Here is a 57,671-nt window from a genome sequence, read left to right as displayed (position 1 = left end):
GGAAGGCCTCTCCGGCAAAGGCGGCGTAATCCCCCACCCGGACGGTCTCCCTGGCCTTTTCCCCGCTCATGCCCAGGTCCAGCACCATTTCCTCAATGGGCAGGGCCTTCTTGTTGTCCCCGGCCTTTTGCAGGTGGGGCGGGATGCAGCTGACCACCGCCGGGATGGGGCCCTCTTTGGTGAGCACGGTCAGCTCGCTGCCCAGCAGCATCCGGGGGTCCACTCCCATGCCGATGAAGCGGCAGAAGCCCTCCTCCAGCACTTCGGTGATGACAAAGCCGATCTGATCCAGATGGGCGTCCAGCAGCAGCTTTTTGGCCCCTTCCTTGCCGCAGGAGCGGTAGCCGATCACATTGCCCAGCTTATCCACTTCCACCCGGTCCATATAGGGGCGCAGCAGTTCCGCCGCCTGGGCGGAAACGCCGTATTCATCCCCCGATACGCCATAGCGGTCGGTAAGGCTTTTGATGGTGTTTACCAGTTCCAATCCATTGCACCTCTTTCCTTGTTATTCGCAAAGCCGGAGAACCATTTCCTTATAGGCCCGGCCTTTTGTCATGAAGTTGGGGTATGCGTCAAAGGATGCGCACACCGGAGAAAGGGTTACGATATCCCCTTCCTGGGCCTGCTCCCAGGCAAACTGCACCGCTTCTTCCAGGGTGGCTTTTTCGGCGATCCGGATGCCGCAATCCTTATAAGAAGGGGCGTTTTCCACCGCCTGCCGCAGCTTCGGGGCGGTGGCCCCGTTCAAAATCAGCAGCTTCACATGGTGGCAGGCTTCCTCGCCGTAGGCATCGAAGGGGATCTTCTTGTCATAGCCCCCGGCGATGACGATGAGCTTCTGGTCAAAGGAATGCAGCCCGGCGATGGCCCGGGCGGGGCTGGTGGCGATGGCGTCGTTATAATACTTGACCCCGCGCACCTGCCGCACAAACTCGATCCGGTGCTCCACTCCGGCAAACTCCCGGGCCACCTGCAAGGCGGTCTCGGGGCAGATGGTGTCGGCCACGGCGCAGATGGCTGCCATATAGTTTTCCACATTGTGCAGCCCTGGGATGCGGATGTCCTCTTTTTTGATCCAGGGCGTGCCATTATAATAAATGGTGTCGTTTTCGAAAAAGGCTCCGCTTTCCACCTTTTCCTGCCGGGAGAAGGTGCGCACCCTGCCGGGGGCCTTTTTGGCCATGGCGGCGCTCAGATCGTTATCCAGGTTGCACACCAGCAGATCATCCTTCCCCTGGCCGAGGAAGATATGTTCCTTGGCGGAAACATATTCTGCCATGTCCTTATGCACATCCAGATGGTTGGGGGTCACATTGGTGATGACCGCCACATGGGGGGCCTTATTCATGGTCATCAGCTGGAAGGAGGAAAGCTCCACCACGGCGAAGTCTTCCGCCTTCATTTCCCCGGCCATGGGCAGCAGGGGCTGGCCGATGTTGCCCCCCAGCCACACCCGCTTCCCTTCGGCCTTGAGCATTTCGGCGATGAGGGTGGTTGTGGTGGTTTTGCCGTCGGAGCCGGTGACGGCCAGGATAGGACAGGGGCAGACTTCAAAGAACACTTCCATTTCGGAAGTAAGGCGGCTGCCCCGGGCCTTGGCCTGCTCCAGGGAAGGCAGGTCGGGCCGGATGCCCGGAGAGCGGAAGATCACTTCCTGAGTCAGGTTCTCAAGGTACCCCTCCCCCAGCTGGAGCCGGACGCCCATTTCTTCCAGCTGACAGGCGGTGTCCCCCAGCTGCTCTCTGGTTTTTTTATCGCAGGCGGTGACACACGCCCCGGCCTTGCAAAGAAGCCCGATGAGGGGGCGGTTGGAAACGCCGATGCCCAGCACCGCCACTTCCTTCCCCTTCATTGAGCGGAGAAATTCTTCCATTTTGCTCACTTGATCATCCCTTTCGGCAGGCACGCCTGCCTGTGATTTTCTGAGAAAAGCATACACCCTCTATTGTAACCGATCTGCCGCCAATGTCAACGCCCAGTGCCTGGGCCGTCGTTCCTGTCTCCGGCATCATGCGTTGTTTGCTTTTTTGCTCCGGTGCTGGCGAGCCAACACCGGTAGGGGCCTGGGTGCAGTCCTGGCAGGGCGCATCAAAAATGGCCAGGCGGGGTGGCGCCGCCCCTGGTCTTCGGGGAAAAACTAGGTTTTTCCCCGACCTTTTTCCAGCCTCCCGGCGGGGGTCCGGTGTCCGGACGGCCATACTTTCTTTGCCCGGGCGGGTCCAACCAGCTTTTTCTGCGGCATTTTGCCAGGATTGCAAAGCATCCCCTACCGGTGCTGGCTTGCCAGCACCGGAGCACCGGGGCAAACAACCCATACAGCCGGGGAGAGTATGGGAGCGGAGGCACTCCGCTTGACAGGGACGGGACGGAGTGTGTATAATGGGAATCCGAGTAAGCCGAGCAGCCGCGTGCACAGTGCCGAAAGGCCGTGTATGAGGAAAGTCCGGGCTTTATAGGGCAGGATAACGGATAACATCCGCCGAAGGCGACTTCAGGACAAGTGCAACAGAGATATACCGCCATGCCTTGCATGGTAAGGGTGGAAAGGCGGGGTAAGAGCCCACCGGTCCCCCAGGTAACTGGGGGATCCTGTAAACTCTATCCAAAGCAACACCGGAAGGAAAACAGCGCCCCAGGGCGCAGGGCTGGCCCGGTCCGTTTTCGGGAGGTGGCTCGAGGCGTCTGGCAACAGGCGTCCCAGATAGATGGCTGCATAGACAGAACCCGGCTTATAGGCTTGCTCGAAAAAAGAAGGCATCCGCAATGGATGCCTTCTTTTTTGAGCGTGTCGGCAAAGTGGCAAAAGCCACTTTGCCGAGTTGCTGCAAGGGGCTGCATGCACGCCTTTGGCGCACACTTGCCCCTTGATAGGTGCAAAAAGCTGCGCACAGGTCGCAGCTTTTTGCGGATTGATAGGGGTAGGGCGAAAATCCCTCTTACACAACAGGGTTTTTCGACAGACTGTTTATTCTTCCATGAAAAAGGGATTCCATCATTCCCCCTGGATGCCTTGATCGGGCGAAGCAGCACCGCCTGGCCGCTCCGGCGCCGGGCAGCCCAGATACCACACGCCCCACAGCATGTGCAGGTTGAGAAAGAGCATCACTGCTATCAGCAGCAAAATGACGATCCAGCTGGAAGCGACGGGAAAATGGAAAGCATAGGTGAGCTGATTTTTCCCGGATGCCAGCAGGAGGATGATGCTCAGTAGGATTCCCGCCCCACCCACTGCCACATACCGCAGGATGGGCCCCCGGGCTTTGTCCTGCCACCCGGGAGCGGCCTGCTTCATGGCCCGGCTGCTCTCCCGCCACAGCATAAAGAGGAAGCACAGGGCCAAAACGCCGCCGGCCCACTGGCTCCATTTTGTGAAAAGGGCCTCCTTCCCTTCTGTGAGAAACCCATACAGGGCCAAAGCATAGGCCAAGGCCAGAAGCAGGGTCAGGGGAATGAGCTTTTTCAGCCCGGGCACTAGCCTGGACAGGGGCAGAAGAGTGAAAAACAGCACCAGAGCCCCCAAGGGAGCCGTATACCAGGGAAGATTCCCGAAGCTGATGGGCGGCAGCAGCAGAAAAACTCCCAAGGCCAGCCAGGAATACAAAGTACGCCGTTTCCCGCGTTGTTCCATCATGGCATTCCCCTCCTTTCATTTATTTGACTAAATTTTACCACACCCTCTCCACCCCGTCAAGGCAGCGTGCCGGTGGCGAGCCGCCACGGCCAAAACTCGCTGAAGGCTTTATGGGCTGCCAGGCTTTCTGCTCCGGCGCTGGCGAGCCAACGCCGGGAAGGACTATTGTGCAATCTTGGCAGCGTGCCCCAGATAAACCCATTGGATGCAATCGGCTTCACAATCCCCCCCTTATGGCAACGGCACCACGCCGCCACAAGGGGGCTTTTTCTTTGCCCAGGGGCATTGGGCCAGCCTTTCTTCACACAACTGTCCAGACCTTTTCTGTGGCACTTGGCACCGGCGGGGACCCCGCCGGGAGGCTGGAAAAAGGTCGGGGAAAAACTTAGTTTTTCCCCGAGGGCCAGCGGCGGCGTCACCTAACGACTTGCAAGTTATTTCGGCTTTACGCCGAAATAACACGCCGCAGGCGGCCCAGGAGGGGCCCGGCGGCGCTCGCCGCCGGGAAGAAGCCTGGGGCGACACCCGCCGCAGCGGGTGTTCTGGCTCCGGGACCTTGTGCTCGGGGCTTTTGCCATGTATAATAAAATAATAAGGAAAAAACGCACCCTTTGACGAAAGGATGTTGCCATGTGAAAAAATTCAATGAATCCCTGGGGGGCAATCCCCTGCGCAAGCATGTATACAAGGAAATCGAAAAGGCCATTCTGGACGGGGTCTTTGAGCCGGGCTACTCCCTGACAGAGGGCAAGCTGTCCGCCGAGCTGGGGGTGAGCCGTACACCGGTGCGGGAAGCCCTGATGCAGCTGGAGCTGGAAGGCCTGGTGAAGAACATCCCCAACAAGGGTGCCGTGGTGGTGGGCGTCACCAGCCAGGATATCGATGATATCTACACCATCCGCACCCGCATCGAGGGCCTGGCCGCCCGCCGCTGCGCCCAGAATATCGGCGATGACGAGCTGGAAGAACTGCGCCAGGTGGTGGAGCTTCAGGAATATTTTGTCACAAAGCAGGATTTTCTCCAGGTGTGGCACCTGGACAGCCGCTTCCACGAGATGATCTATGATGCCTGCCGCTCCCGGCCTTTAAAGCAGATCCTCTCTCTGTTTCATAACTATATCCAGAAAGCAAGAGAGTATTCGGTGAAGTCCGGCCGGGCCCAGGCCTCTGCCCAGGAGCACCGGGCCATTCTGGACGCCATCGAAAATCACGACCTGGAGGGCGCCGAAAAGGCCATGGCCCTTCATGTGAACAACGCCCGGGACGCTTTCTTCGAATACATGTAGGTCCCGTGTCGGGACGGCCAAAACTCGCTGAAGGCTGTATGGGCTGCCAGGCTTCCTGCTCCGGCGCTGGCGAGCCAACGCCGGGAAGAACTATTGTGCAATCTTAGCGGTGTGCCGCAGATAAACCGATTGGATGCAATCAGATTCACAATCCCCCCTGCATGGCTGTGCCATGCTGTCCCCCCTTTGCACAAGGGGGGCTTTTCTTTGCCTTGCGGCAAATGCAACCAGCCTTCGTTCGATTACCCAGCGCGGCAGCGCAGTATGGCAGCGGCGACACGCCGCCGCAAGGGGGGCTTTTCTTTGCCCTGCGGCATACAACCAGCTCTTTCTGTGTTGCTTGGCCAGGATTGCAAGCCGGCCTTTCCCGGGGTTGGCCCGCCAGCCCCGGAGCAGGAAGGCCATGGGCGCATGATGCCGGAGACAGGAACGGGTCCAGCGGCACGCTGGGCGCATAGAATGGCGTGAAAGACTTTTTCAGGAGGGAAATACGCCATGAATCACAAACCTTATCGCTTCTTTTTGGGAGCCAATTCCAGCAAGGGCTTTGTCTCCTTTTTCGAAAACGCTCTGGAAGAAGAAACCATCCGCCAGAACTTCATCTTCAAAGGGGGCCCCGGCTGCGGCAAATCCACCGCCATGAAACAGGCCGCAGAGGAAGGCCTCCGCCGCCAGGAGCCCATGGAGATCATCCACTGTTCCTCCGATCCCTCTTCCCTGGATGGAGTCCTTTTCCTCCGCCAGGGCAAAGCCCTCTATGACGGCACCGCTCCCCATACCATCGATCTTGCCTTCCCCGGTGCGGAAGGCGGCTATATCCTGCCTCCCCCCTTCCTCCGGGCGGAAGAGCTGGTGCAGAAAGCCGATGCCCTCCAGCAGGTGCAGCAGGAGCTTTCGGCCTGTTACCGCCAGGTCTTTTCCCTCACCGCTGCCGCAGGCCAGGTGGAAAAGCGGCTGCATCTGCTGCTTTCGTGCATCACCGATGAAGAGCGGCTGCGCCGCCGGGCTGTGGGTATCGTCCTGCGGGAGCTCCCCCGGGGAAAAGGGCCGGGACGGGAGAAAAAACGCTTCCTCTCCGGCATTACCCCGGAGGGCCTGCTCCGCTTTGACGAAACCATCGGCAAACACCGGCGGATCTATTGCCTGGAGGATCCCTACGGCTTTGCTCCGGTGCTGCTGGAAGAGATCCGCCAGGCGGCTGTGGAACGGGGCCAGGTCTTTTACAGCTGCTACTGCCCTCTCTGCCCCGAAAAGCTGGAGCATCTGATCTTCCCGGAGCTGTCCCTGGCCTTTGTGTCCTCCACCCCTCTCCATCCCTGGGAAGGCCCCTGTTTCCGGCGGCTGGATCTGGGGCGGCTCACCGACCGGGAATCCCTGCGGCCCATCCGCACCCAGGTGCGCCTGCTGCGGAAAATCCAGCTTTCCCTGCTGGATGATGCCGTGGCTACATTGCAGAAGGCCAAGGGCTGTCACGACAGACTGGAGGCACTCTACCGTCCCCACCTGGATATCCCCGCCTTGCAGCAAAGGGCAGAAGAAGTCGTGGGGAAAATCTTTCCTCTTTGAAAAACAGAAAAAGCTCCCCTGTGGGGGAGCTTTTTGCGGATTGATGAGGGGAAGGGCGAAAAGGTCTCTTGCACAACAGAGTTTTTTGTCCGGTGTTCGGGAAGCTATGCCAGAACACTTTCCAGGTTTTCCAGGGGGATCTGCACCAGCTGGCCGCCGGCGCTCTGGGAGCTGATGGCGCTTTCCTCCATGCACAGATACAGGGTATCCTGGCTGATGGCAAAGGAGCTGTCCTGCTTTTCAAAGATGAACGGGGTGAGCTGGCTGTATTCCAGGCCATTTTCCCCGCACCATTTTTCGATCTGCTCGATAACAGCTTGCTGGGCCTTTTCCTTGTCCCCGGTAAACAGATCCTGGAGCTTTTCCGGCCAGCCGGTCTGGCAATCAAAGGTCTCGGCGGTATAGACCACCTTGTCCTTTACATTGGTGTCCACATACCGGTAGGTGCGCACCACGCTGATCCGGCCGCCGCTCTGCTGCACCAGCTCATAGGAAAAATCCACATGGTAATCGGCCACCGGCTGCACCGCCGTCTGCCACCCATTCCCGTAAGAGGCCTGGATCTGACCGAAATAGCTTTCGCAGTCCTGCTGGAGGGAAATGAGCTCTGTTTCATAATATTCGTTGATCTTCCGCAGGATCAGCCCCTGGCTCCCCTCTTCCTTGAACTGGGGCAGGGACGCCCGGTAAGTGGCGGCCACTTCGCCGGAAGGCAGTTCCAGCTGCTTTTCATATACAAGGGCATCGGCCTGATAAACGGTTTGCTCTTCTTCCTTCTGCTCATCCTGGGGAGCGGGCTTTACGGTCTCTTTCGCCTCTTCCTCCGGCTGGCGGAACCGGCTGACACTGCATCCCCCTGCCAACAGAAAAATGGGCAGAAGCAAAAAAGCGGTCAGGGCCTGGATGGTTCGTTTCATGTCTTTATCCTCCGGGTCTCGGCGGCGCCCCCAGGGAGCGCCTTCTTTGTCTCTCTGCATTTTTCAGCATATTCAAACGATATACAGAGTTATTATACCCTTTCCCCCTGTTTCCGTCAACCAGGTCCCGTGTCGGGACGGCCATACTGTCTCCGGTGGGGATGCGTTGCTGGGCCACCGTGCTCCGGGTGTGATAAACCATCACCCGGGAAGGGCCTGGGTGCAATCCTAGCAAAGTGCAGACAAAAAAGCTCCCCCACAGGGGAGCTTTTTGTCTTGGTTCTGTCGCTCAGCGCGGCAGCGCAGTATGGGTGCAGCGTCACGCTGCTATTTTGTGTGAGCTTTGACCTTTTCCAGGAAATAAGTAAAGAGGGGCGCCATATCGGGAGTGCGTTCGTCCCGCATGATGTTGGTCAGGCGCTCCGGATGCCACTGGACGCCGAAAATGGGCAGGCTCTCGTGCTCATAGGCTTCGATGACGCCATCGGCAGATTCTGCGGCCAGCTTGAGGCCGGGGGCCAGGTTGCGCACCGCCTGATGATGGGTGCTGTTGACCAGAAACTCGCTGCCCAGCAGCTTTTCCACAAAGGAACCGGGAACGGCCTTCACCTTGTGGCGCAGCTCATAGCTAGAGTGGAACAGTCCCTTCTGATGGGCCAGGTCCTGGTACATATCGCCGCCCAGATACACATTGATCAGCTGCTCGCCCCGGCAGATGCCCATCACCGCCTTGCCCTTCGCCAGGAAGGCCTTGAGCAGGGCATATTCATACTTTGTCCGGGGGGTGTCCATGTGGACAGTATCGTTATAAATGGTCTCGCCGAACAGCTCCGGCTCGATGTCCGGGCCGCCGGACAGCAGCAGGCCGTCGCACAGCTCGGCCAGCTCTTCGGGGCACTGTTCCCCGCCGATCACCGGCACGGCCCCGGCCTGCGCAATGGCCCGGGTATAGGCCGCAGGACTGCGCAGCTCACGGGCCCCGCTTTGCAGAACCCCCGAGTCGGAAGAAACCAAGATCACCAGTTTACCATTGATCATTTTTTATCACCTGCTTTATTTTACTGGGGTGGTGCTCCCACCTGCCCCCTACTATACCAGATTCTCCCCGCCCTGTCCACCTAAGAGCCAGAGCCTTCACTGCGGTGAAGGCTGCCGGAAATTCCAAAAGGAATTTCCGGCATTGGCGGCGTGTTATTTCGGTCCCGTGTCGGGACGGCCAGGCTTTCTTTGCCAAGGCAAAAACAACCAACAAAGACAAAGAAGGTATGACTGTCCGGGCACCGGACCTCTCGGGGAAAAACTAGGTTTTTCCCCGACCCTTTTCCAGCCTCCCGGCGGGGTCCCGTGTCGGGATGGTCATACTCTGCTGCCGGTCCGCCACGCCGCCAATCCCCCCTGCATGGCGCTGCCATGCTGTCCCCCTTTGCACAAGGGGGGCGTTTCTTTGCCCTGCGGCACTGGGCCGGCCTGAGTTCTGTTGCTGGGCGCGGCAGCGCAGTATGGGAGCGGCGGCTCGCCGTGTAAATTTCCTTTTACACAACCAGTTTTTCATTGACGAAATCTTTTCCCATTGGTATCATGGGAATGTATGAATTTACAAAAGGTTTACACCCCCATGACAAAAAAGACAAAAAAGAAGAATCTCTCACAACGAGGGGAAGTGGAGGAAATCACATGGACATTTTTTCACTGCTGAAGCTATTAGGCGGCCTGGGACTTTTCATCTACGGCATGCTCACCATGGGCAACGCCCTGGAGAAAATGGCCGGCGAAAAACTGGAAAAAACCCTGGAAACCGTCACCGGCAACATCTTTAAGGCCATCGGCATCGGCGCCCTGGTCACCGGCATCATCCAGAGCTCTTCGGCAACCACAGTTATGGTGGTGGGCTTCGTCAACGCCGGCATCATGAACCTGCGTCAGGCCGTGGGCGTCATCATGGGCGCCAACATCGGCACCACCGTCACCGCTCAGCTGCTGCGTCTGGATTCCTCCGGCACATTGGAGAACAGCGTCTTCATGCAGCTGCTCAAGCCCTCTATGCTGGCCTATGTGGCTGTGGCCGTCGGCGCCGCCATCTTCATGTTCGCCAAAAAACGGAAGCTCCATGACTTCGGCGAGATTCTGCTGGGCTTCGGCGTTCTGTTCATCGGTATGTCGGTGATGGAAGGCTCGGTCACTTCCCTCCGGGACCTGCCCTGGTTCCAGAATATGTTCACCCTGTTCACCAACCCCATCCTGGGCGTTCTGGTGGGCCTGGTGGTCACCGGCATCATCCAGAGTTCTTCCGCTTCGGTGGGTATCCTCCAGGCCGTGGCCTCCACCGGCGCCATCTCCTATGCCGCTGCCATCCCCATCATCATGGGCCAGAACATCGGCACCTGCGTCACCGCCCTGCTGTCCGCCCTGGGCGCCAATAAAAACGCCAAGCGGGCCGCCATGATCCATTTCTATTTCAACCTGATCGGTTCTATCTTCTTTATCACGGTGATCTATACCCTCAATGCCGTCATCGGTTTTTCCTTCTGGAACGACCCCATCGACAAAGCTGCTATCGCCAACTTCCATACCTTATTTAATGTAGTGGTCACCATTCTGTTCATCCCCTTCCGGGGTGTGCTCATCACCCTGGCGGAAAAGACCATCAAGCAGAAGCCCACAGAAAACGAGATTTCTCACGACCTGAGCCGTCTGGACGAGCGTTTCTATTCCTCTCCCGCCGTTGCTCTGGAACAGTGCAACAAGATCATCCTGGCCATGGGCCAGAGCGCTCAGTCCAACCTAAAAATGGTCAACGCCGCCATCGTGGATCAGACTCCCCCCCGGCTGGAGACCTTCAAGGACACCGAGAGCTTCCTGGACCGGGCCGAAGCCCGACTCAACTCCTATATGCTGGGCATCAAGGAGGACGAGCTTTCGGAAAACAGCCGGAAGGCCTATTCGGAAATGCTCCATTCCATCGGCGACTTCGAGCGGGTAGGCGACTATGCGGAAAACCTGCTGGAGTTCTATGAGGATATGCAGGAGCGGGGCACCGTCTTTTCCCAGGAAGCCATCTCCGAGCTGCGGGTGATGAGCCAGGCGGTGGAAGAGATCGTCTCCCTCACCGTCCAGGCCTATGAAAACAATGACGCCACTCTGGCCCGCCAGGTGGAACCCCTGGAAGATGTGATCGACTCCATCAAGGAAGCCCTCAAGAGCCGCCATATCTCCCGTCTGCAAAGCGGCATCTGCACCGTCAGCACCGGCATCCCCTTCCTGGACATCATCCACGACTACGAAAAGATCTCCGACCACTGCTCCAATGTGGCGGTGTATGTGATGATGATGGCCGATACCGAAAACCAGTTCGATGTGCATGAGTACCGGAAGATCCTCAAAGACCTGCGCACCGATGAGTTCCAGGCCTTCTCTTCCCTCTATGAGAACAAGTATCTGAACAAAGTCATATGAGCAGCGTGACGCCGGTCCGGTGGCCGGACGGCCATACTGCGCTGCCGCGCTAGGCAATAGAACCAAGCCAAAAGCTCTCCTGCGGGGGAGCTTTTTTGTTTGCACTTTGCCAGAATTGCATCCCGGCCCCTGCCGGTGTTGGCTCGCCAGCACCGGAGCACCGAGGTATCCCAGCGCATAAAGCCTGGGAGAGTTTTGGCCGTCCCGACACGGGACCCCGGAGCAAAAATGCAAACAACGCATAAAGCCTTCAGCGAGTTTTGGGTCCAGCGTCACGCTGGACTTTACGGAGATTTTACAGGATGCACTGGAAAATTTCCCTTTTTTCCGCTATGATAGAGATAATACCATGGAGAGATGGGGAAAACGCAGAAATGGGAAAAACCATTGTCCCTGCCATTTTTCCATCCGCAAAAAGCCGGGACCTGCCCGTGGCTTTTTGCACCGATCACGGGGCCAGTGTGCGCCGCAGGCGTGCACCCAGGCCCGTGGGAAAACTGGAAAAAGCGGCCCTGCTGCTTTTTTCCAAACTTAAAACAGGGGGTTTTGTTATGCTGTATGCCATTATAGATGTAGGCTCCAACTCCATCCGCATGACGGTTTTCCGTCACGAAAATGAAAAGCTGGATATGCTGATGAACAAAAAGAGCATGGCCGGTCTGGCCGGATATGTGGAAAAAGGCGCTCTGAATGAGGCTGGCATCAAAAAATGCTGCGAAGAGATCCGCAGCTTTGTGAAGCTGGCCCAGAACCTGGAAGTGGATCAGATTTCCATCATCGCTACCGCTTCTCTGCGGAACATCAATAACCTGGAAGAAGTGCAGACCGCCCTGGAAAATGCCGTGGGAAGACGGGCCGAAGTGCTCACCGGCCAGGAGGAAGCCCGGCTGGATTTCGTGGGCGCTTCCCATTACCTGAATGTGCAAAGCGGCGTGATCATCGACATCGGCGGCGGCAGCACCGAGCTGGTCCAGTTCAAAGACGGCAAGATCCAGCACCTACAGAGCCTGCCCATCGGTTCCCTCAACCTGTATACCCAGTACTCCTCCTCCCTCTTCCCCACGGAAAAGGACCGGAAAAGAATGCGCCAGCGGGTGAAACAGGAGTTTTCCTCCATCGACTGGCTTCCTTTGCCCGGCCCCGTTACCCTCTGCGGCATCGGCGGCACGGCCCGGGGCTTTTTCAAGCTGTGCCGTGAGCTTTACAATGTGCCCAAGTGCCAGACCGAAGTGGACGCCGGGTATGTATCCGAAATCAATAAAAAACTGAAAACCCAGGACTTCCGCCAGCTGCAAAGCATCTACCGGGTGGTGCCCGACCGGGTGTTCACCATCCTGCCCGGCATGACCATTTTAAACCAGGCCGTGAAGAAATTCGGCCCGGAGCATTTCGTCGTCAGCAAGCCGGGCATCCGGGAAGGCTATCTCTTCGACCGAATCCTCCGCAGCTAATCTAGCCGAAAAGGAGCGAACAGCCATGACCCTCAAATCAAATTGCAATTATATGCAGAACCGGGAGCTTTCCTGGCTCCGTTTCAACCATCGGGTGCTGGAAGAGGCCAGCTGCCCCACCATCCCTCTGTTGGAGCGGCTGAATTTTGTCAATATCTTCACCACCAACTTAGATGAGTTCTTTATGGTGCGGGTGGGCAGCCTCACCGATTATATGGCCTATGCCCCCGACTATGTGGACAACAAAACCGGCATGACCGCAGAAGATCAGCTGGATGCCATCTTCCAGGCCTGCGCCCCTCTTTATCAGGAGCGGGACCGGACCTATGCCGCGGTGATGGGCCAGCTGGAGAAAAATGGGCTCACCGCTCTCCGGATGGAAGAGCTGAGCCGGGAAGAGCAGAAGGATGTGGAAAAATATTTCAATGCCTCCATCCTTCCGGTGCTCTCCCCCCAGATCATCGACCCCCGCCACCCCTTCCCTCACCTGAACAACAAGCAGCTGACGGTGGCGGCCACCCTGGAGCAGAAGGACCACCGGCTGCTGGGACTGATCCCCCTGCCCCCCATGATCCAGCGGCTCTATTTCCTCCCGGGTGAGCAGCGCCGGTTCCTGCTGGCCGAGGACATCATCCGCTTTTATGCGGAAAAAGTGTTCCAGATCTACAAAGTGAGCCATGCGGCGGTGATCTGCGTCACCCGCAATGCCGACCTGGACACCGACGCCGGGTTCTTTGACGAAGATCTGGATTACCGGCAGTACATGAGCAATATGCTGAAAAAGCGCCGCCGGCTGACCCCGGTGCGCCTGGAGATCCAGGGCGCTCTGGCAGATGAATCCATGAAATTCCTCTGCCAGAAGCTGAAACTGGCATCCCGGCAGGTGTTTCACAGCCAGACCCCTCTGGATCTTTCCTTCTGGAGCCAGCTCCCAAAAGTGCTCTCCCCCACCCAGCACCAGGAACTGGTGCAGCCCTCTTTTGTGCCCGGCGCCAGCCCGGCCTTCTCCGGCCGGGGTTCCATCACAGAGCAGCTGCAAAACCAGGGGGATGTGCTTTTGTCCTTCCCCTTTGAAAGCATGCAGCCCTTCCTCCAGCTGATCCGTGAGAGCGCCTTTGATCCGGATGTGATCTCCATCAAGATCACCCTGTACCGCATTGCCCGGCAGTCCAAGCTGGCCGAATACCTGATCTCCGCCGCGGAAAACGGCAAGGAAGTCACCGTGCTCATGGAGCTGCGGGCCCGCTTTGACGAGCAGAACAACATCGAATGGGCCAATCAGCTGGAAGAGGCCGGGTGCCGGGTGATCTACGGCATGGACGGCTTCAAGGTCCATTCCAAGATCTGCCTGATCACCCGCCGGGAACAGGGCCAGGTGCGCTATATCACCCAGATCGGCACCGGCAACTACAACGAAAAGACGGCAAAGCTCTACACCGACTATTCCTATCTGACAAGAGACCCGGTGATCGGCGCCGATGCCGCTGCCTTTTTCGCCAACATGGGCCTGGGCAACCTGGAAGGGATCTACCAGAAGCTGTGGGTGGCCCCGGCCAGCTTCAAAAGCAACATCCTGGCGGGCATCGACGAGCAGATCCGTCTGTGCCAGCAGGGCCTGCCCGGCAGTCTGACCTTCAAATGCAACAGCGTCACCGACAAGGACATCATCCAGAAGCTGCGGGAGGCCTCCCAGGCCGGGGTGCACATCCGGATGCTGGTGCGGGGCATTTGCTGCCTGCTGCCCGGCGTGCCCGGTGAGACCGAGAACATCCATATCCGCAGTCTGGTGGGCCAGTTCCTGGAGCATTCCCGGGTCTATTGTTTCGGGGAAGGGGAAAACTGCCGCCTGTACATTTCTTCCGGAGATCTGATGACCCGCAACACCGAACGCCGGGTGGAGATCGCCTGCCCCATCCTGCCGGAGCATCTGCGCCGCCAGATCCTTTCCATGCTCTGTACCATGTTCCGGGACGATGTGAAAGCCCGTATTCTGCAGCCCGACGGCACTTATGCCCTGCCGCCCCAGGGGGAAACACCTCTGTGCGCCCAGGAGCATTTCATCTCCCACCTGCCCCGTTTCGCCCCGAGCCAGAGCCTTCACAGCGGGGAGAACAGCCCCAAATCCCACAAAGGGCTCCTGGGGCTCTTCCGCCGCAAAACCAAATAGGTGGCGAGCCGCCGGACCCATATTGCGCTCCCGGTCCGGTGGCCGGACGGCCATATTGCGCTCCCGCGCTGGGCAAGCCCAGTGCCTGGGCGGTCATACTGCGCTCCCGCGCTGGGCAATAGAGCCAAGGCCGGTTGTGTGCTGGGCTTCTCTTAGCCCCGGCAAACACAATCGGCCTTTTCCGTGGCACTGGGCCAGGACTGCACTTTGGTCCCTGCCGGGTGATGGTTTATCACACCCGGAGCACCCAGGCAAACAACGCATGATGCCGGAGACAGGAACGGGTCCAGCGGCACGCTGGTGGATTTCGCTATTTTTTCGTCCTTTTTTCCGGCAAATATCGTCGTGATTTTCCTTTACAAATCAAACAGAACGGCTTATGATATATGGTAACATTCTGATATTCCGCCCCCAAGGGGGAAAACCAGAGCTTTACTTTGTAAGTCAGAGGTGAACGCCTTGCAAATCGGCATTGACATCGGTTCCACCACCATCAAATGCGTGGTGCTGGACCAAAGCGGCTCCATCCTTCTCAGCCGGTATGAGCGCCATTATTCCCAAATCACCCAAAAGACCACCGAAATGCTTCAGGCCATCCGGGAAAAATACCCGGAGGAACAGAACATTTCCCTGGCCATCACCGGCTCGGCTGGCATGGGCATGGCCCAGGGCTGCGGCATCCCCTTCGTCCAGGAGGTCTATGCCACCCGTCTGGCCGCCAATACCTACCTGCCCGGCACCGATGTGATCATCGAGCTGGGAGGTGAGGACGCCAAGATCCTCTTCCTCACAGGCGGCACCGAAGTGCGGATGAACGGCACCTGTGCCGGCGGTACCGGCGCCTTTATCGACCAGATGGCCACCCTGATGAAGCTGACTCCGGACGAGATGAACGAACTGGCAGCCCAGGCTACCGAAACCTATACCATCGCCTCCCGCTGCGGCGTTTTTGCCAAAACCGACATCCAGCCCCTTCTCAACCAGGGGGCCAGAAAGGCCGACATCGCCAAAAGCATCTTTTTTGCCGTGGTCAACCAGACCATCGCCGGGCTGGCCCAGGGCCGCCCCATAAAGGGAAATGTGGTGTACCTGGGCGGGCCCCTCACCTTCCTCAGCCAGCTGCGCGCGGCCTTTGACGAAACCTTGCACCTCACCGGCATCTGCCCGGAAAATTCCCTTTATTATGCCGCTTTGGGCTCGGCCCTTTCCGCCCGGGAAGAGCTGAACCTCCCGGAGATCATCCATCGTCTGGAATCTTCCGGCGTCACCGGCCACTATGACTCCATCCCTCCCCTCTTCCAGAGCCAGGAGGAATACGAGGCTTTCCGCCTGCGCCACGAAAAGGCCCAGGTGCCCACTTGCGACCCCGAAACTTATCAGGGCCCGGTCTACCTGGGTGTGGACTCCGGTTCCACCACCATCAAGGCGTTGGTCATTACCCCCGATGGGGCCATTCTCCGCTCCCTCTACCAGCCCAACAACGGAAATCCGGTGCAGGTGGTGAGGGAGTTTCTGCTGGAATTTTATAAGGACTTCCCCCATCTGCCCATCGCCGGCAGCGCCGTCACCGGCTATGGCGAGGAGATCGTGCAGAACGCCCTGCTGATGGATCACGGCGTGGTGGAAACCATGGCCCACTTCACCGCCGCCAAACGCTTCCTGCCGGAAGTGGAGTTCATCATCGACATCGGCGGCCAGGACATCAAGTGCTTCAAGATCAGGGGCGGCGCCATTGACAACATTTTCCTCAACGAAGCCTGTTCCTCGGGCTGCGGCTCTTTTTTGCAGACCTTTGCCAACGCCCTGGGCTATTCGGTGGCCGATTTTGCCAAGCTGGGCCTGCTGGCCGATGCTCCTGTGGACCTGGGCAGCCGCTGCACCGTGTTTATGAACTCTTCGGTGAAGCAGGCCCAGAAGGACGGAGCTTCGGTGGAGAATATCTCCGCCGGCCTGTCCATCAGCGTGGTGAAAAATGCCCTCTATAAAGTCATCCGTGCTTCCAGCCCTCAGGAGCTGGGCGAACATATCGTGGTCCAGGGCGGCACCTTCCTCAACGACGCCGTGCTCCGGGCCTTCGAGCAGGAAATGGGCGTTCAGGTGGTGCGGCCCAGCGTGGCCGGGCTGATGGGCGCCTATGGCGCGGCCCTCTATGCCATGGAACGGCAGAAAGGCTCCTCTACCCTTTTAGGGCCGGAGGAGCTGCAAAATCTGACCCACAAAGTCCAGGCGGTGGAATGCGGCCTGTGCCAGAACCACTGCAAACTCACCGTCAACCAATTCGGCTCGGACCGCCGCTTCATCAGCGGCAACCGGTGTGAGCGGCCTGTGACCCACAGAGCCGCCGGAGACCTGCCGGATATCTACGAACATAAGCTTCAGCTGCTCCGCTCCTATCAGCCCATCCGGGGCAAACGAGGCCAGCTGGGTCTGCCCATGGGCCTGAATTTCTATGAACTGCTCCCCTTCTGGCACGCTTTCTTCACCAAGCTGGGCTTTGAGGTCATTACCTCTCCCCCCTCCAACCGGGCCCTCTATCTCCGGGGCCAGGGGAGCATCCCCTCGGATACCGTGTGCTTCCCCGCAAAACTGATGCACGGTCATGTGCAGTCCCTCATCGATCAGGGCGTGAAGCACATATTCTATCCCTGCATGACCTATAACTTAAATGAACACAAAGGGGATAACCACTATAACTGCCCGGTGGTGGCCTATTACCCGGAAGTGATCGGCGGCAATATGCCCCTGCCTTCCGATGTGGTGCTCATCACCGATTACATCGGCCTGCACCGGCCAAAAGATTTCACCCATAAAATGACCGCCATTTTGCAGAAATACTTCCCCGGTATCACCCTGAAAGAGGTGCAGGAAGCACTGAAAGCCGGACAGAAGGAATACGACAGCTATTTTACCCAGGTGCGCGCCCGGGGAGATGCCATCATCCAGGAGGCCCGAAAGGAACATAAACCCATTATCGTGCTGGCGGGACGGCCCTATCATGTGGACCCGGAGATCAACCACGGCATCGACAAGCTGATCTGCTCCTGCGGTGCGGCGGTCATCAGCGAGGACTGCATCAGCCAGGAGGAACCTCCCTTCCAGACCGGCGTGCTCAACCAGTGGACCTATCACGCCCGGCTCTACGCCGCTGCCCGGCACATCCGGCAGGAAAAGGATATGAACCTGGTGCAGTTGGTGTCCTTCGGCTGCGGCCTGGACGCCGTCACCACCGATGAAGTCCGCTCCATTCTGGAGAGCGAAAACAAAATATACACCCAGATCAAAATCGATGAGATCACAAACCTGGGCGCTGTGAAGATCCGGCTGCGCAGTTTGCTGGCCGCTTTGGAAGCGCCGGAAAGAGCAGGAGGGAAATAACCACCATGGCCAAATTGCAGTATGATAAAAAAGGGCGGCTGATGTTCACCCAGGAAATGCGCCGGGAATATACCATCCTGGTGCCCAATATGGCCCCGATCCATTTCCGCATTCTGGAAAGCGTGCTCCGCAGCCACGGCTACCGGGCAGTGCTTCTCAATAACTGCGGCCCCTCGGTCACCGAGAACGGGCTGAAATATGTGCACAACGACACCTGTTATCCCGCCCTTCTGGTCATCGGCCAGATGATCGATGCCCTGAAAAGCGGAAACTATGACCCCGACCACACCGCCCTGCTTCTGTCCCAGACCGGCGGCGGCTGCCGGGCTTCCAATTACATCCATCTTCTGCGGAAAGCCCTCCACCGGGCCGGTTTTGACCAGGTGCCGGTGATCTCCCTGAACATCTCCGGCCTGGAGAAAAACAAGGGCTTCCAGCTCACTCTGCCCCTGCTGCGTCAGGCCATGGCCGCTTTGGTCTATGGCGATCTTCTGATGCTCCTGTCCAACCAGGTGAAGCCCTATGAAACCGAAAAAGGCCAGGCCATGGCTATGGTGGAAACCTGGAGCCAGCGGCTGGTGCAGCAGTTTGAGAAAAAGAGCGGCTACGGCAAAAAGGAGATCGCCCAGAACATGGGCGAGATCGTCCGGGATTTTGCCCGCATTCCGGTGCAGATGACCCCCAAAGTGAAGGTTGGGGTCGTGGGCGAGATCTATGTGAAATATTCCAAGCTGGGAAACAACGACCTGGAAGGGCTGCTTTATCGGGAGGATTGCGAAGTGATGATCCCCGGTGTGCTGAATTTTGTGATGTACTGCATCGAAAACAACATCACCGATGTGGAGCTCTATGGCGGCAGTCCCATCAAGGCCATGGTGGCAAAGAAGATCATGGATTATCTTTGCTCCATTGAAAAGGCCATGATCGACGCCGTGTCCCAGGAGCCCCGGTTCCAGGCCCCCTCCCCCTTCTATCACACCAAGGAGCTTTCCCGCGGGCTGATCGGTTCGGGCTGCAAGATGGGCGAAGGCTGGCTGCTCACCGCCGAGATGGCCGAGCTCATCGATGCTGGGTTCCAGAACATCATCTGCACCCAGCCCTTCGGCTGCCTGCCCAATCACATCGTGGGCAAGGGCATGATCCGCAAGCTGAAGGAGATCTATCCCGATTCCAACATTGTGCCCATTGACTATGACCCCAGCGCCACCAGCGTCAACCAGGAAAACCGGATCAAGCTGATGCTGGCCATCGCCCGGGAAAATCTGGAGAAAAAGACCGCTCCCCTGGCCTATCCTCAGAAAAAACAGGCGCCGGTGTCCCACGCGGCTTCCTCCTCGGCAACCTGCTGAGTCCCACCAGCGTGCCGCTGGTGGCGAGCCGCCACGGCCATACTTTCTTTGCATTGGTTCGTTGTGTTGGCCTGGGCAAAGAAAGGAACGACTGCCCAGGCACTGGGCCGCTGCCGCGCTGGGCAACAGAATTTGCTTTGATGAAAAAAAGCTCTCCCGAAAAGGAGAGCTTTTTCTTTTGCATTTTGCTAAGACTGCACCCAGGCTCCTCCCGGCGGAGCCGGACCACCCGGGCCCCGGGCGCACTCAGCCAGAGAGAGTATGCCTGCGGAGGCACTCCGCTGCATTTTGCTAAGACTGCACACTGGTGCTTCCCGGCGGAGCCGGACCACCCAGGCCCCGGGCGCACTCGGCCAGGGCGGAGTGCCTCCGCTGGTGGCGAGCCGCCACAGCCGTTCCTCTCTTTGCCTGAGTGAATACAATCGGCCTTCGCTCTGTCGCCTAGCGCGGCAGCGCAGATTGCCTGCGGAGGCACTCCGCCGGGTGATGGTTTATCACACCGGGAGCAATAAGGCCGGCAACCCATGATGCCGGAGACAGGAACGGACCCAGTGCCTGGGCTGTCATACTCTCTTTGCTCAGGTGGACACAACCAGCCTGATTTCCATTGCTCAGCGCGGGAGCGCAGTATGCCTGCGGAGGCACTCCTCCCGGGTGATGGTTTATCACACCCGGAGCAATAAGGCCGGCAACGCATTCCCACCGGAGACAGGAACGGACCCAGTGCCTGGGCTGTCATACTCTCTTTGCTCAGGTGGACACAACCAGCCTGATTTCCATTGCTCAGCGCGGGAGCGCAGTTTGGGTGCAGCGTCACGCTGCCGGAGGCACTCCGCTAGCGGACCACGCTGCCATTGTGGAGGACCATCTGGCCGTCCACGATCAAAGTGGGCTCGGTCATGATCAGGTCATAGTGGCAGGCGGCCTTCACATTGCCCCCCAGGGTGATGCTGGTGCCGATGCCGATATGCACCGAACCCCGCACCCCTTCGTCCTCCAGCATAAAGCCCATAAACCGGCACTTGGGGTTGAGCCCCACCCCCAGCTCGGCAATGTTATATACATTGGGGTCCTGCTTCTGCTCCAGATCCTGTTTGAGCATCTGGGCCTGGCGTCCCCCTTCGATGGCGGTGATCCGGCCCCCCTGCACCCGGCAGGTCACCGGCTCTTCCAGAAGGCCGATGCCGATATAGGGAATGCTGGCATTGGCCACGATGATCCCCTGGGCTGTGCCCTCCAGGGGAGATACATTGGCCTCCACCGTGGGCACCGGGGAAAATTCCCCCGGCTCCACCATGCAGTACATGGCGTTGCTCCGTCTCCCCTCTGCGGAAAAGGTAAAGTCGGTGCCATAAGGGGTGGTGAGGTGCACTTCCCTGGCTCCGGCCAGAATCCCCGCCACCGCTTTGCAGGTGGGCGCCACTTCCCGGAAATCGGCTTCCAGGCCGCCTTTTGTCATCAGCTCCTGGGTGAACTGGGTGAGCACCACCCCACGGCTCCCCCGCTTGCAGGCTTCCTTCACGGCGTGGGTGTGGGTGATGGACTTGCCCACCACGGCGATAAAGGCATCGCTCTCCTTCATGGCAGCGGCAATGGCTGCCGGGGGCTCCTGACCGTCCCGCTCCCGGGGCAGCATCAGGGCGATCATGGGCTCGGCGTCCACGGCGTAGACCGCCTGGGCCACCGCCTTTGCAATGGGCAGCTTCTCCCCTTCGGTGACGATGAGCACCTGTTCTCCAGGCCGCACCCCCACACAGGTCTCTACCACCCGTTTGGCTCCTTTTACCATCAGAATTTCATTCATAAATCTTTCCTCCGCGGCGAGCCGCCGCTGTCAAAACTCTCCCAGGCTTTATGCGTTGCCATTTCCCGGTGCTCCAGGCGTGGCTTGCCACGCCTGGAAGGTGCTATATTGCAATCCTGGCCCAGTGCCTGGGCCCTCATACTGTGCTGCCGGTCCCGTGTCGGGACAGCCAAGCGGCGCTCCCGCACCCGATCACAGCACCCACCTGAATCATTCCCCCGGCTTCACAATCCCCCCTGATATGGCAGCGGGGCCACCCCGCTGCAAGGGGGGCTGCAGCGTGACGCTGCACCCATATCGCGCTGCCGCGCTGGGCCGGTTGTATACAGAAAGGCAAAGAAAGTATGGCCGTCCGGCCACCGGACCTCAAATTCTATACGACAATGTCATCAGGCTTTCGCTGAAATGGACATTCTCCACCGGCACATGGATGCCGTCCAGATGAAGATCCACGCCGGTGAAATTCCAGATGCCCCGGATGCCCAGACTGCACAGCTTGTCGGCCACATCCCGGGCGTACTGACGGGGCAGGGTGAGAATGGCAATATCCGGCTGATGCCGCTGCACATAATTTTCCAGTTCCTCCATGGCCAGCACCGGCACCCCGGCCACGCTGCCTCCCATCAGCTCCGGCCGCACATCAAAAGCTGCGGTGAGCCGGAAGCCGCTTTGCTCAAACTTGAAATTGGTCATCAGCGCCCGGCCCAGATTGCCCGCACCGATGAGCACCGCCGTGTGGTTGTTGTCCAGCTTGAGAATCTCCCGGATGGAGGAGCGGAGATTCTCCACATTGTAGCCATAGCCCTGCTGGCCAAAGCCGCCAAAGCAGTTGAAATCCTGCCGCACCTGGGAGGCCGTCAGCCCCATCTTGGCCGCCAGCGCCCCAGAGGAAATGCGGGCCACTCCGTTCTGATGCAGCTCGCTCACATACCGATAGTACCGGGGCATCCGGCGGATCACCGCCATTGAGATCTTTTTTCCTTCCATTTTTGCCTGTTTCTTCCTTCCATGGAACTGTTTCCGGGGAAAAGTCCCCCGTTCCCGTTTTCTTACTACAATGAGTTATCAACATTGTCCACAGAGTTATGCACAGCCAGAAACCCCTGTGTTTTCAATGGTTTTCGGATTTTTTCGGCATTTTGTTCCCTTTTAACAAGGTGTTATGCTCTGTTTTGACAATGGGGATTTTGCTCTTTTTTTCCCCTTTGCATCCTCTTTCTCTGTGCATCTTCACTCTATCACAGCGCCGCGCTCACATCCTCCGAAAGAGGCATGGTGGCGTAGCAGTTCTGCTCTAAAGTGCCGGTGTGCCCGGCCAAAAGTTCATAATAGGCCTGGCAGGCGATCATGGAGCCGTTGTCGCCGCAAAGGCCCAGAGGCGGCAGGAAAAGCCGCAGCCCGGCCTTCCCTGCTTCCTCTTCCAGATGGGCCCGCAGCACTGAGTTTGCCGCCACGCCCCCGGCGATCACCAGGGTATCCCGCTTTCGCTCCTTGGCCCCTTCCACCATCCGGGGCACAATGGCCTGGGCCACCGCATGGCATACCCCCGCCGCCAGATGGTGTTTTTCCACCGGCAAGCCCTTCTGGCCTAAGTTGTGCACCAGGTTGATGGCGGCGGTTTTCAGCCCGGAAAAGGAGAAGTCCAGGGCATTGCCTGCCACATGGGCCTGGGGCAGGTGATAAAAATGGGGGTCGCCCTGGCGTGCCAGCTGGTCCATGGCCTTGCCGCCGGGATAGGGCAGACCCAGGGTGCGGGCGATCTTGTCGAAGGCCTCCCCTGCTGCATCGTCCCGGGTGGTGCCCAGCACTTCCATCCGGGTGTAATCCTGCACATCGGCCAGAACGGTATGGCCCCCCGAGGCCACCAGGGCCAGGAAAGGCGGCGTGAGCTCCGGGAAAGCCACGAAATTGGCGGCGATATGGCCCCGGATATGGTGCACCGGCACAAAGGGCACGCCCCAGGCCTGGGCGCAGGCCTTGGCGAAGTTGGCCCCCACCAGAAGGGCCCCGATGAGCCCGGGAGCGCAGGTGGCGGCCACGGCGTCGATCTCCTCCGGCTTCACCCCGGCCTGCTCCATGGCCTGCTGGGCCACCAGGCTGATTTTCTCGATGTGCTTGCGGGAGGCGATCTCCGGCACCACGCCGCCGTACAGGGCGTGCATGTCCGCCTGAGAATAGATCACATCAGACAGAATGGTCCGGCCATCCTGGCAAACTGCCGCCGCCGTCTCGTCGCAAGAGGTTTCTATGGCTAAAATCTTCATATTGTTCTCATTCCTTTTCATGGTCCCGTGTCGGGACGGCCGTTCCTGTCTCCGGCATCATGCGTTGTTTGCCTTATTGCTCCGGGTGTGATAAACCATCACCCGGTAGGGGCTGCCTTGCAATCCTGGGTCCGGTGCCACAGAAGAGGCTGGTTCGGTGCAATCCGGCAAAAACAGTATGGCCGTCCGGCCACCGGACCTCCCTTGTGCAAAGGGAGCTGTCGGCGAACGCCGACTGAGGGATTGGCAGCGTGACGCTGCACCCAGGCGGTGCTGACCCACCCGACAATAGAAACCAGCTGAATCATTCACCCGGCTTGACAATCCCCCCTGCATGGCTTTGCCATGCTGTCCCCCCTTTGCACAAGGGGGGCTGCAGCGTCACGCTGGGTCAAGACTCATCAAAAGCGCATCTTCCGGAGGGGACTGGTAATAGCCGGGGCGGATACCGGTTTTCTGAAAGCCGAACTTCTCATAAAGGGCCTGGGCGGCGCTGTTTGACACCCGCACCTCCAGGGTCACAAGGTTCATGCCCTCCCGACGGCAGAAATCCAGCATGGCCTCCATCAGAAAAGAAGCCACGCCCTCCCGGCGGCAGGCCGGAGATACCGCCACATTGGCCACCTGGCATTCATCCAGCACCACCCGGGTGCCGATATACCCCAGCACCTGCCCCTCTTGGGTGCACACAAAGTACCGGGCCAGGGGACTATTCAGCTCATCCCCCAAGGCGCTTTCGCTCCAGGGGTCTGTGAAGCAGGCCCGCTCCATGGCGGCGATCTGAGGAATGTGCTCCTCCCGTAGCCCCTCCACCTGCCAAAACTCTCTATTTCTTGGCATCATACCAGCTATCCCCCTGGCTCACATCGGCAGTCAGACGCACCGACAGGGGGAAAGCCCCCTCCATTTCCTCTTTGAGAAGGGCGCTGACCCTCTCGGCTTCCTCCTCCGGCGCTTCGATGATCAGCTCGTCGTGGACCTGAAGCAGCAGCCGGGCCTGAAGCCCTTCCTTTTTAAGCCTGCGGAAAACCGCCACCATGGCCGCCTTGATGATATCGGCAGCCGTGCCCTGAATGGGGGTGTTCAGCGCCAGCCGCTCCCCAAAAGCACGGATGTTGTAGTTTTTGCTGCGGAGCTCGGGCAGGTACCGGCGGCGGCCCCACAAAGTGGTGACGAACCCATCCTGCCGGGCCTTTTCCTTGATTTCTTCCATATACCGGCGAACGCCGCTGTATTTTTCCAGATAGCTGTCGATATAGCCCTGGGCCTCCTTCTGGGACACATGAATGTCCTCGGACAGGGAAAAGGCGGAAATGCCGTAGACAATGCCGAAATTCACCGCCTTGGCATGACTGCGCATCTGGGGCGTGACAAACTCCACCGGCACGCCGAACACCTGGGAGGCGGTGACGGTGTGGATGTCCTCCCCTTCCAGAAAGGCCCGCTTCATAATGGGGTCATCGGCGATATGGGCCAGCACCCGCAGCTCGATCTGGGAATAGTCGGCGTCGATGAGCGTCCAGCCCGGCCTTGCCACAAAGCACCGGCGGATCTCGGCGCCCAGCTGCTGGCGCACCGGAATGTTCTGCAAATTGGGCTCGGTGCTGCTGAGCCGCCCGGTGGCGGTGACCATCTGCTGGAAGGTGGTGTGCACCCGTCCATCCGCTCCCACCAGCCGGCTCAGACCGTCCACATAGGTGCTTTTCAGCTTGGTCAGCTTCCGGTATTCAATGATCAGCGGCACGATCTCGTGGCTGTTTTTCAGCTTTTCCAGCACTTCAATGTCGGTGGAATAGCCCTTCTTGGTCTTTTTGATGGCCTTGAGCCCCAGTTTCTCAAAGAGAATATGTCCCAGCTGCTGGGTGGAGTTGATGTTGAACTGCTCTTCCGCCAGGCGGTAGATCTCCTGTGTCAGCCCCTCGATCTGGCCGCTGAGAGAGGCTCCGAAACATAGAAGCCTGCCGGTGTCCAGCAAAAAGCCCTCCCGCTCCATCTGACACAAAACGGGAACCAGGGGCAGCTCCACTTCATAAAGGAGTTTTTCCATCCCCTCTTCCCGGATGCGCTCTCCCAGAGTCTCGTGAAGCCGTCCCACGGCCCTTGCATGCTGGGCCAGGGCGGCGTGGGCCATGCTCTCCGGGTTCAGGGGAGAAAAGGCGTCCTCCCCGGTGTAGTGGCTCTCCGGAAGCAGATGCGCCCCCAGATAGGCCGCGGCGGTTTTCTCCAGGGTGTAGCCACCGGCGGTGGGGTCCAGCAGATAGCAGCTGAGGGCGGTATCCCCTTTCAGACCCTGGGGGTGGATGCCCCCTTCCAGCAGGGCTTTCCAGGTGGCCTTGGCGTCGCAGAGCACCTTGCCCCCTTCTCCCTGGAAAAAGTCCCGGAGGAAGCCCATGAATGCTTCTTCCCCCAGATGCTCCCGGGTAAAGAGAACCACTTCCCCCTCCTGTTCCAGGGCCAGGGCGCGGAACCCTTCTTCCAGGCGGCAGGAGGTGTCTTTCCGGGAAAAGGCTTGCAGCAGCTCTGGCAGTTCCTCCGGCTGGGCCAGACGGTAGTCCGTGGAGATCTCCCGGGCCTGCGGCGTCTCCATGCTTTCCCCTTCCCCCTCCAGTCCCAGGCGCTTTGTGAGGGAGGAAAACTCCAGCATGGAAAACAGCTGGAAAAGCCCCGGTTTGTCCATCTCGCCCCGGCTCAGGCTGGGGAGCGTGGCGGTGATGGGAGCGTCCACCACCCCCAGGGCCAGTTCGAAGCTGAGGCGGGCGCTGTCCTGCCCGGCGGCGAGCTTCTTTTTCTGGGAAGGGGTGAGGGACGGGTCGTCCAGGTGCGCATAGACCCCATCCAGGGAGCCGAATCGGGTGAGCAGGCTCATGGCAGTCTTTTCCCCGATGCCGGGCACGCCGGGGATGTTGTCGGAGGCATCCCCCATCAGGGCTTTCAGATCGACGATCTTGTCGGGAGAAAGGCCCTGGTAACTTTCCCGGAAGGCCTGCTCGTCATAGTCTTTATAGATGGTCTGGCCCATTTTGGTGGTCACCAGCTTGACGGTGGCCCCTTGGGCGATGAACTGAAGGCTGTCCCGGTCACCGGTGACGATAAGGCAGTCCTCCCCTTTTTCCCGGCAGAGCCGGGCCAGGGTACCTAAAAGGTCATCGGCTTCGAAGCCTTCCAGCTCCATGCGGGCGATCCCCATTTTGTCCAGCACTTCTTTAATAATAGGCATCTGCTGGGCCAGCTCGTCGGGCATCCCCTTCCGCTGGGCCTTATAGCCTTCGTATTTCAGATGGCGGAAGGTTTTCGCCCGCATATCAAAGCAGACGCACACCTGGTCCGGCTGCTCTTCCTCCAGCAGCTTGAGCAAGATATTCACAAAGCCATATACTGCATTGGTATAAAGCCCCTGCCGGTTGGTCAGCAGGCGCACGGCGTAAAAAGCCCGGTTCACCAGGCTGTTGCCATCAATGGCCATCAATTTCATGGTGTTTCTCCTCCCAGCGTGACGCTGGACCCATACTGCGCTGCCGCGCTGGGCAATCGTTCTGTGGTTGGTTCTGTTGCTTGGTGCGGGAGCACCCCTTGGCTGTCCCGACACGGGACCGTCACGCTGCCCCTGTTATATTATCTTCGTTTTCGGGGAGAATTGCAAGAGACCTTGAAAAACTTCCGGAAAGTTTTTTCAAAGTTTTTCAGATTTTTTTAAAAAAGATGTTGACATTCCCGAAAATATAGCTATAATAAATTATGCGCTCAGGGCCACGGCCCAAAGCGAAAAACAAATAGCGGGATTGTGTAAGGGTAGCACGACAGACTCTGACTCTGTTTGTGAGGGTTCGAATCCTTCTCCCGCTGCCATCTTGAAAGGCCCCGGAAACCTTGAAAATCAAGGCTTCCGGGGTTTTTTGTCCGGTGGCCGGACAGCCAAGCGGTGCTACCGCACCAGGCAACAAAACGAGGGCAAAGAAGCGACCCAGGGCCTGGGTGTTACTTTTCCCCCTCCCCTTCCCCAGGGAAATATTCACAAGAGAATTTTTATTCCTCTTCTTCCTCCAAAAGCAGCTCTTGCTGGCCGGGCAGAATCACTTCCCTCCCCAGGCCTATTTCTGCCAAAACATCCCATAGGCGGCGTTCTGTTTTTCCTCATGGAGCCGATGGCGGCGGCTGGGGCCGCCCATCTGGATGGCCACCGTCATTTCCCGGATGCGGTCATAGACCCGCCTGTCTCTCTCTTCCCTGGGATTCTGGAACTGCTCCCAGGTCAGATTGGTGGTGACCACAATCGGCTTGCCGCTGGCATAGCGGCTGTCGATGATCTGATACACCGCCTCCTTCATGGCATCGCTCCCCCGCTGAGCTCCCAGATCGTCCAGCACCAGCAGGTCATAGCCGTTCAGGCTGCGGAGAAACTGCTCCCGCTCCGCCCCCCAGCCCAAAGCGTTTGCCATGCGCACCAGGCTGGTCATCAGCACCGGCACCCCCTGCCGGGTCAGCTCATTGGCAACGCAGGCGGCGGCAAAGGTCTTGCCGGTGCCCACGCCCCCATACAGATACAGCCCCATGTTCTGCCCTTTCATCTCCGGCCATCTGGCACAATAGCGGCGCAGGGCCTCCATCACCCGGGGATTCCCTCCGTCGTCTTTGTCAAAGGTCCATTTCCGGTAGGCCGGGTCCTGGACAGCGGCGGCCTGCTTCCGCTCCAGGGCCTCTATACGCTGCCGCGCCTCCATTTCCTCCAGCTGCCGCTGCACTTTCTCGCTCTGGCACCGGCACAGACAGGCCACCTTCCGCTTTGCCCCCAGCAGCTCCACCCAGGTTTCTTTTTTGCTATGGCAGGCGCCGCAATGGAGCAGCCCGTCCTGGATATAATCCCCCGGCAAAGCTTCTGCCCGGCGGCTGGCCAGGGCAAAAAGGCCCCCTTCCTGTCCATTTTCCCCTTTCAAAAGGACCACAGGCCCTCACCTCCCCCATAAGGGTCCGGTCCGGCATAGGCCCCCTGCTGCCGTTCCTGCCGCTGCCATCGCTCCCAGCTTTCTGCATTCCGCAGGGCCGCTTTCCAGTCCTGCATAGGCGTATTTCCCACCATCCAGCCCTTGGCCTGGTAGAAATCCAGAAACCCCTGGGGGTCTACCGGGGAATTTCTCTCATAAACATAATCCCGCACCTGAGAGAGGGTGGGTGGGTGAAAGTGATGCGCCCTTCGGACGCCCTCCGGCGTCCCCGGCGCCTTTTCTTTTTCTTTTCCTTTGCACTCACCCTCTCCCTCTCTTTTTTCTTCTTCTTTGTTTTCGTTTTCGTTTTCGTATTCGCCTTCGTATTCTTCTTCGTATTCGTCTTTGTCTTTGCCTTCGTATTCTCCTTTGTCTTGGCTTTTTTCGGTTTCGGAAAAACCCACTGGGTTTTTTGGGTTTCTGGGTCTGCCGCCGTTTTTGCCGTTAGCTGCGTTTCTCTCACACTGTCTGGCATATTTCGCATTGTCCCGGTCGATCTGGCTTTTGATGAGGGGGAACACAAACCGTTCGTTGCCCCGGAGGTTCCCGGCGTCTCCCGTCAAGGTGTATTCCAGCATGGCCGTCAGCAGTCGGCCCCGTTCGGCATCATCCAAAGCCTGGATGGCATCCCGGTAGGAGTGGTACAGGCAGATATATTCTCTGGCCATTGTGTTTCTTCCTTTCTCTTTTTCTTGCCCCCATCCTACCACACCTTTCCCGGTCTTTTTCGTGCAGCGTGACGCTGCACCCAAAACTCGCTGAAGGCTTTATGCTTTGCCTGCCTGATTGCTCCGGTGCTGGCGAGCCAACACCGGTAGAGGCCGGGGTGCAGTCCTGACAGAGCGCATCAAAAAGGCCGGTTGCATGCCGTTGGGCAAAGAAAATCCCCCCTTGTGCAAAGGGGGGGCTTCTTTGCTCTGATTGATACAACCGGCCTTTGCCTTTTATTTGTCCAATAAACCAGCCCGGTCCAGATAAACCAGGGTCTGCAAACTCACACCCAACACGCTGACGGAATTGTCTGCATTGGTGGATATCAGGCCCCGTTTTACCGCTTTCCGCACCGATTCCCGGGCCCATTCCGGCATATCCGCATACCATTGATAAGTCTTTTTGGCCCAATCAGGATAATCCAGCATTTCTTCCTCGTCTCCTTTCAGTTTTGCTTTGAAGTCCTCCCACAGGGAAGGATTTTCCACCATGGGAAGGGGGCAGTTTTTTCCGGTGACATCCCAGTGCCGCAGCACGCACTCCGGCGGCACATTGTATTGCTCCATCAGCTCACGCACTACCTGGATGGCCTTTGTCACGGTGCCCTGCCGCACTTTGCCGGCTTTGTCCCAGATGCACATCTCCACGCCGATGCTGCTCCCATTGCGGCAAAGGGGGTGCTTGTAGGTCTTGGCCCCGCAGTGATAGGCGGTGTCCTCATCACGGACGCTTTGCCATACCTCTTTTTCGTCCACGAAATAGTGGGCAGAGGTGCGGGTTTCTGTGCGTGCAAAATAGTCGATGTTGTTTTTGGCGGTGTCGCCACGGTTGGCTGTATAATGCACCACGATATACTGCACCGGGCTTTTGCGTCCCGGCTGAAAATTTGCTTTGTTCGATTGCTTGAAACCGGTGATCTCCATATCCGGCATCCCTCCCCCACATACTATGCAAAGCCAGAGCCTTCGCTACGGCGAAGGCTACTCCAGGCTTCTTCCCGGCGGGAACCGCCGGGCCAGCGTGACGCTGGACCCATAACTTTCTTTGCCTTTGCCGGTTGTGTTTGCCAGGGCAAAGAAAATATGGCCGTCCGGACACCGGACCTCTCGGGGAAAAACTAGGTTTTTCCCCGACCTTTTTCGCGCCCCAGGCGGGGCCAGCGTGACGCTGGACCCATAACTTTCTTTGCCTTTGCCGGTTGTGTCCACCTGGGCAAAGAAAAAGCCCCCCTTGTGCAAAGGGGGGACGGCATGGCAGGGCCATGCAGGGGGGATTGTGAAGCCAGGAAACTCCAACCGGCTTTCGTTCAACTGCCTAGCGCGGCAGCGCAGTATGGCCGCCCGGACACCGGGCTTGTGATTTTTTTATCGATTTTTCAAAAAAAACGGTGTTTTTGCCTTTTTTGCTTTGTTTTGAAAGAAAAAACCGGGGAAAAGCGTTTTTCTGTCATTGACTTCATTTGCCAGCTCCTGTATGATAAATGCAACAATTCCCCCGGCACTTTTTGGGGAAAATTCCATGAGGAAAGAGGTCGCGCATCATGGCAACCATCGATTTGAGCAAGTATGGCATTACCGGCACTCCCCAAGTCCTCCATAACCCCTCCTATGAGACCCTGCTGGAAGAAGAAACCCGGCCTGAGCTTCAGGGCTTTGAAAAAGGCCGGATGACCAATCTGGGGGCCGTCAATGTGATGACCGGCATCTACACCGGCCGCTCCCCCAAGGACAAGTTCATCGTCATGGACGAAAAGAGCCGGGATACTGTGTGGTGGACTTCCCCGGAATTCCCCAACGACAATAAGCCCGCTTCCCAGAAGGCCTGGGAGGAATGCAAGAAACTGGCTGTCCGGTCCCTGTCGGGGAAAAAGCTCTATGTGATGGATGTGTTCTGCGGCGCCAACCCTTCTACCCGCATGGCGGTGCGCTTCATCATGGAAGTGGCCTGGCAGGCCCATTTTGTGAAGAATATGTTCATCCAGCCCACAGAGGAAGAGCTGCGCACCTTTGAGCCGGACTTCGTTTGCTACAACGCCTCCCATACCCCGGTGGAAAATTACGAAGAACTGGGGCTCCATTCCCCCACCGCCATTCTGTTCAATCTGAGCTCCCGGGAGCAGGTGATCCTCAACACCTGGTACGGCGGGGAGATGAAAAAGGGCATCTTCTCCATGATGAACTACTACCTGCCCCTGCGGGGCATTGCCTCCATGCACTGCTCGGCCAACACCGATCTGAGTGGTGAGAACACCGCCTTGTTCTTCGGCCTGTCGGGCACCGGCAAGACCACCCTGTCCACCGATCCTCACCGGCTGCTCATCGGCGACGACGAGCACGGCTGGGATGAGCACGGCGTCTTCAATCTGGAGGGCGGCTGCTATGCCAAGGTGGTGGGTCTGGACAAGGAATCCGAGCCGGACATTTACCACGCCATCCGCCGGAATGCCCTTCTGGAAAATGTGACGGTGAAAGAAGACGGCCAATGCGATTTTGCCGACACCTCGGTCACCGAAAACACCCGGGTATCCTATCCTATTTCCCACATTGAAAAAAGAGTGCAGCCCCGGTCGGTGGGGCCCCACGCCAAGCATGTGATCTTCCTCACCGCCGATGCCTTCGGCGTGCTGCCGCCGGTGTCCATCCTCACCCCGGAGCAGACCCAGTATTATTTCCTCTCCGGCTTCACCTCCAAGCTGGCGGGCACTGAGCGGGGCATCACCCAGCCCACCCCCACCTTCTCCGCCTGCTTCGGCCAGGCCTTCCTGGAGCTGCATCCCAGAAAATACGCCCAGGAGCTTTTGCGGAAGATGGAGCAGAGCGGCGCCCGGGCCTATCTGGTGAACACCGGCTGGAACGGCACCGGCAAGCGGATCTCCATCCACGACACCCGGGCCATCATCGATGCCATTCTGGACGGCTCCATTCTGAATGCCCCCACCAAACGCATCCCCTATTTTGATCTGGAAGTGCCCACCGCCCTCCACGGGGTGGACAGCGGCATCCTGGACCCCCGGGATACCTATCAGGACCCCCATCAGTGGGAGGAAAAGGCCCGGAACCTTTTCGCCCAGTTTGAAGAAAATTATAAGAAATATTGTTAATCCCAGGCGGAGTGCCTCCGCTGTCATACTGCGCTGCCGCGCTAGGCAATCGAACCAAACCGAACACAAAAGGCCTTCCTTTGGGGAGGCCTTTTGTCATGCACCCGGCCAGGATTGCACCCTGGCCCCTTCCGGGGTTGGCCCGCCAGCCCCGGAACACCGAGGTACAGCAGCCCATACAGCCTGGGAGAGTATGGCCGTCCGGACACCGGACCCAGCGTCACGCTGGTCTTTTCTTTGGCTCGCCCATGGGGTATAATGAAGCAGATACCCTTGTTGCAAAGTATGGAGGCTGTTTTTATGGATATGGACAAACTGACCGTTGCCCTGGCCCGGGAACTGGGCCGGGATGCAAAGCAGGTGGCAAATGTCATCACCCTGCTGGATGACGGGGCCACCATCCCCTTCATTGCCCGCTACCGGAAGGAAAAGCACGGCTCCATGGACGACCAGCTTCTGCGGCAGCTTTCTGACCGGCTTTCTTATCTGCGGAACCTGGAAGGACGGAAGGAAGAGATCCGCACCGCCATTGAAAACCAGGGCAAACTGACAGAGGAACTTTCCCAGGCCATCGACAACGCCGCCACCCTGGCCGAAGCCGAGGACCTGTACCGCCCCTACAAACAAAAGCGGCGTACACGGGCCACCATGGCCCGGGAAAAGGGCCTGGAAGGGCTGGCCCAGCTGCTTTTTGCGCAAAAGCGAAACGGCCCCGCCCCCGAGGAAGCCGCTCGGGACCATATCGACCCCCAGAAAGGGGTGGAGACGGTGGAGGGTGCTCTCCAGGGGGCAAACGACATCATTGCCGAATGGCTTTCCGATGACGCCGCCATCCGCAAAACCCTGCGGGAGCTGATGCTGCGGCAAGGCTCCCTCCACTCGGTGGCCGCCACTGAGGAAGACAGCGTCTACCGGCTGTATTACGACTTCACCCTCCCTCTCCGGCGGCTTTCCGGCTACCAGGTGCTGGCCATCAACCGGGGCGAGGGAGAAGGCAAGCTGAAAGTCAGCGTCCAGCTGGACCGGCAGAGCGCCCTGGTGCCTTTGTGCCGGGCGGTGGTGCGCCCCGGCGCTCCGGCCATGGCCTTTGTGAAAACGGCGGCGGAAGATGCCTATGACCGGCTGATTTTCCCCTCCCTGGAACGGGAGGTGCGCACTCTGCTCACCCAGGAGGCCAGCGAGGGAGCCATCCATACTTTTGCCCTCAACCTGCGGCCCCTGCTGATGCAGCCGCCGGTGAAAGGCAAGGTGACCATGGGCTTAGACCCGGGCTACCGCATGGGCTGCAAGGTGGCGGTGGTGGATGCCACCGGCAAGGTGCTGGACACTGCGGTGGTCTACCCCACCCACGGCCAGCGGCAGAAGGAAGAGTGCATCCGCACCCTGTCCCAGCTGATCGCCCGGCGCCATGTGGAGTGCATCGCCATCGGCAACGGCACCGCCAGCCGGGAAACCGAACGGATGACGGCAGAGCTGATCCGGCGCATGGGCGGCGGGGTCAGCTATATGGTGGTCAGCGAAGCGGGGGCCTCGGTGTATTCCGTCTCCCCTCTGGCGGCAGAGGAATTTCCCCAGTTTGATGTGAACCTTCGCTCGGCGGTATCCATTGCCCGCAGGCTCCAGGACCCCCTGGCCGAGCTGGTGAAGATCGACCCCAAAGCCATCGGCGTGGGCCAGTACCAGCACGATATGCCCCAGGCCCGGCTGAGCCAGGCCCTGGACGGGGTGGTGGAGGACTGCGTGGGCGCTGTGGGAGTGGATGCCAACACCGCATCCCCTTCCCTTTTCCAGCGGGTCAGCGGCATCACCGCCGCCACCGCCAAAAACCTGGTCCACTACCGGGAGGAAAAGGGAGCCTTCCAGAGCCGGAAGGAGCTTTTAAAGGTGCGCGGCCTTGGTCCCAAGGCCTATGAACAATGCGCCGGGTTCATCCGTGTGCCCGAAAGTAAGCAGGTGCTGGACCGCACCGGAGTCCATCCGGAAAGCTATGCCGCCGCCCAGGCCCTTCTGGAAGAATGCGGCTTCACCCTCCAGGATGTGGAAAAGGGTACCCTGGAACATCTGCCGGAAAAGGCGGAAGCCATGGGGCTGGAAACGCTGGCCCAGCGGATCGGGACAGGGGTACCCACTCTCCGGGACATTCTCCGGGAGCTGTGCAAGCCGGGCCGGGACCCCCGGGACGAGCTGCCCCCGCCCCTGCTGCGCACCGATGTGATGGAGATGAAGGATCTGAAGCCGGGCATGGAACTGCAAGGCACGGTGCGCAATGTGGTGGATTTCGGGGTGTTCGTGGACATCGGAGTCCACCAGGACGGCCTGGTGCACATCAGCAAGCTGCCCCAGCGGGTACGGCATCCCTCCCAGCTGCTTCAGGTGGGGGATGTGGTCACCGTGTGGGTGGAAAAGGTGGACGAAGGAAAAAAACGCATCAGCCTGACCATGTGCGGAGTGCCTCCGCTGGCATAACTCTCTCAGGCCCTCTGCGTTGTTTTCCTCGGTGCTCCGGGTGTGATAAACCATCACCCGGAAGGGGCTGCTTTGCAATCTTCGCCCAGTGCCGCAGAAATGGCCGGTTGCATGCCGGGCAGCAAAGAGAGTATGGCCGTCCGGACACCGGACCCCCCTTGTGCAAAGGGGGGACAGCATGGCAAAGCCATGCCGGGGGGATTGTCCCAGACACTGGACAAAAAGCCTCCCACCCGGGAGGCTTTTTTGGCTTTGTCCTAAGTTCTGTCGCTGGGTGCGGCAGCACCGCTTGGCTGTCCGGACACCGGACCAAAGAGAGTATGGCCGTCCGGACACCGGACCCGGGGTGCAATCCTGGCCGGGTGCCGCAGAAATGGCCGGTTGCATGCCGGGCAGCAAAGAGAGTATGGCTGTCCGGACACCGGACCGGGGTGCAATCCTGGCAAAGTGTGTGACAAAAGCCCCCTTGTGAAAAAGGGGGCTTTTTGTCATCTCTCTTCGGTTGTATGATCGGGTGCGGGAGCACCGCTTGGGTCCAGCGTCACGCTGGCGGCTCGCCGCCGGACCTCTGATTTCCCATATCGGATGCCTGGGAGGCCAGGTTGGCGAAGGCCCGGGTGAGAAAAGGCGGCACCACGGTGCCAAGGCGCGCCACTTCCAAAAGGATGCCTCCCAGCTCGGTGAGGATATACCACACCATCACCACCGGGCAAAGCAGGGTGGTATATTCAAAAGGCAGCTCCATGGGCAGACGCAGAAGGATCATGCGCAGCATACCGTCGGCCAGGGCAGCGGTCATCGCGGCGATGATCCCGCCCAGCTTGACCCATAACCTGGAGCGCACCAGTCCCTTTCCCCTCTCGCCGTTTTTCCGGCAGACCAAAGTGAAGGTGAGCAAATCCAGGGCAATGCACCCCAGATGGATCAGGCTCAGCCGCCACAGCCAGCCGTCAAAGGACACCAGGGCCGCCGCCAGGCTCAGGGCGGTTTTTCCCATGCCCCCCGCTTGCTCCGTATTCATCTTCCCCCTCCTTTCCGGGACGGAAGTGCTTCCCGCCCCTTCCCCAATCTATGCGGAGCCGTGACAACCACAGTCAGATGCAGTATAATAAAACCAAAATTCCAATCTGGTGATACCCTATGAAACGCTGCATGATACGCCTGGCCCTTGTTTTCCTCGTTCTGTTCCTGATCAGCCTGTTTTTCCGTTTCACCATAGGCGGAGGGCTTTGGGAGACCTTGTGCATCACCTTCGCCGTGACAGCCTACCATTTCTGGATGCGTCTGGGGGTGGGGCGGCTTTTGGATCACACATTGCAGAACAATGTGGATTACACCAAGCCATGGTTCCGGCCACGACGGTTCGAACCCTTTCTATACCGGACAATCCGGGTGAAAAAATGGAAAAACCATATGCCCACCTATGAAGCGGCGTATTTCGACATCAGAACGCACAGCATCACCGAAATCATAAAGGCTGGCTGCCAGGCCGAGATCGTGCACGAGATCATTATTGTTCTGAGTTTTTTGCCGGTGGGCCTTGCTTTCTGGTTTCGCCCGGCCGGTGTGTTCCTGGCCACTTCTTTTCTGTCCGCTCTGGTGGACAGCTTGTTTGTCATCATGCAGCGATACAACCGGCCCCGCTTATTGAAATTGGTCAGCCGGTGACCCCGGGCGGCGAGCCGCCGCTCCCGTTCCTGCGCTCCCGCGCTGGGCTGGTTGTATGCGCTTGGTACTGTCACACTGCCCCGCCTGGGGCGCGAAAAAGGTCGGGGAAAAACCTAGTTTTTCCCCGAAAGCCAGGGGCGGCGTCACCTACCGTCCTGATGGTTATTTCGGCTTTATGCCGAAATAACACGCCGCCAATAGCAAAAAAACAGGCCCCGGGAAGCAAGTTCCCATGGGGCCTGTTTTTTTGCTAGCCTTCGCCGCAGCGAAGGCTCTGGCTTTATTTGTTGTAGGTTTTGAAGTGGGTGCCAAAGACCTCGCTCACCTCAGAAATGAGCATAAAGCACTGGGGATCCACCTGATGCACCAGCTTTTTCAGGGCCGAGATCTCGTGGCGGCGCACCACCACCATCAGCACGGTCTTTTCCTCGCCGGTGTACATACCCTTGCCGCCGAAGCCGGTGCAGCCCCGCTGGAGGTTCTCCAGGATCACCTGGGCCATCTCCTCCGGCTTGTTTGTGATGATCAGCCCTTCCTTCTGCCGGTCGGAGCCGTCCACCATGGCGTTGATGATCACGCCGGTGAGATACTGGACGATAATGGCATACAGGGCGCTTTCCACGCTCTTATAAATCAGGGAGCAGGCCAGGATGACGATGCCGTTCATCACCAGGTTGGCGTTGCCGATGCTGATATCGAACTTCACATTCAGATACTTGGCCAGGATATCGGTGCCGCCGGAGGTACCGCCCCATTTGAACACCATGCCGATGCCGGCCCCCAGGATGATACCGCCATACAAAGCAGCCAGCAGCCGATCCCCTTCGAACAGGGGCAAAAAGGGCCCCACAATGTCGATGAACAGGGAATAGGACACCGACGAAACGATGGTTTTAAAGAAAAATTCCCGGCCCAGCAGTTTGTAGCCGAAAATAAACAGGGGCACATTGAGCACAATGCTGGCCACGCCCAGAGGCAGGCCGGTGAGGTAGTTGCCGATCAAAGCGATACCGGCCACGCCGCCCATGGAGATCATGGCAGGTTTGATAAAGATGGCGATGCCCGAAGCAAACACGCAGGAGCCCAGCACAATGAGCAAATAATCCATCATCAGGCTGACTTTGGGGTTTTCCAGGGTCTTTCGCATAGTTATTCCTCCTTTTTCCAGGGCTTCATGGCGAGAATCTGCTGAAACAGCAGGCAGACCCGCTCTTTTTGCCCGGTGAGATAGAGCCAGCCGAATAAAGCTTCCAGGCCGGTGGCATGGGCATAATCCTCCGGCGATGCGCTTTTGGGGGCAGCGTGGGAGTGGCAGTTGCGCCCACGGAGAAAGACCTGCTTTTCTTCCTCGGTGAGGGCATTTTCCTGCAAAAGCCCCCGGATGGCCCGGGCCTGGGTCTGGGCCCGCACCAGTTCCACCGTCCGCTGATGCATCTGCCGGGCAAGGCCCCCCTTCTGTTCCACCACATAGGTGCGGGCCAGAAGCTCATAGACCCCGTCGCCCACATGGGCCAGGGCCAGACTGCTCAGACCCATCAGCTCCTCTTTTGACAGTTCTGGGAAAAATAAGTCCGTAACCAGTTCCTCCTTGGGGGCATTCCCCCACCGTTTTCCTCCCGCTTCCTCCGGAAGGTTATGGCTATTGTATCACAAATCTCTCCCATGGAAAACTCCCTTCCTCTCTCCCTTTTGGAAAATTTTTTGCTCTTTTTGGGGAAAGCTATTGACAAAGGCGCTAACTGGTAGTATGATTGTTACAGTAGGAATGTAGATGAATTTTGTAAACTTTCTGAACCAACAGCCCCGAAGAACAAAGGAGGATATTTGTTATGGCAGTCAAGCACATTACCCAGGATCAGTTTGATGAAGTGACCCGCCAGCCGGGCAAGAAGGTGTTGGTGGACTTTTTCGCCACCTGGTGCGGCCCCTGCAAGATGCTGGCCCCCATGCTGGAAGAGCTGTCGGAGAAGCTGCCGGCAAACTGCGAGATCGTGAAGATCGATGTGGATCAGAACCAGGATGTGGCCCGGAAATTCCGGGTGATGAGCATCCCCACCCTGATCCTCTTTGAAAACGGCGAAGCCAAAGAGCGTATGGTGGGCGTCCATCCCCTGGACGAAATCAGCCGTTTGTTCTAGCAGCGTGACGCTGCACCCATACTGCGCTCCCGCGCTGAGCAACAGAACGAAGCCAAATGCAAAAAAGCTCCCCCGATGGGGGAGCTTTTTGTTGTGCAGTTGGCAAGCCCGATGCAGAAAGGCAAAGACGGCTCCCTTGTGCAAAGGGAGCTGTCGGCGAACGCCGACTGAGGGATTGACGGCGAGCCGCCGCACCCAAGCGGTGCTCCCGGTCCCGTGTCGGGACGGCCAAGCGGTGCTCCCGCACCCGATCACAGCACCCAGCTGAATTATTTGCCTGGCTTTGCAATCCCCCCTGCATGGCCCTGCCATGCTGTCCCCCCTTTGCACAAGGGGGGCTGCGGTGCTCCCGCGCCCGGCAACAGAACCAGGGCCGGTTGTGTCCGCTTGGCAAGGATTGCATCCTAGCCCCTTCCGGGGTTGGCTCGCCAGCACCGGAGCAATATGGCAAACAGCGCATCCCCACCGGAGACAGGAACGGGTCCAGCGGCACGCTGGTCCGGACACCGGACCGTCACGCTGCCTGGATTGACTTCATTAGAGTAGAGTGATACAATGATGCAAAGCTTCCCATGTTCTTCTGAGCGAGAAAAGGAGTGAATCATATGAAACGGATTGCAGCCATCATCCTTTGCTTCCTTTTGATCAGCCCCATGGCCCTTGGCGCTCCCGCTCCCACCGAAGAATTGTGGACACGCACCGAACCGGGCGGCCGCTATGTGACCGTCCGTATCCCCTGCCCTCAAGGCTCCGGCCTGTCCTGGGGAGAAGCGGGCCAGCTGAGCCTGCGGTATGCCGATACCAAAGACCCGGTCCCCCTCACCAGCGACTACCTGGCGGGCTACCTGTTCGCCACCCTTCCGGTGTCGGAAAAGGACCGTCCCCTGGAAGTTTTCCAGGGTGAGGAACACCGCTTCCCCGACTGCGTCGTCCAGTGGGGCGATGAGCAGGGCTATGATTCCCCCGCCGGCACCAGCGATCTTCAGCTGCGAGGCATCATCCAGGGTGACGCCCAGGGCAACCTGAACCCGAAGGCCAACCTGACCCGGGCCGAGGCCTTTGCTCTGGCCTGCCGTCTGCTCAGCCTGGAAGCGCCGGAGGACGCCGTCCTTCCCTTCCAGGATGTGGATCAAAATGACTGGTACTACGCCACCGCAGCCGCCGCCTATGCACACGGTCTGGCTTCGGCGGACGACAACTGGTGCCCCCATCGCCCGGTGACCCGCGGCGAATTCACCACCATCCTGGCCCGGGCCATGGAGCACATCGGTTGGCTCTCCATCCCGGAAAAGGGCCAGGCCCAGGATCTGTCCCTGGCGGATGCCCCTTCCATCCCCGCCTGGGCCCTGGGCGCCTACCTGGCTTTTGACGGGGAGAACATCGGCATTTTCACCCAAAGAGAAACCGGCCAGGCAAACGAAGATGGCTCCATGAAAATGGAACTTCTGGCCCAGTGGGACAAGATCGCCACCCGGGGCGAAGCCATCACCTTCCTCCATTCCGCCCGGATTCAGCTGCCCTGGTACCCCTCCCAGTATGCCATCGACTGGGGCCTTTCCCAGCAGATGCCGGTGCTGGATGGCTCCACCTCCACCTATCCCTACACCCAGGCGGTGTATGGCGTGCTGTTCCATAACAGTGGCCGTCATCCCCAGTATGTGGCGGAGCACTCCACCTCCCACGATTCCTATGTGCGGCTCATCCAGGGCGAGGCTGACATTCTCTTCGCCGCCACTCTGCCCTCGGAGGATCTGAAGGCCCAGGCCGCGGCTGCCGGTGTGGAACTGGAGTTCATTCCCATCGCCTATGATGCCATGGTCTTTTTCACCAACAAGATAAATTCCCTGGACGGCCTGACCCAAAAGCAGATCCAGGAGATCTATGTGGACGGAAAATACCAGAACTGGAACCAGCTGGGCGGCCCGGATGCCGAGCTTCTCCCCTACCGGCGCAACGAGGACAGCGGCTCCCACGCTTTGATGGAGCACTATTTCCTGGAGGGCGGCAAGCTGTCCCTCAGCCCGGATGTGAACAATGTGCTCACTTCCTATGCCATGTCCTCGGCCCTCACCGATGTGGCCGATGCGTTGCGCACCGATCCTCCCGCTTATGCCATCGGTTACAGCGTCTATTACTATTACACACGCAACTACTGGCTGGTGGATGAGGTCTCCACCGGCGGGCTCAAGTTGCTGGCCATCGACGGCGTGGTGCCTTCGGATGCCACCATTGCCGACGGCAGCTATCCCCTGGCCGGATACAACTATGCCGTTGTCCGGGCCGATGAACCCAAGGATTCCCTGGCCCGCCGCATGGTGGAGTTCATGACGGGCGATGTGGGGCAGAACTGCGTGGGCAACGCCGGATTCGGGCCCTTATCCTCTGGCCCCAAGGCCGATTTCCAGCGGGATTTCCCCCACCGGGAACTGGAGACCATTTTCCCCGCCGGTGTGGGGTATGTGGCCCTTTCCTGGGACAAGGACCACACCCAGCTGCAGGCCCACGGCCTGGAGCGGCGCAGCGGTGATGGACGCTGGCATCCCCTCACCGAGAACCAGTGCCCGGCCCCGCCGGAAAATGGGCTTTCCGCCGCCGTTCTGGGGCCTGCGGGGCACACGGTGGTCTTTGGCGCGGTAGGCGGCCAGTGGGACAACATGCCCTCCCTCCGTCTTTCCTATGGGGATGGGCAGCAGGTGACCCAGCCGGTTTATGCAGGCCAGACTTTCTATTTCTCCCTGGAAGGCCAGCCCAAACTGGAAAAGCTGGAGCTGCTCTACCGTGGTGAAGTGGTGGCCACCCACACCTTCTAAGGTCCGGTGTCGGCGGAGTGCCTCCGCTGGCATACTGCGCTCCCACGCTAAGCAATAGAACCAAGGTTGGTTATGTTCACCCAGGCAAAGAAAATAAGGAGAATTGCCCATGGATATTGGTCAGGCGGTACGGCTGCGGCTGCTGGAATTGTGCGAAGAGAAAAAACTGACGGTGAACCAGCTGGCCTTGCGCAGCGGTGTCACCCAATCCACACTCAACAACATCGTCAGCGGACGCAACCGCAGCACCACGGTCTCTACCTTGAAAAAGCTGTGCGATGGCCTGGAGATCACCATGGTGGATTTTTTCCGCTCTCCCCTCTTCTCTCAACTGGAACAAGAACTCTTCTAGGTCCGGTGTCCGGACGGCCAAAACTCTCCCAGGCTGTATGCGCTGCGGGCCTTCTTGCTCCGGGGCTGGCGAGCCAACCCCGGAAGGGGCCAAAGTGCAATCCTGGCAAAGTGCAAAAAAAGCTCCCCCATCAGGGGGAGCTTTTTGTTGTGCAGTTATTTGGTTGTGTCCACCTATGCAAAGAAGATATGGCCGTCCCGACACGGGACCGTCCGGCCACCGGACCTAGGACTGCATCCCGGCCCCTTCCGGGTGATGGTTTATCACACCCGGAGCACCGGGGTACAGCAGCGCATAAAGCCTTCAGCGAGTTTTGGGAGCGGAGGCACTCCGCTAGATCATTTCGAACAGATCCATCTGATTGCTTTTGGGGATGCCCTCCAGGGCCCCGGCGGCGGTGAGGGTCTCGATGACCCCCTTGGTCACCTTGCCGCAGCGGAGGATCATTTCCTCAGTGGACATGAACCTGCCGTTTTTCCGCTCCTCCACAATATCCCGGGCGGCGGCCTCCCCCAGCCCGGGCAGCGAAGTCAGGGGCGGCACCAGGGTATTCCCCCGGATCAGGAACTTATTCACATCGCTCTCGTAAATGTCCAGCTTCTCAAAGGTGAAGCCCCGGCGGTAAAACTCATGCACCACTTCCAGTGTGGTGAGGGTATCTTCCTCGGCGGCGGTGCGCTTGTCCTTCCCTTGCAGTTCCCGGGTCTTTTCCATCACCAGCCCGTCGCCGTTACACATGATGGAGGCGTCAAAGCCTCCGGCCCGGATGCCGAAATAGGCACTGTAAAAGGCCATGGGCCGGTGCACCTTGAACCAGGCAATGCGGTAGGCCATCATCACATAAGCCGCCGCATGGGCCCGGGGGAACATATACTGGATCTTTTTGCAGGACTCAATATACCAGTCGGCAATGCCATGCTCCCGCATCAGATCCTCCCACTCCGGTTTCAGCCCCTTGCCCTTTCGCACGCTTTCCGAAATCTTGAAGGACTGCTGAGGCTCGATGCCCGTCTGGATCAGATAAGTCATGATGTCGTCACGCACCGAAATCACATCTTTCAGGGTGGCGTCACCGCTTTCGATGTAGTCCTTGGCATTATTGAGCCACACATTGGTGCCGTGGGACAGGCCGGAAATGCGCAGCAGCTCGTCGAAGGTATGGGGATTTGTGATCTCCAGCATGCCCCGGACAAACCGGGTGCCGAACTCGGGAATGGCCACGGCCCCGGTCTTTCCGAAGGAGCCGTCGTCGTCGATCTTGAGGGCCTCCAGGGAAGTGAAGATGGACATGGTGTCCTTGTCGTCCAGAGGGATTTCCCGGGCGTTGACCCCGGTGAGATCCTCCAGAGCCTTTATCATGGTGGGATCTTCGTGTCCCAGCATATCGAACTTCAGAAGGTTCTGGTCGATGGAGTGATAATCAAAATGAGTGGTGATGATGTCGCTCTGGGGATCGTCCGCCGGACGCTGCACCGGGCAGAACTCATAAATGCTCCGGTCATTGGGCACGATGATCAGTCCGCCGGGATGCTGGCCGGTGGTTCGCTTGATGCCGGTGCATCCCACCACCAGCCGGTTTTCCTCGGCCTTCCCCGGCATCTTCCCCCGTTCCTCGTTGTATTTCTTCACAAAACCATAGGCCGTCTTGCTTTTGATGGTGCCGATGGTTCCCGCCCGGAACACATGGTCCTCCCCGAACATGCGGATCAGCTCCCGGTGGGCCCGGGACTGGTATTCACTGGAAAAGTTCAGGTCGATATCCGGGGCCTTTTCTCCGTTGAAGCCCAGGAAGGTGGCAAAGGGGATGTTGAAGCCGTCCTTGATCAGGGGCGTGCCGCACTGGGGACAGAGTTTGTCCGGCAGGTCCACCCCGCAGCCGTAGTTTGGGTCATTTGGGAAAATGGAATGCTTGCAATGGGGGCAGCGGTAGTGGGCCGGCAGGGAGTTGACCTCGGTGATGCCGGTCAAAAAGGCCACAAAGCTGGAACCCACGCTGCCCCGGGAGCCCACCAGGTAGCCGTCCTCTAAAGACTTGGCCACCAGCTTCTGGGCAATCAGGTACATCACGTCAAAGCCATTTTTGATGATGGGGATCAGCTCGGCGTCCAGCCGCTCTTTCACCAACTGGGGCAGCGGGTCGCCATAAAGCTCCTGGGCCTTCTCATTGGCCATCTGGCTGATCTCGTCGGCCGAGCCGGGGATCACCGGGGGGCATTTGTCGTCGGGCACCGGTTTGATGTCTTCGCACCAGTCTGCAATCTTGTTGGGGTTTTCCACCACCACTTCATAGGCCCGCTTCTGCCCCAGATAGGCAAATTCCCGGAGCATCTCGTCGGTGGTTTTGAAATAGAGGGGGGCCTGCTTGTCGGCGTCGGAAAAGCCCATGCCCGCCATGAGGATGGCCCGGTACTGGCTGTCCTCCGGCTCCAGGAAGTGCACGTCCCCGGTGGCTACCACCGGCTTTTGCAGGGCGTCCCCCAATTTTAGCACCGTGCGGTTGAAGTCCCGCAGCTGCTCTTCGTCCTTGGCCGTGCCGTTTTCCATCATAAACCGGTTGTTGTCAATGGGCTGGATCTCCAGGAAATCATACAGGCTGGCGATCTCCTTCAGCTCGTTCCAGGTCTTGCCCTGGACGATGGCAGAAAACAGCTCGCCGGCCTCGCAGGCCGAGCCCAGAATCAGCCCTTCCCGGTACTGCATGAGTAAGGTGGCCGGGATGATGGGATGACGCTTGAAATATTTCAGATGGGAGAAGGAGATCAGCTGGTACAGGTTCTTGAGCCCCGTGAGATTCTTCACCAGAATGATCATATGGTGGCTTCTCCGGTCCAGAGGGTCTTGTTCCCCGCCCCGGCACACATCCAGGGCGTGGTTGATCTGGGAAACCCGCTCCACCGGGGCCTTCTCCTCGATCAAAGACAGCAGGTGGTTGTAGATCTTGGCCAGCACGCCGGTGTCGTCCAGGGCCCGGTGGTGGTTGAAGGAAAGCCCTAAGTCCTCGGCCACGATATTCAGCTTGTGCCGCTTGAGATGGGGCAGCAGCACCCGGCACATCTCCACAGTGTCGATACTGCAAAACTCCCGCTGGATGCCGAACTTTTCGCACCCGGCCCGGAGGAAGGACACATCAAAGGAGGCGTTATGGGCGCAGAGGGGCCTGTCACCGGCAAACTGGAGGAAGGCCCGCAGGGCTTCCTCCTGGGAGGGGGCCCCGGTCACCATCTCATCCCGGATGCCGGTGAGCTTTGTGATCTCATAGGGCACCGGGGATGTGGGGCGGACATATGTATGGAAGGTCTCCTTCTCTTCCCCGTCCTTCACGATAATGGCGGCGATCTCGATGATCTCGCAGTTGCGGGGGCTGAGACCGGTGGTTTCCAGGTCGAATACCACGGTCTCCCCACGGAGAGGTGTGTCGCTCTTGCCCTGCACCGCCTGGCTCTTGGCCAGGTCGTTGACGAAATAAGCCTCCACGCCGTAGATCACCTTGATGTCCTGGCCCTTGCCCCGCAGCTTTTCCTGGGCGTGCATGGCGTCGGGGAAGGACTGGACCACGCCGTGGTCGGTGATGGCGATGGCCTTGTGGCCCCAGCGGGCGGCGGTCTGGATGGCCTGGGCCGTGCCCGTCAGGCCGTCCATGGAGCTCATGCAGGTGTGGAGATGCAGCTCCACCCGTTTGTTTTCCGCCTTGTCCTGGCGCAGCTTCTTTTTGGCCTCCACCACCGCCTGGGGGGAAATGACCACTTCCCGCTCAAAGGTACTATAATTGGCCACCCCCTGGACCATCACATAGGAGCCTACCTTCACCGCATCCATCAAAAGGGCGCATTCCTCATCGGGCAGCACCTTGACGCACCGCACCGAGCCATGGCCGTCGGTCATATCGAAGGTATAGATGGTTTTTCCCCGGTTATTCAGCTTCTTTTCCTCGGCGAAAAAGACCTCCCCTTCCACCGCCACCTTGCCGCTGTCCACATTGACCTCGTCCATATGGATGATGGGCCGCTGGGCCGGTTTGCCGTAAAGCACCTTGGCATCGGAGTTTTTGGGCCGGAAAATCACGCCTTCCGGCTTTTTCCGCTCCATATACCGCTTTTCCGGGGCCGGTTTCTTGGGGGCCGGTTTGGGAGAGGCGGCCGGTGCACACCGGCTTTGCTCCAAAAGGGCCTTCTGCAGAAGATCCTGCTGGCGCTTTTCAAAATCCTGGCAATGATCCGGGAAGTCCTTGCCTTCCCGCACTTCCACCGGGGAGGAAAGCCCCAGTTCCCGCTGCAAAAACAGCTGCAGCGGCTCCCGCAGCTCCTGGGCCCGGGGAAGCCACTGCTGGGGGGCGTCGATGATCAGGGCACCCTTTTCCTCCTGGAAGCGGAGACAGTCTCCCGCCGCCGCCATGGAGGGATAGCGGGCCCGCAGCCGGTGGCGGCAATAATCCACTGCCGCCTGATCCAGCTCATGGAGCTGATAGCGCACCTGAAGATGGGCTTTTTTCAGGCCGTAAGCCCGGCGGATGCAAGTTTCCCCGGCCTGAAGGGAGCTGTCCGGAAGCAGATCGGGCAAAAGCAGGGACACTTCCAATGTGTTCTCCTTCCGGCTGACCTCAATGCCCTGGACCTGGGCCTTTGCCAGGGGGCCCCCTTCAAAATCGCATTTGCCGAAGAGCTGCTGTAAGGTGGCGCTCATATCTGTTCACCGGTCAGGCGACTGACTTCTTTGGCCAGGGCATCGGCGATCTCATGGGCCGGGACTTTATAGAGGATCTCCCCTTTGGAAAAGAGCAGCCCTTCCCCTTTGCCGCAGGCCACCCCCAGATCGGCCTGGCGGGCCTCCCCGGGGCCGTTGACGGCGCAGCCCATCACCGCCACGGTGATGCGGCTTTTCAGCCCGGACAGGCGCTGCTCCACCTCTTCGGCGATGGGGATCAGATCCACCTGGGTACGGCCGCAGGTGGGGCAGGACACCAAAGTGGCCCCTTCCTGGTTCAATCCCAGGGCTTTGAGAATGTCTTTGGCGGCATAGACCTCCCGCACCGGGTCGGCGGTGAGGGACACCCGCAGGGTGTCGCCGATATCATCCAGCAGCAGCGCCCCGAAGGCCGCCGCCGATTTCAGGGTGCCCATATACCGGGTTCCCGCCTCGGTGACCCCCAGATGAAGGGGATAATCGGTCTTTTCCGCCATCAGCCGGTAGGCGGCAATGTTGGTTTTCACATCGGAGGATTTGAGGGAAATGCAAATGTCGTCAAAATCCCACCGGTGGAGCTTTTCCACATGGGACAGGGCGCTCTCCACCAGGGCTTCCGCCGTGGGAGCGCCGTACTTCCGGAGAATCTCCTTTTCCAAAGAGCCGCCGTTGACGCCGATGCGGATGGGGATACCCTGCTTGCGGCAGGCCCGCACCACTTCCCCCACCTTCTCATCAGAGCCGATGTTGCCCGGGTTGATGCGCACTTTGTCGGCCCCTTCCTCGGCGGCCCAGATGGCGGCCTTGTAGTCAAAGTGGATGTCGGCCACCAGGGGCAGAGGGGAATCCTGGCGGATGCGCCCAAAGGCCCGGGCGGCCTTTTCATCGGGCACAGTGAGCCGGGCCACATGGCATCCGGCCTCTTTCAGCCGGTGAAGCTGGCAGAGGGTGGCTTCCACATCGGTGGTTTTGGTGTTGGCCATGGATTGAATGCTGAGGGGGGCACCGCCCCCAATGGCCACACCCCCCACCATGATCTGTTTGGTTTTTCTTTCCATAGTCTTTACCCCGCGATCAGACGCACGATGTCGTTATAGGTGACGAAAATGAACAGGCCGAAGATGAGGGCCAGCCCGGCCAGCTGCACGGCCCCTTCGAATTTGGGCGGCACCGGGCGGCGGATAATTGCCTCGATGAGCAGGAACAGAATCTTGCCGCCATCCAGCCCGGGAATGGGCAGCAGGTTCATAATGGACAGGTTGATGGACAAAAATGCCACGAAATACCACATATCCAGCGCCGAGGTCTTGGCCCGGTTGCTGATCTCACTGGCGATGCCCACGGTGCCCATCACATCATCCTTCTGAACCTGGCCCCGGAAGATCTGCTTCAGGCCCTCTGTCACCGACTGCATGAAGCTGCCGGCGTTGTTCAGGCTGTACCGGAGCTTCGCGCCCACGGTGGCCTTTTCGGTGACGAAGTTCATGCCATAGCGCAGGCTGGTGCCCCCCTGTGAGTCGGAATACTCCTGCTTTACAAGCTCCACATCCGAAAGCTCCACCTTTTCCCCATCCCGCCGAAGGGTGATGTCATAGGGCTCCCCGGCTCCCAGTTCCAAAGCGGTCATCACATCCCCATAGAGGAAGATGTGGAAGTCGTTGATTTTGAGAAGCTCATCCCCTTCCTGGATGCCGTTTTCCCCGCCTGCGGGGAAGTTTTCTTCCAGGGATGCCACGACGGGGGTGGGCAGGGCCTGGGCCGGCCACAGGGTGATGACGATGAGCAAAAGGCCTGTGAGGAAGTTCATCACAGAGCCCGCCGCCGAAATGGCAAACCGGCGGGGCAAAGTGGCCGCCTGAAAAGAGCCGGTCTGGTCCTCCACTTCGTTGCCCTCTTCGTCAAACTCCCCTTTCATCACAACGCTTCCCCCCAAAGGCAGAAGGCGGATGGCATAAAGGGTGCCTTTCCACTCCTTTTTCACGATGGCCGGGCCGAAACCGATGGAAAACCGGTAAACGGTGACCCCGGAGAGCTTGGCGGCCACAAAGTGCCCCAGCTCATGGACAAACACGATCAGACCAAATACCAAAACCGCGATGAGAATGGACAAAAAATATCACCTGTTCTTCATTATAGTTCGTTATAGTAATAGGCGGAGTGACGCCGGTCCCGTGTCGGGACGGCCAAACAGTGCTGCCGCACCGGGCAACAGAAACTAGCTGAATCATTCACCTAGCTTCACAATCCCACCGGCAGCGTTCGCTGCCACCTCCCTTTGCACAAGGGAGGCTTCTTTGCTGCCCGGCACCGGATCGACCTTCGTTCTATTGCTTAGCGCGGCAGCGCAATATGGGAGCCCAGGCACTGGGCGCGGACGGCGCGGTCGATTTCCAGAATTTCTTCAATCGTTGGATTTTCCCGGAAGGGCTGATCCTGCAGGGCCTGGGCGCACATCTCATAAATATCCAAAAACCCGATCTTGCCTTCCAGGAACAGCGCCACCGCCACCTCGTTTGCCCCGTTGATGACCGCTCCCCGGTCTCCCCCCTGGCGAATGGCATCTTCGCACAGACCAAGACAGGGGAAATTTTCCCGGTCGGGCTTCTGGAAGGTCAGCGCACCAATCTGTGTCAAGTCCAGGGGCTTGATAGCCCCCTCCTGCCGCTGGGGCCAGGTGAGTGCCAGCTGAATGGGCAGGCGCATATCCGGCTCGGACAGCTGGGCCATAACGCAGCCGTCTCTGAACTCCACCGCCGAATGGAGAATGCTCTCCCGGTGCACCAGCACCTCCACCTGCTCCGGTGCAAGGCCAAAGAGCCACACCGCTTCCATCACCTCAAAGCCCTTGTTCATCATGGTGGCCGAGTCCACGGTGATCTTCTTCCCCATGCTCCAGTTGGGATGGCGCAGGGCCTCTTTTGCCGTCATCCCCCGCAGCTCCTCCCGGCTTTTGCCGAAAAAGGGCCCGCCGGAGGCGGTGAGCAGCACCCGCCGCACTTCCTCCAGGGGTCTATTTCCCATGGACTGGAAAATGGCCGAGTGCTCGCTGTCCACCGGCAGAATGGAAACCCCCTTCTTCTGGGCCAGCTCCATCACCCGGGCCCCGCCGCACACCAAAGACTCCTTGTTGGCAAGAGCCAGGGTGTGCCCCGCTTCCAGAGCCGCCACCGTGGGCTGTAGCCCTGCCACCCCCACCAGGGCGTTGAGCACCATATCGCACTCTTCCATGGAAGCCGCTTCCAAAAGCCCTTCTTCCCCGTAGGAAACCCGGACATCGGTATCGGCCAGGCGGCCTTTCAGCTCCCAGGCCGCCTGCTCCTCCCCCAGCACCGCCAGGCGAGGGCGAAACCGGCGCACCTGCTCTTCCAGCAGCCGGGCGTTTGTCCCGGCGGTGAGGGCGGTGACGGCATACTGCTTTTCATCCCGGCTCACCACATCCAGGGCCTGGGTGCCGATGGAGCCGGTGGAACCCAACAGGGCAATGCGTTTCATAGCCGTTTTCTCCTTTTGTTAAATGGCGCTGGTGAAGTGGAGCAGAATTTCAAACAAAGGCGCGGTAAAGATGACGCTGTCGAACCGGTCCAGCACGCCGCCGTGACCGGGCATGATGTTGCCATAGTCCTTGATGCCGGTCTTTCTCTTGATGAGGGACAGAGCCAGATCCCCCAGCATTCCGGCCAGGCTCCCCACCACTCCGGCGGCACTGAGAAGCAGGTAATTGGGCTCCACGCCCAGCTTGTTTCCGGCAAAATAGCCGAAGATGCAAAGGCCCGCAACGGCGCCGATGACGCCGCCCACGGCCCCTTCCACCGTCTTTTTGGGGCTGACCTGGGGGATCAGCTTATGCTTGCCGAAGAGCATCCCGAACACCAGAGCCAGGCTGTCGCTGCACCAGGCGGCAAGGAACGGCAAAAGCACATACACCTTGCCGTTTTCATGCTGAAGCAGGATGCGCATGACGCCGCTGAGCAAAAAAGGAATGGTGATCGCCCCCAGATAGGCATGGGCGATCTGCTCGGCGGTGATGCGCTGGGGATGGAGAATGGCCCACAGGAACACCAGAAGGGTGAACACATAGAGCAGGGGCAGGATGTAGTACATATCATAGTTGCTGGCGGCGGGCACCAAAAAGGCGGCGATGCAGCAAATGGGCAGCAGCGGACTGCCTTTCAAAAGGCCGGTGTTGTGCAAAAACTCATAGGCCGCCAGGGCGCAAAGCAGGCTGAAGGCCAGCAGCGTCACCCATTGGGGCGCCCAATAGACCACGGCAATAAACAGCAAAACGCCCACCAGGGCGGAAATGACCCGTACTTTCATCGGGAAAGACCCCCATATCTTCTGTTTCTCTTCTGAAATTCTGCGATGGCTTTGTAGATTTCCTCCCTCCCGAAATCGGGCCAGAGGGTATCGGTGAAGTAAAATTCACTGTATGCGCACTCCCAAAGAAGGAAGTTGGAAATGCGCATTTCTCCGCCGGGCCGCACCAGCAGATCGGGGGGCGGCACATCATGGCAGTACATCCGCCCTTCCAGCTCTTTTTCCCCGATGTCTTCGGGGGAAAGTCTGCCCTCCAGGCAGTCCTGGGCCAGGGCCCGGGCGGCCCGAAGGATCTCATCCCGGCCGCCGTAATTCAGGCACACATGAACCTGCATGCCGGTACACTGTTTGGAAAGCTCGTCGGTCTGGTCGATGAGCTTTCGCAGCTTGGGCGACAGAGGGCTCAGGTCCCCCCAGAAATCCAGCTGGATGTTGTTTTCCACCAGTTCCCGGATGGAACGCCGGAGGTATTTTTCCAGAAGGCCCATGATGGCCGAGACCTCTTCCAGGGGCCGCTTCCAGTTTTCGGTGGAAAAGGCGTAGACCGTCATGTGCTCGACGCCCAGTTCCGCCAAAATCTCTGCGGCCTTGTGGAAACTTTCGCTTCCCGCCGAGTGTCCGGCGGTACGGGGCAGGCCCCGTTTCTGGGCCCACCGGCCGTTGCCGTCCATGACGAAGGCAATGTGCCGGGGTATGTTTTCTTTGTCAAAGGGCAATGGCCCCGTTTCCTTGTTCATCGTATCCACCTATTGTTGATTCTTTGCTTTTGCCGGTCCCGTGTCGGGACGGCCATACTCTCTTTGCCCGGGTCAACACAACCGGTCCGGTGGCCGGACGGCCAAGCGGTGCTGCCGCACCCGATCACACAACCAGCTTTCGTTCCACTGCCCAGCGCGGCAGCGGTCCCGTGTCGGGACGGCCATACTCTCTTTGCCCTGGGGCATCCAACCGGTCCGGTGGCCGGACGGCCATACTCTCTTCGCCCGGGTCAACACAACCGGCCAAGGCAAAGAAAGGAACGGGTCCAGCGTCACGCTGGTCCGGTGGCCTGACGCTGCAAAAATTCCCCGGGAACCGGGGAATTTTGTTTTGTATCGTAGCCTTTTCCATGGCCCTTGGCCGCCCAGGCACCGGATCAATCCCACCGGCGGCATTCGCCGCCACCTCCCTTTGCACAAGGGAGGCTTCTTTGCCCCATTGCATCGGGTCAGCCTTTTCCATGGCGCTTGGCCCCTACCGGGCCCCGCCGGGAGGCGCGAAAAGGGTCGGGGAAGTCCGGTGGCCGGACAGCCAAGCGGTGCTGCCGCACCCCATCACGCAACCGGCCTGAGTACTATTGCCCAGCGCGGCAGCGCAGGTTGGGTGCAGCGTCACGCTGCTAGATTTCGAGAAGTTCCTTTTCCTTTTTGGCGCTTTCGGCTTCCACTTCCTTGATGAACTTGTCGGTCAGGTTCTGGATGTCCTTCTCGGCGATCTTGTAGTCGTCCTCGGTCATCTCGGAAGCCTTCTTCTGGGCCTTGAAATCGTCCATGGCATCCCGGCGCACATTGCGGATGGCCACCTTGGCCTCCTCGGCGTACTTGCTCACCTGTTTTGTCAGCTCGCGGCGGCGCTCCTCGGTAAGGGGCGGGAAAGTCAGCCGGATGGCTTTGCCGTCGTTCTGGGGGGTGATGCCGATGTCAGAAGCCAGAATGGCCTTCTCAATGCCCTTGAGCACCGAAGAGTCATAGGGCTGGATCAGCAGGCTGTGGGGATCGGGGGACGAGATATTGCCCACCTGCTGCACCGGAGTCTGGACGCCGTAATAATCCACGGTCACTTTGTCCAGCACAGCGGCGTTGGGCCGGCCTGTGCGGATGGTGGTAAATTCGTGCTTGAGCACATCCACCGTTTTCTGCATTTTGTCCTGATACGCTTGATATTGATTGCTCATTTTTTATTCCTCCCCTATTACCGAGCCAATATGCTCGCCTTTTAACACTTTGATGATATTTTCAGGGTCCTTGATGGCAAAAACCAACACCGGGATATTGTTGTCCATGGACAGGGATGTGGCGGTGGAGTCCATCACCTGGAGCCGGTTTTTCAGCACATCGGTGTACTTGATGGATTCGATCTTCTTGGCCTGCGGATTCTTGGCCGGATCGGAGTCATAGATGCCATCGATGTTCTTGGCCAGCAGAATGGCGTCGGCATTGATCTCGGCGGCCCGCAGCGCCGCTGCGGTATCGGTGGAGAAGAAGGGATTGCCTGTGCCGCAGGCAAAGATGACCACTCTTCCCTTTTCCAGATGCCGGATGGCTTTCAGCCGGATATAGGGCTCGGCGATCTTGTTCATATCGATGCCGGTCTGCACCCGCACCACGACGCCCTGCTTTTCCAGCACATCGGCAAAGGCCAGGGCATTGATGGTGGTGGCCAGCATACCCATGTGGTCGGCCCGGGTGCGTTCCATATCCTTGCCGTCCTTGAGGCCCCGCCAGAAGTTGCCGCCGCCTACCACGATGCCGATCTGCACGCCCATGTCAATGCATTCCCGCACCACTTCGGCGATGGATTCCAGCACATCGAAATTGATCCCCCGATGGCCTTCGGCGTCCCCGGCCAGGGCTTCGCCGCTGACCTTGAGAAGCACACGCTTGTATTTCAGTGTTTCCATACTATCCCCCGCTTTTGATTTTCTTCTATTTTAAACTATTTCCGCCATTTTGAAAAGCCGTTTTCCCGTTATTTTTGGTTTATTTACAATCGCCCCTGTTTCCCCTGCTTCCATAGGTATGTTTCCTCTCCCTTGTCCCATGCTCATGCTTCCTTTGATTGCCCTGCGCAGTATGGGTGCGGGGCCACCCCACCGCTGCCGCGCTAGGCAGTTGAACGAAAGCCGGTTGGAGTTTCCTGGCTTCACAATCCCCCCTGCATGGCCCTGCCATGCTGCCCCCCCTTTGCACAAGGGGGGCTTTTTCTTTGCCCAGGCGAACACAACTGGCAAAGGCAAAGAAAGTTATGGGTCCAGCGTCACGCTGGCCCCGCCTGGGGCGCGAAAAAGGTCGGGGAAGTCCGGTGGCCGGACGGCCAGGCGGTGCTCCCGCACCAAATAGCATAACAAAACCAAACGCAAAAAAGCTCTCCTGCACAGCAGGAGAGCTTTTTTCTTTGCATAAAACCCAAACACGGAAGCGATCCACCCTCTATTGCCCAGCGCGGCAGCGCAATATGGGTGCAGCGTCACGCTGCTTGCCGGGCGCGGCAGCGCAGTATGGGAGCGGCGACACGCCGCTCACCAGATTTCCGGTTTGGCGTCGGCGGGCAGGGCGTTGGGATAGGTCTCCCCGTCCAGATCCTCCAGCCAGGCTTTTTTGGCCTGCTCCACCAGATCTGGGTCTGTGAGGAAGTCATAGGCCGTGGCCGCCATGACCTTTGCCGCAAAGAGCATCCCCTTGTGAGCCACGGGGCCCTTGCCCTGGGCCACCACCTGCCAGGCATGGCCGGGAGTACCGGCACACCAGGTAACGGCGTTGAACTGGCCGGTGGGCACCACCCAGCTCACATCACCCACATCGGTGGAGCCTTTGCCGCCGCCCAGGTTCTTTTCCACCAGGAAATCGAACAGGGGCTTTTCCAGAACCTTGCCGCTGTCCTTTCCACAGAGCTTCTTGGCGGTGTCCTTCAGGTTTGCTTTATCCAGATCGGTGATGACCTCCTGGAACTTCTTGGCATATTCCAGCTCCTCATCGGTGTAGCCGATGGGCAGCAGCTCCTTCATATGTTCGCCCAGTTTTTCGCTGATCACATCGTTGGCGTGGTAGTCGGAATAGGCGGCCACCTGGCGGATGTCCACGGTGGTGCCGGTGATGAGGGCGGCGCCACGGGCGCAGTCGTTCACCCGCTCAAACAGCTCCTTCACCTGGGTGACCTTGGGGGCCCGGATGGCATAAAGCACCTGGGCCTCGGACTGCACCACATTGGGGGCGGTGCCGCCGGTGTTGATGATGGCGTAATGAATGCGGGCCTCGTCGATCATATGCTCCCGCATATAGTTGACGCCCACATCCATGATCTCCACCCCGTCCAGAGCGGAGCGGCCCAGGTGAGGCGCACCGGCGGCATGGGCGGATTTGCCATGGAAGGTGTAGAAGACCCGGAAGTTGGCCAGGGAGCCGGAAGGGGTCACCTGGTTCATCCAGCCGGGATGCCATGTGATGGCAATATCGCAGTCGGCAAAGGCGCCATCCCGCACCAGGAATGCCTTGCCGCCGGCATTTTCTTCGGCGGGGCAGCCATAATAACGGATGGTGCCGGGCAGATTCTTTTCTGCCATGTATTCCTTCAGGGCCACAGCAGCCGCCAGGGATGCGGTGCCCAGGAGGTTGTGGCCGCAGCCGTGGCCGTCGCCCCCCTCCTGCAAGGGACAGCGGCAAGGCTCGTCGGCTTTCTGGCTCAGGCCGCTGAGGGCGTCATATTCCCCCAGCAGGGCGATCACCGGTTTGCCGCTGCCGTATTCGGCGGTAAAGGCGGTGTCCTCCCCGGCAATGCCCCGTTTCACCCGGAAGCCCTGCTGCTCCATGTAAGCAGCCTGGCGCTCAAAGGAACGGAACTCCTGGAACCGGGACTCGGCAAAGCCCCAGATGTCATCGCTGATGGAGATGAATTCGTCACTCCGGTTCTGGATCAGCCGGCTCAGGTCTTGGGTATGGCTCATGGTATCTTCCCTCCTGCAAGTTTTTTCTGCACTTAATACTATATACTATAAACCTCTTCTTCCCCTTCTTGCAAGGCGGAGGGAAGGAAAAAAACCAGCGCCAAAACTGTGTAATTTGCCCAGCGGCGAGCCGCCGCTGGCAAAACTCGCTGAAGGCTGTATGCGCTGCTGCGCCTTCCTGCTCCGGCACTGGCGAGCCAGCACCGGTAGGGGCCTGGGTGCAATCTTAGCCCAATGCCACAGAAAAGCCGGTTGCATCCACTTGGCCCCGGCAGGGACTCCGCCTGGGGCGCGAAAAAGGTCGGGGAAAAACCTAGTTTTTCCCCGAGAGCCAGGGGCGGCGTCACCTACCGTCCTGCAAGTTATTTTGGCCTTGCGCCAAAATAACACGCCGCCAATGCGCCAGGAGGGGCCCGGCGGCTTGCGCCGGGAAGAAGCCTGGAGCAGCCTTCGCCGCAGCGAAGGCTCTGGCTCGCTGGTGGACAAACAGATGTTCGTATGTTATAATGACCACAATGCACAAACATCTGTTCGAATTTCCTCATGCAAAGGAGGTCTCCACTGTGGACCTGCTCCAGAAACTCCAGATCCTGGCCGATGCCGCTAAATACGATGTGGCCTGCACCTCCAGCGGTACCCAGGGCCGGAAGATCCCCGGCGGCATTGGTTCCTGCGCCGCCCAGGGCATCTGCCATACCTTTTCCGCCGACGGCCGGTGCATTTCCCTGCTGAAAGTGCTGCTTTCAAACGACTGCGCCTATGACTGCCGCTACTGCGTCAATCGCCGGTCGGCCCCCTCCCCCCGGGCCTCCTTCACCCCCCGGGAGCTGGCCCAGCTCACCATGGACTTTTACCGCCGCAACTACATCGAAGGCCTGTTCCTCAGCTCGGCCGTGCGGGGCTCCCCCGACGAGACCGCCGAACAAATGATCGAAACCCTGCGCATTCTCCGCCAGGAATACCGCTTCGCCGGGTACATCCATGCCAAAGCCATCCCCGGCTGCGACAGCCGCCTGATTGCCCTCTTGGGCCTTCTGTGCGACCGGATGAGCATCAACATCGAGCTGCCCTCCCAGGCCTCCCTCACCCGGCTGGCCCCCCAGAAGAGCAAGGCGGGCATCCTGGGCCCCATGGGCCAGATCGCCGGGCGCATCCAGGAAAACCGGCGGGATCTCACGGTCTACCGCCACGCCCCCGCCTTTGCTCCGGCGGGCCAGAGCACCCAGATGATGGTGGGAGCCACAGGGGAATCGGATTTGCAGATCCTTCAGCTCACCCAGGGCCTTTACCAGAAATATCAGCTGAAACGGGTGTTCTTTTCGGCCTATCTGCCCATGGTGGCCGACGAACGCCTGCCCGCCCTGGATACCCCGCCGCCCCTGCTGCGGGAGCACCGTCTCTACCAGGCCGACTGGCTGCTCCGTTTCTACGGCTTCACCGCCGGGGAGCTGCTTTCCCAGGACGCACCCCACCTGGACCCCCGACTGGACCCCAAATGCACCTGGGCTTTGCGCCATCTGGATTGGTTCCCCCTGGAAGTGACCACCGCCCCCTATGAAATGCTGCTGCGTGTGCCCGGCATCGGGGTGCGCTCGGCCCGGCGCATTGTCAGCACCCGCCGCCACTGTCCCCTCACCTTTGAGGGGCTGAAAAAACTGGGGGTGGTGATGAAACGGGCCCGGTACTTCATCACCTGCCGTGGCAAGCCCCTGGAAAGGCTGGCCTACGCCCGGGAGCCTTTGGAACAGGCCCTGCTTTTCCAAAGGCTGCGGGAAGGCCCCAACCCCTACCAGCAGCTGTCCCTGTTCGATCCCCCCGCCCCGCTTCATGGAAAAAAGGAGGAAAATCTGTTATGTCCCGCTCCGATGTAGTCTATTATTATGACGGCAGCTTCTATGGCTTCCTCACCGGCGTTTTTGACGCCTTTGACCTAAAAGAAGAACCGGCCCTCTTCCTCTCCCAGGAGGAAGGGGAGCAGCCTTTGCTTTTTGAAAGCCATTTTGTGGAAACAAACCCTCAGAAGGCCCGGCGTGTGCTGCGGGGCGTGCAGCGCACCCTGGGAAACCGGGGCATGGAGCTTGTGCGCCAGGGCTTTCTCACCTGCCTGCCCCAGCGGGAATATCTGCTGCTGAAATTCCTGCGCCAGGGCTTTCAGGAAGGGCCCCGGATTCTGGCCCAGCAGACCAGGGAACCTTTGTGCACTCTGCTCTCGGCCACCCAGAAGGCCCGGAACGAAGCCCATCTGCTCTGCGGCTTTGTCCGCTTCGAACGCTGCGAAACCGGGGTCTATGTAGCCCGTATCCGGCCCAAAAACCAGGTCCTGCCCCTGATCAGCCGGTTTTTCTGCACCCGCTTTTTCTTCCAGCCCTTCCTCATCTGGGACCTGACTCACCAGATGGTGCTGCTCCACCAGCCCAAAAAACGCCCCCGCATCCTGCCTCTGGACAACCTGGAAATGCCCGCCCCCTCCCCCGAGGAAGCAGAG

The 57,671-nt window shown here is 59.2% G+C and carries 40 protein-coding genes, 1 tRNA gene and 1 other RNA gene (1 of these 42 running past the window's edge); 17 read left to right on the top strand and 25 right to left on the bottom strand.

Annotated features, from left to right (window positions below):
* Nucleotides 1–487: the beginning of a M42 family peptidase gene (locus H6A25_RS07320; RefSeq protein ID WP_204751314.1), read on the bottom strand. Its footprint begins 548 nt before the window's first position; only the first 487 of its 1,035 coding nucleotides appear in the window; the start codon lies at nt 485–487; the stop codon falls past the left edge of the window.
* Nucleotides 488–508: 21 nt separating this feature from the next.
* Nucleotides 509–1,876: a UDP-N-acetylmuramoyl-L-alanine--D-glutamate ligase gene (murD, locus tag H6A25_RS07315; protein WP_204751352.1), complete on the bottom strand. Its 1,368-nt coding sequence runs from the start codon at nt 1,874–1,876 to the stop codon at nt 509–511.
* A gap of 515 nt (nt 1,877–2,391) precedes the next feature.
* Here murD and rnpB point away from each other — a divergent pair.
* Nucleotides 2,392–2,751: RNase P RNA component class A (rnpB, locus tag H6A25_RS07310), an RNA gene on the top strand.
* Between the two features lie 244 nt (nt 2,752–2,995).
* Here rnpB and H6A25_RS07305 read toward each other — a convergent pair.
* Nucleotides 2,996–3,634, bottom strand: coding sequence for a hypothetical protein (locus tag H6A25_RS07305; protein ID WP_204751313.1), 639 nt, complete (start codon nt 3,632–3,634; stop codon nt 2,996–2,998).
* 632 nt (nt 3,635–4,266) lie between these two features.
* On the opposite strand from H6A25_RS07305, the gene H6A25_RS07300 reads away from it, so the two are divergent.
* Both H6A25_RS07300 and H6A25_RS07295 read left to right on the top strand, forming a co-directional pair.
* Entirely contained in the window at nt 4,267–4,920 is a 654-nt protein-coding gene (locus tag H6A25_RS07300; protein ID WP_204751312.1) for an FCD domain-containing protein, read from the top strand.
* 495 nt (nt 4,921–5,415) lie between these two features.
* Nucleotides 5,416–6,486: a hypothetical protein gene (locus H6A25_RS07295; RefSeq protein ID WP_204751311.1), complete on the top strand. Its 1,071-nt coding sequence runs from the start codon at nt 5,416–5,418 to the stop codon at nt 6,484–6,486.
* Between the two features lie 104 nt (nt 6,487–6,590).
* Here H6A25_RS07295 and H6A25_RS07290 read toward each other — a convergent pair whose 3' ends face one another.
* Together H6A25_RS07290 and H6A25_RS07285 are read right to left on the bottom strand one after the other, a co-directional pair.
* On the bottom strand, nt 6,591–7,403 hold the full coding sequence (locus H6A25_RS07290; RefSeq protein ID WP_204751310.1) for a hypothetical protein: 813 nt from the start codon (nt 7,401–7,403) through the stop codon (nt 6,591–6,593).
* 327 nt (nt 7,404–7,730) lie between these two features.
* Nucleotides 7,731–8,441 (bottom strand): gamma-glutamyl-gamma-aminobutyrate hydrolase family protein, encoded by a 711-nt coding sequence (locus H6A25_RS07285; RefSeq protein WP_204751309.1) that lies wholly within the window; start codon nt 8,439–8,441, stop codon nt 7,731–7,733.
* A gap of 636 nt (nt 8,442–9,077) precedes the next feature.
* Here H6A25_RS07285 and H6A25_RS07280 point away from each other — a divergent pair.
* The 5 genes from H6A25_RS07280 to H6A25_RS07260 all read left to right on the top strand — a co-directional run bounded on the left by H6A25_RS07280 (nt 9,078) and on the right by H6A25_RS07260 (nt 19,198).
* Entirely contained in the window at nt 9,078–10,856 is a 1,779-nt protein-coding gene (locus tag H6A25_RS07280) for a Na/Pi cotransporter family protein (protein WP_204751308.1), read from the top strand.
* A gap of 551 nt (nt 10,857–11,407) precedes the next feature.
* Nucleotides 11,408–12,307: a phosphatase gene (locus tag H6A25_RS07275; RefSeq protein WP_204751307.1), complete on the top strand. Its 900-nt coding sequence runs from the start codon at nt 11,408–11,410 to the stop codon at nt 12,305–12,307.
* Nucleotides 12,243–14,474 carry a polyphosphate kinase 1 gene (gene ppk1, locus H6A25_RS07270; protein ID WP_345941593.1) on the top strand — a complete coding sequence of 744 codons (2,232 nt, stop codon included), beginning with the start codon at nt 12,243–12,245 and terminating at the stop codon, nt 14,472–14,474. The genes H6A25_RS07275 and ppk1 overlap by 65 nt, the downstream gene beginning before the upstream one ends.
* Before the next feature lie 459 nt (nt 14,475–14,933).
* Nucleotides 14,934–17,849 (top strand): acyl-CoA dehydratase activase-related protein, encoded by a 2,916-nt coding sequence (locus H6A25_RS07265; RefSeq protein ID WP_204751305.1) that lies wholly within the window; start codon nt 14,934–14,936, stop codon nt 17,847–17,849.
* Nucleotides 17,850–17,854: 5 nt separating this feature from the next.
* Nucleotides 17,855–19,198 carry a 2-hydroxyacyl-CoA dehydratase gene (locus H6A25_RS07260; RefSeq protein WP_204751304.1) on the top strand — a complete coding sequence of 448 codons (1,344 nt, stop codon included), beginning with the start codon at nt 17,855–17,857 and terminating at the stop codon, nt 19,196–19,198.
* Nucleotides 19,199–20,033: 835 nt separating this feature from the next.
* On the opposite strand, the gene H6A25_RS07255 is transcribed toward H6A25_RS07260, so the two are convergent.
* The 5 genes from H6A25_RS07255 to polA form a co-directional block, all read right to left on the bottom strand.
* Complete coding sequence (locus H6A25_RS07255; protein ID WP_204751303.1) at nt 20,034–21,002, bottom strand: aminopeptidase; 969 nt, start codon at nt 21,000–21,002, stop codon at nt 20,034–20,036.
* 366 nt (nt 21,003–21,368) lie between these two features.
* Nucleotides 21,369–21,989: a redox-sensing transcriptional repressor Rex gene (locus H6A25_RS07250; protein ID WP_204751302.1), complete on the bottom strand. Its 621-nt coding sequence runs from the start codon at nt 21,987–21,989 to the stop codon at nt 21,369–21,371.
* Nucleotides 21,990–22,240: 251 nt separating this feature from the next.
* Nucleotides 22,241–23,266: a tRNA (adenosine(37)-N6)-threonylcarbamoyltransferase complex transferase subunit TsaD gene (gene tsaD / locus H6A25_RS07245; protein WP_204751301.1), complete on the bottom strand. Its 1,026-nt coding sequence runs from the start codon at nt 23,264–23,266 to the stop codon at nt 22,241–22,243.
* A gap of 381 nt (nt 23,267–23,647) precedes the next feature.
* Nucleotides 23,648–24,109, bottom strand: coding sequence for a ribosomal protein S18-alanine N-acetyltransferase (rimI, locus tag H6A25_RS07240; RefSeq protein WP_243423280.1), 462 nt, complete (start codon nt 24,107–24,109; stop codon nt 23,648–23,650).
* Nucleotides 24,093–26,738 carry a DNA polymerase I gene (polA, locus tag H6A25_RS07235; protein ID WP_204751300.1) on the bottom strand — a complete coding sequence of 882 codons (2,646 nt, stop codon included), beginning with the start codon at nt 26,736–26,738 and terminating at the stop codon, nt 24,093–24,095. Before polA ends, rimI begins: the two co-directional genes overlap by 17 nt.
* 300 nt (nt 26,739–27,038) lie before the next feature.
* Here polA and H6A25_RS07230 point away from each other — a divergent pair.
* Nucleotides 27,039–27,112, top strand: a tRNA-Gln gene (locus tag H6A25_RS07230).
* A 242-nt stretch (nt 27,113–27,354) separates the two neighbouring features.
* Here H6A25_RS07230 and H6A25_RS07225 read toward each other — a convergent pair.
* The 3 genes from H6A25_RS07225 to H6A25_RS07215 form a co-directional block, all read right to left on the bottom strand.
* The gene (locus tag H6A25_RS07225; protein WP_204751299.1) at nt 27,355–28,206 is read right to left on the bottom strand and encodes an ATP-binding protein; all 852 of its coding nucleotides are present in this window, start codon (nt 28,204–28,206) and stop codon (nt 27,355–27,357) included.
* The gene (locus H6A25_RS07220) at nt 28,194–28,913 is read right to left on the bottom strand and encodes a DUF6291 domain-containing protein (protein WP_204751298.1); all 720 of its coding nucleotides are present in this window, start codon (nt 28,911–28,913) and stop codon (nt 28,194–28,196) included. The genes H6A25_RS07225 and H6A25_RS07220 overlap by 13 nt, the downstream gene beginning before the upstream one ends.
* 276 nt (nt 28,914–29,189) lie before the next feature.
* On the bottom strand, nt 29,190–29,879 hold the full coding sequence (locus tag H6A25_RS07215; protein ID WP_204751297.1) for a peptidoglycan recognition protein family protein: 690 nt from the start codon (nt 29,877–29,879) through the stop codon (nt 29,190–29,192).
* Between the two features lie 617 nt (nt 29,880–30,496).
* On the opposite strand from H6A25_RS07215, the gene pckA reads away from it, so the two are divergent.
* Together pckA and H6A25_RS07205 are read left to right on the top strand one after the other, a co-directional pair.
* Entirely contained in the window at nt 30,497–32,056 is a 1,560-nt protein-coding gene (pckA, locus tag H6A25_RS07210) for a phosphoenolpyruvate carboxykinase (ATP) (protein ID WP_204751296.1), read from the top strand.
* A gap of 306 nt (nt 32,057–32,362) precedes the next feature.
* Entirely contained in the window at nt 32,363–34,522 is a 2,160-nt protein-coding gene (locus H6A25_RS07205) for a Tex family protein (RefSeq protein ID WP_204751350.1), read from the top strand.
* 541 nt (nt 34,523–35,063) lie between these two features.
* Here the strand turns inward: H6A25_RS07205 and H6A25_RS07200 are convergent.
* Nucleotides 35,064–35,543 (bottom strand): phage holin family protein, encoded by a 480-nt coding sequence (locus H6A25_RS07200; RefSeq protein ID WP_204751295.1) that lies wholly within the window; start codon nt 35,541–35,543, stop codon nt 35,064–35,066.
* A 119-nt stretch (nt 35,544–35,662) separates the two neighbouring features.
* On the opposite strand from H6A25_RS07200, the gene H6A25_RS07195 reads away from it, so the two are divergent.
* Complete coding sequence (locus H6A25_RS07195) at nt 35,663–36,190, top strand: hypothetical protein (protein ID WP_204751294.1); 528 nt, start codon at nt 35,663–35,665, stop codon at nt 36,188–36,190.
* Between the two features lie 280 nt (nt 36,191–36,470).
* Here the strand turns inward: H6A25_RS07195 and H6A25_RS07190 are convergent, their stop codons facing one another.
* Both H6A25_RS07190 and H6A25_RS07185 read right to left on the bottom strand, forming a co-directional pair.
* Nucleotides 36,471–37,337: a YitT family protein gene (locus H6A25_RS07190; protein ID WP_204751293.1), complete on the bottom strand. Its 867-nt coding sequence runs from the start codon at nt 37,335–37,337 to the stop codon at nt 36,471–36,473.
* Between the two features lie 2 nt (nt 37,338–37,339).
* Nucleotides 37,340–37,726, bottom strand: a complete 387-nt coding sequence (locus tag H6A25_RS07185; protein ID WP_204751292.1) for a Mini-ribonuclease 3 — start codon at nt 37,724–37,726, stop codon at nt 37,340–37,342.
* Nucleotides 37,727–38,019: 293 nt separating this feature from the next.
* Here H6A25_RS07185 and trxA point away from each other — a divergent pair, with 293 nt between their 5' ends.
* The 3 genes from trxA to H6A25_RS07170 all read left to right on the top strand — a co-directional run bounded on the left by trxA (nt 38,020) and on the right by H6A25_RS07170 (nt 41,490).
* Complete coding sequence (gene trxA, locus H6A25_RS07180; RefSeq protein ID WP_204751291.1) at nt 38,020–38,328, top strand: thioredoxin; 309 nt, start codon at nt 38,020–38,022, stop codon at nt 38,326–38,328.
* Nucleotides 38,329–38,933: 605 nt separating this feature from the next.
* Nucleotides 38,934–41,138 (top strand): substrate-binding domain-containing protein, encoded by a 2,205-nt coding sequence (locus H6A25_RS07175; protein ID WP_204751290.1) that lies wholly within the window; start codon nt 38,934–38,936, stop codon nt 41,136–41,138.
* Nucleotides 41,139–41,247: 109 nt separating this feature from the next.
* A complete protein-coding gene (locus H6A25_RS07170) occupies nt 41,248–41,490 on the top strand; it encodes a helix-turn-helix domain-containing protein (RefSeq protein WP_204751289.1) in 243 nt (80 codons plus the stop codon).
* A 333-nt stretch (nt 41,491–41,823) separates the two neighbouring features.
* Here H6A25_RS07170 and H6A25_RS07165 read toward each other — a convergent pair whose 3' ends face one another.
* From H6A25_RS07165 to H6A25_RS07125, 9 genes are all read right to left on the bottom strand, one after another.
* Complete coding sequence (locus H6A25_RS07165) at nt 41,824–46,170, bottom strand: PolC-type DNA polymerase III (protein ID WP_204751288.1); 4,347 nt, start codon at nt 46,168–46,170, stop codon at nt 41,824–41,826.
* Entirely contained in the window at nt 46,167–47,228 is a 1,062-nt protein-coding gene (gene ispG / locus H6A25_RS07160) for a flavodoxin-dependent (E)-4-hydroxy-3-methylbut-2-enyl-diphosphate synthase (RefSeq protein ID WP_204751287.1), read from the bottom strand. The genes H6A25_RS07165 and ispG overlap by 4 nt, the downstream gene beginning before the upstream one ends.
* Nucleotides 47,229–47,233: 5 nt before the next feature.
* On the bottom strand, nt 47,234–48,280 hold the full coding sequence (locus H6A25_RS07155) for a M50 family metallopeptidase (RefSeq protein WP_204751286.1): 1,047 nt from the start codon (nt 48,278–48,280) through the stop codon (nt 47,234–47,236).
* A gap of 221 nt (nt 48,281–48,501) precedes the next feature.
* Complete coding sequence (locus H6A25_RS07150) at nt 48,502–49,662, bottom strand: 1-deoxy-D-xylulose-5-phosphate reductoisomerase (protein WP_204751285.1); 1,161 nt, start codon at nt 49,660–49,662, stop codon at nt 48,502–48,504.
* An 18-nt stretch (nt 49,663–49,680) separates the two neighbouring features.
* On the bottom strand, nt 49,681–50,487 hold the full coding sequence (locus H6A25_RS07145; protein ID WP_204751284.1) for a phosphatidate cytidylyltransferase: 807 nt from the start codon (nt 50,485–50,487) through the stop codon (nt 49,681–49,683).
* Entirely contained in the window at nt 50,484–51,224 is a 741-nt protein-coding gene (gene uppS / locus H6A25_RS07140) for a polyprenyl diphosphate synthase (RefSeq protein ID WP_204751283.1), read from the bottom strand. Before uppS ends, H6A25_RS07145 begins: the two co-directional genes overlap by 4 nt.
* A 641-nt stretch (nt 51,225–51,865) precedes the next feature.
* A complete protein-coding gene (gene frr / locus H6A25_RS07135) occupies nt 51,866–52,420 on the bottom strand; it encodes a ribosome recycling factor (protein ID WP_204751282.1) in 555 nt (184 codons plus the stop codon).
* Between the two features lie 3 nt (nt 52,421–52,423).
* Nucleotides 52,424–53,146, bottom strand: coding sequence for a UMP kinase (gene pyrH, locus H6A25_RS07130; protein ID WP_204751281.1), 723 nt, complete (start codon nt 53,144–53,146; stop codon nt 52,424–52,426).
* A 618-nt stretch (nt 53,147–53,764) separates the two neighbouring features.
* Nucleotides 53,765–55,186 (bottom strand): M20 family metallopeptidase, encoded by a 1,422-nt coding sequence (locus H6A25_RS07125; protein ID WP_204751280.1) that lies wholly within the window; start codon nt 55,184–55,186, stop codon nt 53,765–53,767.
* A 563-nt stretch (nt 55,187–55,749) separates the two neighbouring features.
* Between H6A25_RS07125 and H6A25_RS07120 the strand changes: the two genes are divergently transcribed.
* A complete protein-coding gene (locus H6A25_RS07120; RefSeq protein WP_204751279.1) occupies nt 55,750–57,057 on the top strand; it encodes a putative DNA modification/repair radical SAM protein in 1,308 nt (435 codons plus the stop codon).
* A partial coding sequence (locus H6A25_RS07115; protein WP_204751278.1) for a TIGR03915 family putative DNA repair protein occupies nt 57,039–57,671 on the top strand: 633 nt, incomplete at its 3' end. The genes H6A25_RS07120 and H6A25_RS07115, both read left to right, overlap by 19 nt.

The sequence above is a fragment of the Intestinimonas butyriciproducens genome (assembly GCF_016901775.1).
In the GTDB taxonomy this organism is placed as follows: domain Bacteria; phylum Bacillota; class Clostridia; order Oscillospirales; family Butyricicoccaceae; genus Pseudobutyricicoccus.
Note: the sequence above shows the minus strand (reverse complement) of the source record. Positions and strands in the feature narration are given on the sequence as shown.

What these genes read in the sequence shown, in the direction of transcription:
- murD (WP_204751352.1), bottom strand. Translation starts at nt 1,876, where the DNA reads ATGGAAGAATTTCTCCGCTCAATGAAGGGGAAGGAAGTGGCGGTGCTG.
- H6A25_RS07305 (WP_204751313.1), bottom strand. Translation starts at nt 3,634, where the DNA reads ATGATGGAACAACGCGGGAAACGGCGTACTTTGTATTCCTGGCTGGCC.
- H6A25_RS07295 (WP_204751311.1), top strand. Translation starts at nt 5,416, where the DNA reads ATGAATCACAAACCTTATCGCTTCTTTTTGGGAGCCAATTCCAGCAAG.
- H6A25_RS07290 (WP_204751310.1), bottom strand. Translation starts at nt 7,403, where the DNA reads ATGAAACGAACCATCCAGGCCCTGACCGCTTTTTTGCTTCTGCCCATT.
- H6A25_RS07285 (WP_204751309.1), bottom strand. Translation starts at nt 8,441, where the DNA reads ATGATCAATGGTAAACTGGTGATCTTGGTTTCTTCCGACTCGGGGGTT.
- H6A25_RS07280 (WP_204751308.1), top strand. Translation starts at nt 9,078, where the DNA reads ATGGACATTTTTTCACTGCTGAAGCTATTAGGCGGCCTGGGACTTTTC.
- H6A25_RS07275 (WP_204751307.1), top strand. Translation starts at nt 11,408, where the DNA reads ATGCTGTATGCCATTATAGATGTAGGCTCCAACTCCATCCGCATGACG.
- H6A25_RS07260 (WP_204751304.1), top strand. Translation starts at nt 17,855, where the DNA reads ATGGCCAAATTGCAGTATGATAAAAAAGGGCGGCTGATGTTCACCCAG.
- H6A25_RS07255 (WP_204751303.1), bottom strand. Translation starts at nt 21,002, where the DNA reads ATGAATGAAATTCTGATGGTAAAAGGAGCCAAACGGGTGGTAGAGACC.
- H6A25_RS07250 (WP_204751302.1), bottom strand. Translation starts at nt 21,989, where the DNA reads ATGGAAGGAAAAAAGATCTCAATGGCGGTGATCCGCCGGATGCCCCGG.
- tsaD (WP_204751301.1), bottom strand. Translation starts at nt 23,266, where the DNA reads ATGAAGATTTTAGCCATAGAAACCTCTTGCGACGAGACGGCGGCGGCA.
- rimI (WP_243423280.1), bottom strand. Translation starts at nt 24,109, where the DNA reads ATGATGCCAAGAAATAGAGAGTTTTGGCAGGTGGAGGGGCTACGGGAG.
- polA (WP_204751300.1), bottom strand. Translation starts at nt 26,738, where the DNA reads ATGAAATTGATGGCCATTGATGGCAACAGCCTGGTGAACCGGGCTTTT.
- H6A25_RS07220 (WP_204751298.1), bottom strand. Translation starts at nt 28,913, where the DNA reads ATGGCCAGAGAATATATCTGCCTGTACCACTCCTACCGGGATGCCATC.
- H6A25_RS07215 (WP_204751297.1), bottom strand. Translation starts at nt 29,879, where the DNA reads ATGGAGATCACCGGTTTCAAGCAATCGAACAAAGCAAATTTTCAGCCG.
- pckA (WP_204751296.1), top strand. Translation starts at nt 30,497, where the DNA reads ATGGCAACCATCGATTTGAGCAAGTATGGCATTACCGGCACTCCCCAA.
- H6A25_RS07205 (WP_204751350.1), top strand. Translation starts at nt 32,363, where the DNA reads ATGGACAAACTGACCGTTGCCCTGGCCCGGGAACTGGGCCGGGATGCA.
- H6A25_RS07200 (WP_204751295.1), bottom strand. Translation starts at nt 35,543, where the DNA reads ATGAATACGGAGCAAGCGGGGGGCATGGGAAAAACCGCCCTGAGCCTG.
- H6A25_RS07195 (WP_204751294.1), top strand. Translation starts at nt 35,663, where the DNA reads ATGAAACGCTGCATGATACGCCTGGCCCTTGTTTTCCTCGTTCTGTTC.
- H6A25_RS07190 (WP_204751293.1), bottom strand. Translation starts at nt 37,337, where the DNA reads ATGCGAAAGACCCTGGAAAACCCCAAAGTCAGCCTGATGATGGATTAT.
- H6A25_RS07185 (WP_204751292.1), bottom strand. Translation starts at nt 37,726, where the DNA reads ATGGGTCTGAGCAGTCTGGCCCTGGCCCATGTGGGCGACGGGGTCTAT.
- trxA (WP_204751291.1), top strand. Translation starts at nt 38,020, where the DNA reads ATGGCAGTCAAGCACATTACCCAGGATCAGTTTGATGAAGTGACCCGC.
- H6A25_RS07175 (WP_204751290.1), top strand. Translation starts at nt 38,934, where the DNA reads ATGAAACGGATTGCAGCCATCATCCTTTGCTTCCTTTTGATCAGCCCC.
- H6A25_RS07170 (WP_204751289.1), top strand. Translation starts at nt 41,248, where the DNA reads ATGGATATTGGTCAGGCGGTACGGCTGCGGCTGCTGGAATTGTGCGAA.
- H6A25_RS07165 (WP_204751288.1), bottom strand. Translation starts at nt 46,170, where the DNA reads ATGAGCGCCACCTTACAGCAGCTCTTCGGCAAATGCGATTTTGAAGGG.
- ispG (WP_204751287.1), bottom strand. Translation starts at nt 47,228, where the DNA reads ATGGAAAGAAAAACCAAACAGATCATGGTGGGGGGTGTGGCCATTGGG.
- H6A25_RS07150 (WP_204751285.1), bottom strand. Translation starts at nt 49,662, where the DNA reads ATGAAACGCATTGCCCTGTTGGGTTCCACCGGCTCCATCGGCACCCAG.
- H6A25_RS07145 (WP_204751284.1), bottom strand. Translation starts at nt 50,487, where the DNA reads ATGAAAGTACGGGTCATTTCCGCCCTGGTGGGCGTTTTGCTGTTTATT.
- uppS (WP_204751283.1), bottom strand. Translation starts at nt 51,224, where the DNA reads ATGAACAAGGAAACGGGGCCATTGCCCTTTGACAAAGAAAACATACCC.
- frr (WP_204751282.1), bottom strand. Translation starts at nt 52,420, where the DNA reads ATGAGCAATCAATATCAAGCGTATCAGGACAAAATGCAGAAAACGGTG.
- pyrH (WP_204751281.1), bottom strand. Translation starts at nt 53,146, where the DNA reads ATGGAAACACTGAAATACAAGCGTGTGCTTCTCAAGGTCAGCGGCGAA.
- H6A25_RS07125 (WP_204751280.1), bottom strand. Translation starts at nt 55,186, where the DNA reads ATGAGCCATACCCAAGACCTGAGCCGGCTGATCCAGAACCGGAGTGAC.